Source organism: Streptomyces jeddahensis (genome assembly GCF_001642995.1).
In the GTDB taxonomy this organism is placed as follows: domain Bacteria; phylum Actinomycetota; class Actinomycetes; order Streptomycetales; family Streptomycetaceae; genus Streptomyces; species Streptomyces jeddahensis.
Genome location: NZ_LOHS01000156.1, coordinates 1 through 57,671 on the forward strand (window position 1 = coordinate 1; position 57,671 = coordinate 57,671).

At 70.0% G+C, this 57,671-nt stretch carries 42 protein-coding genes and 1 tRNA gene (1 of these 43 running past the window's edge); 26 read left to right on the top strand and 17 right to left on the bottom strand.

Annotated features, from left to right (window positions below):
* The 3 genes from STSP_RS31275 to STSP_RS31285 all read right to left on the bottom strand — a co-directional run.
* On the bottom strand, nucleotides 1-533 hold a 533-nt coding region (locus tag STSP_RS31275), incomplete at its 3' end, for an NADH-quinone oxidoreductase subunit NuoE family protein (protein WP_198547471.1).
* A gap of 5 nt (nucleotides 534-538) precedes the next feature.
* The gene (locus STSP_RS31280; protein WP_067284383.1) at nucleotides 539-2,479 is read right to left on the bottom strand and encodes a molybdopterin oxidoreductase family protein; all 1,941 of its coding nucleotides are present in this window, start codon (nucleotides 2,477-2,479) and stop codon (nucleotides 539-541) included.
* Nucleotides 2,476-3,453, bottom strand: a complete 978-nt coding sequence (locus STSP_RS31285) for a 2-dehydropantoate 2-reductase (protein ID WP_067284384.1) — start codon at nucleotides 3,451-3,453, stop codon at nucleotides 2,476-2,478. The genes STSP_RS31280 and STSP_RS31285 overlap by 4 nt, the downstream gene beginning before the upstream one ends.
* Nucleotides 3,454-3,654: 201 nt before the next feature.
* Here STSP_RS31285 and STSP_RS31290 point away from each other — a divergent pair, with 201 nt between their 5' ends.
* The 20 genes from STSP_RS31290 (at nucleotide 3,655) to STSP_RS31380 (ending at nucleotide 27,788) form a co-directional block, all read left to right on the top strand.
* The gene (locus tag STSP_RS31290; protein ID WP_067284385.1) at nucleotides 3,655-4,992 is read left to right on the top strand and encodes an OFA family MFS transporter; all 1,338 of its coding nucleotides are present in this window, start codon (nucleotides 3,655-3,657) and stop codon (nucleotides 4,990-4,992) included.
* Nucleotides 4,958-5,119: an MFS transporter small subunit gene (locus STSP_RS39805; protein WP_198547469.1), complete on the top strand. Its 162-nt coding sequence runs from the start codon at nucleotides 4,958-4,960 to the stop codon at nucleotides 5,117-5,119. Before STSP_RS31290 ends, STSP_RS39805 begins: the two co-directional genes overlap by 35 nt.
* Nucleotides 5,120-5,312: 193 nt before the next feature.
* On the top strand, nucleotides 5,313-6,260 hold the full coding sequence (locus tag STSP_RS31295) for a beta-ketoacyl-ACP synthase III (protein ID WP_067284386.1): 948 nt from the start codon (nucleotides 5,313-5,315) through the stop codon (nucleotides 6,258-6,260).
* Between the two features lie 207 nt (nucleotides 6,261-6,467).
* Nucleotides 6,468-7,145 carry a GntR family transcriptional regulator gene (locus STSP_RS31300; protein WP_067284387.1) on the top strand — a complete coding sequence of 226 codons (678 nt, stop codon included), beginning with the start codon at nucleotides 6,468-6,470 and terminating at the stop codon, nucleotides 7,143-7,145.
* A 228-nt stretch (nucleotides 7,146-7,373) separates the two neighbouring features.
* The gene (locus STSP_RS31305) at nucleotides 7,374-8,555 is read left to right on the top strand and encodes an ROK family transcriptional regulator (protein WP_067284388.1); all 1,182 of its coding nucleotides are present in this window, start codon (nucleotides 7,374-7,376) and stop codon (nucleotides 8,553-8,555) included.
* 199 nt (nucleotides 8,556-8,754) lie between these two features.
* Nucleotides 8,755-10,329: a sugar ABC transporter ATP-binding protein gene (locus tag STSP_RS31310; protein WP_067284389.1), complete on the top strand. Its 1,575-nt coding sequence runs from the start codon at nucleotides 8,755-8,757 to the stop codon at nucleotides 10,327-10,329.
* Complete coding sequence (locus STSP_RS31315; protein WP_067284390.1) at nucleotides 10,326-11,384, top strand: ABC transporter permease; 1,059 nt, start codon at nucleotides 10,326-10,328, stop codon at nucleotides 11,382-11,384. The genes STSP_RS31310 and STSP_RS31315 overlap by 4 nt, the downstream gene beginning before the upstream one ends.
* Before the next feature lie 17 nt (nucleotides 11,385-11,401).
* On the top strand, nucleotides 11,402-12,448 hold the full coding sequence (locus STSP_RS31320) for a substrate-binding domain-containing protein (protein ID WP_067284517.1): 1,047 nt from the start codon (nucleotides 11,402-11,404) through the stop codon (nucleotides 12,446-12,448).
* A 48-nt stretch (nucleotides 12,449-12,496) separates the two neighbouring features.
* Nucleotides 12,497-13,783, top strand: a complete 1,287-nt coding sequence (locus STSP_RS31325) for a Gfo/Idh/MocA family protein (RefSeq protein ID WP_067284391.1) — start codon at nucleotides 12,497-12,499, stop codon at nucleotides 13,781-13,783.
* Between the two features lie 12 nt (nucleotides 13,784-13,795).
* Nucleotides 13,796-14,800, top strand: a complete 1,005-nt coding sequence (locus tag STSP_RS31330) for a sugar phosphate isomerase/epimerase family protein (protein WP_067284392.1) — start codon at nucleotides 13,796-13,798, stop codon at nucleotides 14,798-14,800.
* A gap of 322 nt (nucleotides 14,801-15,122) precedes the next feature.
* Nucleotides 15,123-17,600 carry a PQQ-dependent sugar dehydrogenase gene (locus STSP_RS31335; protein WP_107441462.1) on the top strand — a complete coding sequence of 826 codons (2,478 nt, stop codon included), beginning with the start codon at nucleotides 15,123-15,125 and terminating at the stop codon, nucleotides 17,598-17,600.
* Nucleotides 17,601-17,614: 14 nt separating this feature from the next.
* Nucleotides 17,615-19,036 carry a ThuA domain-containing protein gene (locus STSP_RS31340; protein WP_078067652.1) on the top strand — a complete coding sequence of 474 codons (1,422 nt, stop codon included), beginning with the start codon at nucleotides 17,615-17,617 and terminating at the stop codon, nucleotides 19,034-19,036.
* 118 nt (nucleotides 19,037-19,154) lie between these two features.
* Nucleotides 19,155-20,321 carry an inositol-3-phosphate synthase gene (locus STSP_RS31345; protein WP_067284394.1) on the top strand — a complete coding sequence of 389 codons (1,167 nt, stop codon included), beginning with the start codon at nucleotides 19,155-19,157 and terminating at the stop codon, nucleotides 20,319-20,321.
* Nucleotides 20,318-21,403: an SCO3242 family prenyltransferase gene (locus STSP_RS31350; RefSeq protein ID WP_067284395.1), complete on the top strand. Its 1,086-nt coding sequence runs from the start codon at nucleotides 20,318-20,320 to the stop codon at nucleotides 21,401-21,403. Before STSP_RS31345 ends, STSP_RS31350 begins: the two co-directional genes overlap by 4 nt.
* Nucleotides 21,400-22,314, top strand: a complete 915-nt coding sequence (locus tag STSP_RS31355; protein WP_067284396.1) for a sugar phosphate isomerase/epimerase family protein — start codon at nucleotides 21,400-21,402, stop codon at nucleotides 22,312-22,314. Before STSP_RS31350 ends, STSP_RS31355 begins: the two co-directional genes overlap by 4 nt.
* The gene (locus STSP_RS31360) at nucleotides 22,311-23,072 is read left to right on the top strand and encodes an EboA domain-containing protein (RefSeq protein ID WP_408646389.1); all 762 of its coding nucleotides are present in this window, start codon (nucleotides 22,311-22,313) and stop codon (nucleotides 23,070-23,072) included. The genes STSP_RS31355 and STSP_RS31360 overlap by 4 nt, the downstream gene beginning before the upstream one ends.
* On the top strand, nucleotides 23,072-23,932 hold the full coding sequence (locus STSP_RS31365; protein ID WP_067284397.1) for a TatD family hydrolase: 861 nt from the start codon (nucleotides 23,072-23,074) through the stop codon (nucleotides 23,930-23,932). Before STSP_RS31360 ends, STSP_RS31365 begins: the two co-directional genes overlap by 1 nt.
* A 3-nt stretch (nucleotides 23,933-23,935) precedes the next feature.
* Nucleotides 23,936-25,105, top strand: coding sequence for a metabolite traffic protein EboE (eboE, locus tag STSP_RS31370; protein WP_067284398.1), 1,170 nt, complete (start codon nucleotides 23,936-23,938; stop codon nucleotides 25,103-25,105).
* Entirely contained in the window at nucleotides 25,102-26,499 is a 1,398-nt protein-coding gene (locus STSP_RS31375; protein ID WP_067284399.1) for a nucleotide pyrophosphatase/phosphodiesterase family protein, read from the top strand. The genes eboE and STSP_RS31375 overlap by 4 nt, the downstream gene beginning before the upstream one ends.
* A gap of 122 nt (nucleotides 26,500-26,621) precedes the next feature.
* Nucleotides 26,622-27,788, top strand: a complete 1,167-nt coding sequence (locus STSP_RS31380; RefSeq protein WP_067284400.1) for a sugar phosphate isomerase/epimerase family protein — start codon at nucleotides 26,622-26,624, stop codon at nucleotides 27,786-27,788.
* 238 nt (nucleotides 27,789-28,026) lie between these two features.
* Here the strand turns inward: STSP_RS31380 and STSP_RS31385 are convergent, their stop codons facing one another.
* The 4 genes from STSP_RS31385 to STSP_RS31400 all read right to left on the bottom strand — a co-directional run bounded on the left by STSP_RS31385 (nucleotide 28,027) and on the right by STSP_RS31400 (nucleotide 34,683).
* Nucleotides 28,027-29,415, bottom strand: coding sequence for an OFA family MFS transporter (locus STSP_RS31385; protein WP_067284401.1), 1,389 nt, complete (start codon nucleotides 29,413-29,415; stop codon nucleotides 28,027-28,029).
* 163 nt (nucleotides 29,416-29,578) lie between these two features.
* A complete protein-coding gene (locus tag STSP_RS31390; RefSeq protein WP_067284402.1) occupies nucleotides 29,579-31,711 on the bottom strand; it encodes an acetate--CoA ligase family protein in 2,133 nt (710 codons plus the stop codon).
* Between the two features lie 3 nt (nucleotides 31,712-31,714).
* A complete protein-coding gene (frc, locus tag STSP_RS31395) occupies nucleotides 31,715-32,974 on the bottom strand; it encodes a formyl-CoA transferase (RefSeq protein ID WP_067284403.1) in 1,260 nt (419 codons plus the stop codon).
* Between the two features lie 23 nt (nucleotides 32,975-32,997).
* A complete protein-coding gene (locus tag STSP_RS31400; RefSeq protein WP_067284404.1) occupies nucleotides 32,998-34,683 on the bottom strand; it encodes a thiamine pyrophosphate-binding protein in 1,686 nt (561 codons plus the stop codon).
* A 245-nt stretch (nucleotides 34,684-34,928) separates the two neighbouring features.
* On the opposite strand from STSP_RS31400, the gene sucC reads away from it, so the two are divergent.
* From sucC to STSP_RS31420, 4 genes are all read left to right on the top strand, one after another.
* Nucleotides 34,929-36,107, top strand: coding sequence for an ADP-forming succinate--CoA ligase subunit beta (gene sucC, locus STSP_RS31405; protein WP_067284405.1), 1,179 nt, complete (start codon nucleotides 34,929-34,931; stop codon nucleotides 36,105-36,107).
* 12 nt (nucleotides 36,108-36,119) lie between these two features.
* Complete coding sequence (gene sucD / locus STSP_RS31410; RefSeq protein WP_067284406.1) at nucleotides 36,120-37,004, top strand: succinate--CoA ligase subunit alpha; 885 nt, start codon at nucleotides 36,120-36,122, stop codon at nucleotides 37,002-37,004.
* A gap of 208 nt (nucleotides 37,005-37,212) precedes the next feature.
* A complete protein-coding gene (locus STSP_RS31415) occupies nucleotides 37,213-38,769 on the top strand; it encodes an aldehyde dehydrogenase family protein (RefSeq protein ID WP_067284407.1) in 1,557 nt (518 codons plus the stop codon).
* A gap of 246 nt (nucleotides 38,770-39,015) precedes the next feature.
* A tRNA-Leu gene (locus STSP_RS31420) sits at nucleotides 39,016-39,103 on the top strand.
* A 338-nt stretch (nucleotides 39,104-39,441) separates the two neighbouring features.
* Here the strand turns inward: STSP_RS31420 and STSP_RS31430 are convergent.
* From STSP_RS31430 to STSP_RS31465, 8 genes are all read right to left on the bottom strand, one after another.
* Nucleotides 39,442-42,444: a CHAT domain-containing protein gene (locus STSP_RS31430; RefSeq protein ID WP_067284409.1), complete on the bottom strand. Its 3,003-nt coding sequence runs from the start codon at nucleotides 42,442-42,444 to the stop codon at nucleotides 39,442-39,444.
* On the bottom strand, nucleotides 42,429-43,175 hold the full coding sequence (locus STSP_RS31435) for a hypothetical protein (protein ID WP_067284410.1): 747 nt from the start codon (nucleotides 43,173-43,175) through the stop codon (nucleotides 42,429-42,431). The genes STSP_RS31430 and STSP_RS31435 overlap by 16 nt, the downstream gene beginning before the upstream one ends.
* A 131-nt stretch (nucleotides 43,176-43,306) precedes the next feature.
* Entirely contained in the window at nucleotides 43,307-43,987 is a 681-nt protein-coding gene (locus STSP_RS31440) for a GntR family transcriptional regulator (RefSeq protein ID WP_067284411.1), read from the bottom strand.
* A gap of 125 nt (nucleotides 43,988-44,112) precedes the next feature.
* Nucleotides 44,113-45,051 (bottom strand): NAD(P)-dependent oxidoreductase, encoded by a 939-nt coding sequence (locus STSP_RS31445; protein WP_067284412.1) that lies wholly within the window; start codon nucleotides 45,049-45,051, stop codon nucleotides 44,113-44,115.
* A gap of 182 nt (nucleotides 45,052-45,233) precedes the next feature.
* Nucleotides 45,234-46,649 carry a GntT/GntP/DsdX family permease gene (locus tag STSP_RS31450; protein WP_067284413.1) on the bottom strand — a complete coding sequence of 472 codons (1,416 nt, stop codon included), beginning with the start codon at nucleotides 46,647-46,649 and terminating at the stop codon, nucleotides 45,234-45,236.
* A gap of 141 nt (nucleotides 46,650-46,790) precedes the next feature.
* Nucleotides 46,791-47,309 carry a ribose-5-phosphate isomerase gene (locus STSP_RS31455; protein ID WP_067284414.1) on the bottom strand — a complete coding sequence of 173 codons (519 nt, stop codon included), beginning with the start codon at nucleotides 47,307-47,309 and terminating at the stop codon, nucleotides 46,791-46,793.
* 92 nt (nucleotides 47,310-47,401) lie between these two features.
* Entirely contained in the window at nucleotides 47,402-49,111 is a 1,710-nt protein-coding gene (locus STSP_RS31460; protein ID WP_067284415.1) for a dihydroxyacetone kinase family protein, read from the bottom strand.
* A 180-nt stretch (nucleotides 49,112-49,291) separates the two neighbouring features.
* Complete coding sequence (locus STSP_RS31465; protein WP_067284416.1) at nucleotides 49,292-50,125, bottom strand: sugar phosphate isomerase/epimerase family protein; 834 nt, start codon at nucleotides 50,123-50,125, stop codon at nucleotides 49,292-49,294.
* A gap of 551 nt (nucleotides 50,126-50,676) precedes the next feature.
* On the opposite strand from STSP_RS31465, the gene STSP_RS31470 reads away from it, so the two are divergent.
* Together STSP_RS31470 and STSP_RS31475 are read left to right on the top strand one after the other, a co-directional pair.
* Entirely contained in the window at nucleotides 50,677-52,995 is a 2,319-nt protein-coding gene (locus tag STSP_RS31470; RefSeq protein ID WP_067284417.1) for a glycoside hydrolase family 3 protein, read from the top strand.
* A gap of 235 nt (nucleotides 52,996-53,230) precedes the next feature.
* Nucleotides 53,231-54,526 carry an MFS transporter gene (locus STSP_RS31475; protein WP_157902947.1) on the top strand — a complete coding sequence of 432 codons (1,296 nt, stop codon included), beginning with the start codon at nucleotides 53,231-53,233 and terminating at the stop codon, nucleotides 54,524-54,526.
* Between the two features lie 396 nt (nucleotides 54,527-54,922).
* Here the strand turns inward: STSP_RS31475 and STSP_RS31485 are convergent, their stop codons facing one another.
* Complete coding sequence (locus STSP_RS31485; RefSeq protein WP_078067654.1) at nucleotides 54,923-55,963, bottom strand: M14 family zinc carboxypeptidase; 1,041 nt, start codon at nucleotides 55,961-55,963, stop codon at nucleotides 54,923-54,925.
* Nucleotides 55,964-56,110: 147 nt separating this feature from the next.
* Nucleotides 56,111-57,671, bottom strand: the 3' portion of a protein-coding gene (locus tag STSP_RS31490; protein ID WP_067284420.1) for a CocE/NonD family hydrolase. 338 nt of this gene lie beyond the right edge of the window; only the last 1,561 of its 1,899 coding nucleotides appear in the window; its start codon lies beyond the right edge, outside the window; its stop codon occupies nucleotides 56,111-56,113.

Genomic DNA, 57,671 nt, shown 5'->3' on the forward strand with positions numbered 1-57,671 from the left:
GTTTCGGGAAGGGGCGGGTTAGGGGAGAAGCCCCCCGCCGCAGGCGCCCCCGCCCGCACCACCAACGCCGCAGGCGCCCGCTCACACAACCCCAGGCAAGGGCTCCGCTCAACCGAGACCCCGCTCCCCGGCCCCAGCCGCGCCTCCACCCCGGCGCACACCTCCGCCGCCCCGGCGGCCGCGCACGCGATGTCCGTACACACGTGCAGGACAGTCGCCGCCCGCGGCTGCACCGAGAACATCGAGTAGAACGTGGCGACCCCGTACGCCTCCGCCGGCGGCACCGTAAGCCGCCGGCACAGGTAGTCGAGGGCGCCCTCGCTGATCCACCCCACGCGGTCGTTGACCGCGTGCAGCCCCGGCAACAGCAGATCGCGCCGCTCCCGTGCCTCGCGGCCCCCGCGCGCCCACCTCAGGTCGGCGTCGGAGCGGTCGTCCGCGCCCTCCCAGGAGGACTCCGGCGGGCCCAACAGTGCGTCCACCGCCGCCCGTTCGTCGTCCGTCGGTTTGCTGTCGCCGAAGTGCAGGTCCACTTGCGTCACCTCACGATGGTCGCGACGGGGAGCTTCTCGATACGGATCGCCGACGCCTTGAACTCCGCCGTCCCCGCGATCGGGCAGTTGGCCTCGATCGTCAGCTGGTTGGTGTCCACCTCGTCGGGAAAGTGCATGGTCATGAAGGCGAGTCCGGGACGCAGACCCGGGTCGACCCACACGGGCGCCACGACCGACCCCCGCCGCGAGGACACCCGGACCTCCTCGCCCACCACGACCCCGTACCGCTCCGCGTCCTCCGGGCACAGCTCCACGTACTCGCCGCGCCGCAGCGGAGAGGCGAAACCGCCGCTCTGCACGCCGGTGTTGTACGAGTCGAGGCGCCGCCCGGTCGTCAGGCGGATGGGGAACTCCTCGTCGGTGAGGTCCACCGGCGGATCGTGCTGGACAAGCCCGAAGGGCGCGAGCCGTCCGCGCCGTGCCGGATCCGGGTCCCACAACCGGCCGTGCAGATACGTCGGTTCAAGCCTCTCCGTGTCGCGGCACGGCCACTGGATACCCTGGTGCTCCTCCAGCCGCTCGTACGTCATGCCGTAGTGGTCAGGGGACACCGACCGCAGCTCGTTCCAGACCGACTCCGCGTCCGCGTACTTCCAGTCGTGGCCCAGACGCGCCGCCAGGTCGCAGATGATGTCGATGTCCCCGCGGGCCTCGCCCGGTGGGTCGACCGCCTTCCGTACGCGCTGAACGCGCCGCTCGCTGTTCGTCGTCGTGCCGTCCGTCTCGGCCCAGCCCGCCGTGGCCGGGAGGACCACATCCGCCAACTCCGCCGTCTTCGTCAGGAAGATGTCCTGCACCACCAGGAAGTCCAGCGCCCTCAGCCGCCGGATCGCCTGCTCGCTGTCCGCCTCCGACTGCGCCGGGTTCTCACCGATGCAGTAGACGGCCCTGAGCGAGCCCTCCTCCATGGATTCGAACATCTCCGTCAGGTTCAGCCCGTAGTGCGGCTGGATCACGGTGTCCCACGCCGACTCGAACTTCAGCCGGACGTCCGGGTCGAGGATGTCCTGGAAGCCGGGCAGGCGGTTGGGGATCGCGCCCATGTCGCCGCCGCCCTGCACGTTGTTCTGCCCGCGCAGGGGCTGCAGGCCCGAGCCGTACCGGCCGACGTGCCCGGTCAGCAGCGACAGGTTGATCAACGCCCGCACGTTGTCCGTGCCGTTGTGGTGCTCCGTGATGCCCAGCGTCCAGCACAGCTGGGCCCGCTCGGCACGGGCGTACGCGTGCGCCAGCTCCCGTATCGCCGCCGCCGGAACACCCGTCACCTTCTCGGCGAGTGACAGCGTCCACGGCTCGACCAGCTGTGCGTACTCCTCAAAACCCGTCGTCGCGCGCTCGATGAACGCGTGGTTCGCGAGGCCCGCGTGGATGATCTCCCTCCCGATCGCGTGCGCCATCGGGATGTCCGTGCCGACGTTCAGCCCTAGCCAGCTCTCCGCCCACTCGGCGGTGCTCGTACGCCGCGGGTCGACCGCGTACATCCGGGCGCCGTTCCGGATGCCCTTCAGCACGTGCTGGAAGAAGATCGGGTGTGCGAAGCGGGCGTTGGAGCCCCACATCACGATGAGATCGGTGTGCTCGATCTCCTCGTACGACGACGTGCCACCGCCCGAGCCGAACGCGGCCGAGAGGCCGGCGACGCTCGGGGCGTGGCAGGTGCGGTTGCAGGAGTCGACGTTGTTCGTGCCCATCACGACGCGCGTGAACTTCTGCGCGACATAGTTCATCTCGTTGGTGGCCCGGGCGCACGAGAACATCCCGAACGCGCCTCGCGCGGCCCGCAGTCCGTCGGCGGCCCGGGTCAGCGCCTCGTCCCAGGTGGCGCGGCGGAACGGCTCGTCGCGGGAGTCCCGGACGAGGGGATGGGTCAGCCGGGTGTACGTCTTGGGGGCTCCGCGGCCCCTCTTGGTCGCCCTGGTGCTCATGCCGCGCTCCTCATGCGGTCGGCCAGCAGGTCCGAGATGGCGTGGACGGTACGGAGCGTCGGCACCGGCACATCGGTGATCTCCGCCAGTTCCACGACGGCCGCGAGCAGCACGTCGAGTTCGAGCGGTTTGCCGCGCTCCAGGTCCTGGAGAGTGGAGGTGCGGTGGTCGCCGACGCGCTCCGCGCCCGCGAGGCGCCGCTCGATGGAGACGCCCGGCTTGCAGCCCAGCGCCTCGGCGACCGCGAGAGTCTCGGCCATCATGATCTCGATGACCCGGCGGGTGCCGCCGTGCAGGCACATCTGGCGCATGGTGGCGCGGGCGAGCGCGCTGATCGGGTTGAAGGAGATGTTGCCGAGCAGCTTGACCCAGATGTCGCCCCGCAGGTCCGGCTCGACGGGACACTTGAGGCCGCCGGCCTGCATTGCCTCACTGAAGGCCAGGCAGCGCTCGGACACCGAGCGGTCCGGTTCGCCGATGGAGAAGCGGGTGCCCTCCAAGTGGCGTACGACGCCGGGGCCTTCGAGTTCGGTCGCCGCGTACACGACGCAGCCGATGGCCCGTTCAGGCGCGAGCACCGCACTGACCGCGCCGTCGGGGTCCACACTCTCGATGCGCTGACCGTCGTAGGGGCCGCCGTGCCGGTGGAAGTACCACCAGGGGATGCCGTTCTGGGCGGCTATGACGGCCGTGTCCTGGTGCAGCAGCGGCTCGATCAGCGGCCCGCACGCCGCGTACGAGTTGGCCTTGAGCCCCAGGAAGACGAAGTCGACCGGGCCGATCTCGGCCGGGTCGTCCGTGGCATGGGCGCGCGCGGTGAAATCGCCGCGCGGGCTGAGGACCTGCACTCCGTGCTGCCTCATGGCCGCGAGATGCGGTCCACGGGCGACGAGATGCACGTCGGCGCCTGCGCGGTGCAGCGCGGCCCCGACGTAGGCGCCGATCGCACCGGCGCCGAGAACTGCGACTTTCACTTGGGGAGCTCCGTTCGGTCGAGGGTACCGAGGAACTGCCGAACTCTGTCGACGGAATATTGTCTACAGTATGGGAGTTGGGGCAGCAAGGGTTCGCGCAGCAGCTGCGACGGCTCTTGGGCAAGGCATTGCATACCGTCGACGGGTTCGTGTCCCCGAACACCTTCCCAAGTCCTGTACGCCTTCCTATCGTTCGGGATCATGAGTCCACCCCTCGCCCCAACCGGCTGGAGCCGCTGGCTCGTTCCGCCCGCCGCCCTGTCGGTTCACCTCTCCATCGGCCAGGCCTACGCCTGGAGCGTCTTCAAACCCCCGCTGGAGTCCGCGCTCGGCCTCAGCGGCACCCAGAGCGCCCTGCCCTTCCAGCTCGGCATCGTCATGCTGGGCCTGTCCGCCGCGTTCGGCGGCACGCTCGTGGAGCGCAACGGGCCGCGCTGGGCGATGACGGTCGCGCTGTGCTGCTTCTCCTCCGGCTTCCTGCTCTCCGCGCTCGGCGCCGCCACCGAGCAGTACTGGCTGATCGTGCTCGGGTACGGCTTCGTCGGCGGCATCGGCCTCGGCATCGGCTACATCTCGCCCGTCTCGACGCTGATCAAGTGGTTCCCGGACAGGCCCGGCATGGCCACCGGCATCGCCATCATGGGCTTCGGCGGCGGCGCCCTCATCGCCTCGCCCTGGTCGGCACAGATGCTCGAGTCCTTCGGCGCGGACCCTTCCGGCATCGCGCTCGCCTTCCTCGTGCACGGCCTGACGTATGCCGTCTTCATGTCCCTGGGCGTGCTGCTCGTACGCGTGCCGCGTCCCGACTCGCGGCCCACCCCTTCGGGACCGTCCCCGATCGAGGGCGTCCAGGTCTCGGCGCGCAATGCCGTACGCACCCCGCAGTTCTGGTGTCTGTGGGTCGTGCTGTGCATGAACGTGACCGCGGGCATCGGCATCCTGGAGAAGGCCGCGCCCATGATCACCGACTTCTTCGCGGACACGGACACACCGGTGTCAGTCTCCGCGGCGGCCGGATTCGTGGCGCTGCTGTCGGCGGCCAACATGGCCGGGCGCATCGGCTGGTCCTCGACCTCGGACCTCATCGGCCGCAAGAACATCTACCGGCTGTACCTGGGCGTAGGTGCCGTGATGTACCTGCTGATCACGCAGTTCGGTGACTCGTCCAAGCCCCTGTTCATCATCTGCGCGCTGGTCATCCTCTCCTTCTACGGCGGCGGATTCGCCACGATCCCCGCCTATCTGAAGGACCTCTTCGGCACCTATCAGGTGGGTGCCATCCACGGCCGGCTGCTCACCGCCTGGTCCACCGCCGGCGTCCTCGGCCCGCTCATCGTCAACTGGGTCGCCGACAGCCAGGAAGAGGCGGGAAAGCACGGCGCAGGCCTCTACGGCCTGTCGCTCACCATCATGATCGGCCTGCTCGTCGTCGGCTTCGTCGCCAACGAGCTCGTACGCCCCGTCCACCCCCGTCACCACATCCCCGCCCCGAGGGAGGCAGCCGATGACGACACCGTCCGGGACCAGCAGTCCGCCTAGTCCGCCTGGTCGGCCTGGTCCGAGCCGCCGCGGGCTGATCGTCTTCGCCTGGCTGTGGGTGGGCCTGCCGCTCGCCTACGGGATCTACGAGCTGGTGCGGAAGGCGACGCAGCTGTTCACCGGCTGAGGCCCCGGCCTCCGGCGATCCGAGGAGGGGCGCCCCGCGCCGTACGGTATGCGGCTGTGCGGCATGCGGCTGTACGGCATGAGGGAAACCGACAAGTGGGACGCCCCAATCCTGTCGCTTTACGTCACCTCGTACCCGTGAGTCGCTTACCAGACTGGTGAGTCCCGTATCTCCGCCACGAGGGGGCTCGCCCATGAACGGCTCACGCATCGCCGCGGTCGGCCATTACCAGCCCGCCCAGGTGCTCACCAACGAGGACCTGGCGGGCATGGTCGACACGAGCGACGAGTGGATCAGGTCCCGGGTGGGCATCCGCACCCGCCATGTAGCCGGCCCCGACGAGCCCGTCGACGAACTGGCCGCGCACGCCGGCGCCAAGGCACTCGCGGGCGCGGGCCTGGCTCCGGGCGACATCGACCTGGTGCTGGTCGCCACCTCCACGGCCGAGGACCGCTCTCCGAACATGGCCGCGCGGGTCGCTGCCCGCCTCGGCATCCCGTCCCCGGCCGCCATGGACGTCAACGTCGTCTGCGCGGGCTTCACGCATGCGCTCGCCACGGCCGACCACGCCGTACGGGCCGGGGCGTCCGAGCGCGCACTTGTCATCGGCGCGGACAAGATGTCCGCCGTGACCGACTGGAGTGACCGCACCACCTGCGTCCTCGTCGGTGACGGCGCGGGGGCCGCCGTCGTCGAGGCGAGCGCCCCGGGCGCCGAGCCCGGCATCGGGCCGGTGCTGTGGGGCTCCGTGCCCGGCATGGGCCACGCCGTACGGATCGAGGGCACCCCGCCGCGCTTCGCGCAGGAGGGGCAGAGCGTCTACCGGTGGGCCACCACCCAGCTCCCGCCCATCGCCCGCCAGGCGTGCGAACGTGCGGGGATCGCGCCCGAGGACCTGGCCGGGGTCGTGCTGCACCAGGCGAACCTCAGGATCATCGAGCCGCTCGCCGAGAAGATCGGTGCCGTGAACGCCGTCGTCGCCCGCGACGTCGTCGACTCCGGCAACACGTCGGCAGCGAGCATTCCGCTCGCCCTGTCCAAGCTGGTGGAGCGCGGCGAGATCGGGACCGGGGATCCGGTGCTGCTCTTCGGCTTCGGCGGGAATCTGTCGTACGCCGGGCAGGTGGTCCGCTGCCCGTGAGTCCGCTGCCTCTGAGTCTCCTGCTCGTGAGTCCGCCGCCTCTGAGTTTCCTGCCGCGAGGCGGTGAGAGGTCGGCCGGTGGGGGCAGCCAGAGCGGGGTGTGATGTGCCCAACCTGCTCTGGTACTGGCCATTGTGCTCAGTAGACTGTAGACGAAAGCCAATTGACGTCACGCTGGCTTGTCCGCCGCCCAGGAGGGGGACCGCGATGTTGTCCACAGGACTGCCGCAGGGAGCGGTGCCCAGGCTCGAGCGGCCAGGACCCCTCCGCGACCGGGTCTACGAGGCGCTGCTCGAACTGATCACGACGCGCGCCCTGCAGCCCGGCCAGCACCTTGTCGAGAGCGAACTGGCCGGGCATCTCGGTGTCTCGCGGCAGCCGGTGCGCGAGGCCCTGCAGCGGCTCAACACCGAGGGCTGGGTCGATCTGCGGCCCGCGCAGGGCGCGTTCGTGCACGAGCCGACGGAGGACGAGGCGGACCAGCTCCTCACCGTGCGTACGCTGCTGGAGGCCGAGGCCGCGCGGCTGGCCGCCGCCAACGCCGGCACCGCGGGGATCAGCGCACTGGAAGAGCTCTGCGCGACGGGCGAGCAGGCCGTCGAGGACGGCGACGTGGACCTGGTGGTGGCGACCAACGCCGCGTTCCACGCCAAGGTCATGGAGCTGGCGGGCAACATCGTCCTGGCCGAGCTGGCAGGTCAGGTCGACCGGCGCGTCCGCTGGTACTACACGCCGGTCGCCCGGCAGCGCGGCAAGCAGTCCTGGATCGAGCACCGCAATCTGATCGCGGCGATCTCGGCCCGCGACGAACAACGCGCCACGGAGATCATGCGCGCCCATACGGAGCACACGCGCAAGACGTATCACGCGCGCGAGAAGTCCTGAGCGCGGAACGGCCGGGACGCCGGGGCCGCCGACCGCATGGCGGTGGGGCGGCACCGAGAAGCGGCCAGTGGGCGGGCCGCTGGGTCAGCCAGGGCTTTGTCCTGTAACTGGAAAAAGTGGTGGGCCATTGCTGCTCAACTTCTTCCCACTCTCGGCGGGCGCTGCTACGTTCCCCTCGAAAGCCCGACAGAGACAGGCCGATGAGGCGGGGAGGGGCACGTGAGACGTATGACGGCTCGGCCCGCGAACGCACATCAGGCGCGACTGCTGCGGCTGTTGCGTGACGGCGGCCCCAACTCGCGGGCGCAGCTGGGCGATCAGATCGATCTGTCCCGCTCCAAGCTCGCGGTCGAGGTGGACCGGCTCCTCGAGACCGGGCTCGTCGTCGCCGACGGGCTGGCCGCCTCGCGCGGCGGCCGCCGCTCCCACAACATCCGCCTCGCACCCGCCCTGCGCTTCCTCGGCGTCGACATCGGCGCCACGTCGATCGACGTCGCCGTGACCAACGCGGAGCTGGAGGTGCTCGGGCACATCAACCAGCCCATGGACGTACGCGAGGGCCCGGTCGCGGTCTTCGAGCAAGTGCTCGCCATGGCAGCGAAGTTGAAGGCCTCCGGGCTTGCCGAAGAGTTCGACGGAGCGGGCATCGGCGTGCCCGGACCGGTCCGCTTCCCCGAGGGCGTGCCGGTCGCGCCGCCGATCATGCCGGGCTGGGACGGCTTTCCCGTACGCGAAGCCCTCAGCCAGGAACTCGGCTGCCCCGTCCTGGTCGACAACGACGTGAACCTCATGGCGATGGGAGAGCAGCACGCGGGAGTGGCACGCTCGGTGGGCGACTTCCTCTGCATCAAGATCGGTACGGGCATCGGCTGCGGCATCGTCGTCGGAGGCCAGGTCTACCGCGGTACGACAGGCAGCGCCGGCGACATCGGCCACATCCAGGTCGAACCGGACGGGCGGGCCTGCGCCTGCGGCAACCGGGGCTGCCTGGAGGCCCACTTCAGTGGCGCCGCCCTCGCCCGTGACGCCGAGGAGGCCGCCCAGCAGGGACGCTCGCCCGAGCTCGCGACCCGCTTCGAGGCGGCCGGGCGGCTCACCGCCGCGGACGTGGCCGCCGCGGCCGCCGCCGGCGACGCCACCGCGCTCGGCCTCATCCGCGAAGGCGGCAACCGCACCGGCCAGGTCATCGCCGGACTCGTCAGCTTCTTCAACCCCGGCCTGGTGGTGATCGGCGGCGGGGTGACCGGCCTCGGCCACACGCTGCTCGCCGCTATCCGCACCCAGGTCTACCGCCAGTCGCTGCCCCTCGCGACCGGCAACCTGCCCATCGTCCTGGGTGAGTTGGGACCGGCGGCCGGAGTGACCGGCGCGGCCCGGCTCATCAGCGACCACTTGTTCTCACCGGCCTGACCGGTAGCCGTACCGGCCGCGGCCGGTACGCACACGCCCCACCTGCTAGAGCCGCACCACCAGCAGCACCCTTAGCACTGCCGAAAGCTTCGGCAGCACGGCACACCAGTACAGAGCCCTGATCCCGCCCCGCCCGACATATCAGTACTCGCCCTGAACCGCACCCGCTCACCGGCCGCACCCGCCGAGGGGACCCGTCATGGCACCAGAACCACCCCTGCTCACCATGTCCGGCATCACCAAGTCGTTCCCGGGCGTCCGCGCCCTCGACGGCGTCGACCTCGAGGTCCAGGCCGGCGAGGTCCACTGCCTGCTCGGCCAGAACGGCGCCGGGAAGTCCACACTCATCAAGGTGCTCGCCGGCGCCCACCAGCCCGACGACGGCGAGATCACCTGGCGCTCCGAGCGCGTCGTCCTCCGCTCGCCTATCGCCGCCATGCGTCTCGGCATCGCCACCATCTACCAGGAACTCGACCTGGTGGAGGGCCTGTCGGTGGCCGAGAACGTCTTCCTCGGCCACGAGCCGACCGCGGCGGGATTCGTCGTACGAGGACGGGAGGCCCGCGCCCGGGCAGCGGCCCTTCTCAAGCGGCTCGGGCATCCGGAGGTCGACCCGGCCCGGCTCGTCGGCGACCTCTCCGCCGCCCAGCAGCAGATCGTCTCGATGGCGCGGGCGCTCTCCCACGACGTACGCCTCATCGTCATGGACGAGCCGTCCGCCGCCCTCGATCCCGACGAGGTCGACAACCTCTTCCGTATCGTCCGCGATCTGACGGCCGACGGTGTCGCCGTCGTCTACATCTCCCACCGCCTCGAGGAGATCCGCACGATCGGCGACCGCGTCACCGTACTCAAGGACGGCCGGGCCGTCGCGGTCGGACTGCCTGCAAAATCCACCCCGACCAGGGATGTCGTCGCCCTGATGACCGGCCGCAACGTCGAGTACGTGTTCCCCGACCGGCCGCCTACCTCCGCCGGGGCGGCGCGTCCCGACCCCGTACTGACCGTCCAAGGCCTCGCCCGCGACGGCGAGTTCGCGCCCCTCGACCTCGAGCTGTACCCCGGCGAGATCGTCGGGCTCGCCGGGCTTGTCGGCTCCGGGCGCTCGGAGATCCTGGAGACCGTCTACGGGGCGCGCAAGCCGAGTGCGGGCCGGGTGCTGGTCGATGGGAAACCGCTGAAGCCCGGGAGCGTACGGGCCGCCGTCCGCGCCGGGCTCGGGCTCGCACCGGAGGAGCGCAAGGCGCAGGCCCTGCTGATGCTCGAGTCCGTCACCCGCAATGTGTCGGTCTCCTCCATGTCCCGCTTCTCGCACGGAGGTTGGCTGGACCGGGCCGGCGAATTCGCCGCGGCGCGGAAGGCCACGCGGGAGCTGTCGCTGCGCCCCGACAACCCGTCGGTCCCGGTGCGGACCCTCTCCGGCGGCAACCAGCAGAAGGCCGTACTCGCCCGCTGGCTGCTGCGCGGCTGCCGCGTCCTGCTGCTCGACGAGCCCACCCGGGGTGTCGACGTGGGCGCCCGCGCCGAGTTGTACGCCGTCATTCGGCGGCTTGCCGACGACGGCCTCGCCGTCCTCCTCGTGTCCAGCGAAGTACCCGAGGTCCTCGGGCTCGCCGACCGTGTGCTGGTGCTCCGCGAGGGCCACGTCGTGCACACGGCGCCCGCCCGGGAGCTCGACGAACACCGCGTACTCGACCTCGTGATGGAAGGAAGCTCCGTGAGCCCGGTGACCGCCGCACACCCCGTGACCGCGGAAGGGAGTCCGACGTCATGACGCAGCCCGCCTCTCCGGCGCAGCAGGGTCAGCAGGACGCACGGCCCCGGCCCGATTCCAGTCCCGGCACCCGCAAGTCCGGCCAGACGGACGGCGGGAGCCCGCTCCGCACCCTGTGGGCGCGCGCCGACATCCGCACCTTGTCACTGCTCGGCGTGCTCGCCGCGCTGATCGTCGTCGGCGGCATCACCAAGCCCGACGAGTTCCTGGACACCAGGAACCTCCAGCTCGTCCTCACCCAGTCGTCCGTCATCGGTGTCGTCACGGTCGGCATGACGTTCGTCATCACATCCGGGGGCATCGACCTGTCCGTGGGGGCGATCGTCGCGCTCGCCTCGGTGTGGGCCACGACCGTCGCCACGCAGGAGTACGGCTTCGGGGGCATCCTCTTCACCTCGGTGCTCGTCGGTGTCGGCTGCGGACTGGTGAACGGGCTGCTCATCGCGTACGGCGGCATGGTGCCGTTCATCGCGACGCTCGCCATGCTCGCCTCCGCCCGTGGCCTGGCCCTGCAGATCACCGAGGGCAGGACGCAGGTCGTCACCGTCGACGGGATCCTCGGTCTCGGGGAGCGCGACTCGTACATCCTCGGCGTTCCGCCGCTGGTCCTCGTGTTCGCCGCCGTCACGGTCATCGGATGGCTGGTGCTCAACCGCACCACCTTCGGCCGGCGCACCGTCGCCGTCGGCGGCAACGCGGAGGCGGCGCGGCTGGCCGGCATCGACGTACGCCGTCAGCGCCTCTATCTCTATCTGCTGTCCGGGCTGTGCTGCGGCATCGCCGCGTTCCTGCTGATCATCCTGTCCGGCTCGGGCCAGAACACCAACGGCAATCTCTACGAACTCGACGCCATCGCCGCAGCGATCATCGGCGGGACCCTGCTCAGCGGCGGCCGGGGCACCATCACCGGCTCCGTCCTGGGCGTGCTGATCTTCACCACGATCACCAACATCTTCGCCCTCAACAACCTGCAGACCGACGTCCAGCAGATCGCCAAGGGCGCGATCATCGTCGCCGCCGTGCTGGTCCAGCGCCGTACCGCAAGCACGACCTGAGGAAAGGGATGACCGCCATGCCAGAGCTCACCAGTCGCAGAGGACTGCTGTTCGGCACCGCCGCCGTGTCGGCCGGTGCCCTCCTCACCGCCTGCACCAGCAATGAACCCAGCTCCAAAGAAGGAGAGTCCGCCGCGAACGACCAGCCGGTCGCGGACGACAAGCCCGGCAAGGAGGTCACCATCGGCTTCGCGGGCCCGCAGGCCGACCACGGCTGGCTGAACGCGATCAACGACAACGCCAAGAAGCGGGCCGAGAAGTACGAGGACGTGACGCTGGAGATCACCGAGGGCTCCAACGACACCGCGGCCCAGATCGGCCAGATCGAGACGCTGATCAACAAGAAGGTCGACGTCCTGGTGGTCCTCCCGGCCGACGGCAAGGCGCTCACGCAGGTCGGTCTGAAGGCCATGCGCGCGGGCATCCCCGTCGTCAACCTCGACCGGATCTTCAACACCCCGCAGGCGTACCGCTGCTGGATCGGCGGCGACAACTACGGCATGGGCCTGAGCGCAGGTCACTACATCGGCGAGAAGCTCAAGGACAAGAAGAACGCCCGCGTCGTGGAGCTCGCCGGGCTCGACAACCTGGAGCTGACGAAGCAGCGCACCCAGGGCTTCGACGACGCGCTGAAGAACTACCCGAACATCAGGAAGGTGGCGCGCCAGGCCGCCGAGTTCACCGTCGAGTCGGGCCAGTCCAAGATGGCCCAGCTGCTGCAGGCCCAGTCGAAGTTCGACGCCCTGTGGAACCACGACGACGACCAGGGCGTCGGGGCACTGCGCGCCATCGAGCAGGCGGGCCGCGACGACTTCCTGATGGTCGGTGGTGCGGGCGCGCTCTCGGCCTTCCAGGCGATCGAGGCCGACAACAGCGTGCTCAAGGCCACCGTGCTGTATCCGCCGACCATGGCCGCTTCGGCGATCGATCTGGCGCGTGCGCTCGGGCAGTCCAAGGGCGTGTCCGGCCTGGCGGAGTTCGAGATCCCGGCCTCTCTCACTCTCTACTCGGCCGTCGTCGACAAGGACAACGTCGACCAGTACATGTCCACCGGCTTCAAGTGATGCGTACGCCCGCCCCCACAGAGCGTCGACCACAAGGAGGAAATCCGTATGGGACAGCCGGAGGAGCCCGAGAGCGGGCCCGGCACGGGAGCCGGTGCCGGCTCCAGGAAGCGCCGAATCGGCGTGGGCATGGTCGGATACGCGTTCATGGGTGCCGCCCACTCCCAGGGGTGGCGCACCGTGGGGCGCGTCTTCGACCTGCCGTGCCGGCCTGAGATGGCGGCCGTCTGCGGGCGGGACGGGGACGCCGTACGGGCGGCGGCCGACCGGCTCGGCTGGGCGGCCGCGGAGACCGACTGGCGGGACCTGATCGCCCGCGACGACGTCGACCTCGTCGACATCTGCACCCCTGGCGACAGCCATGCGGAGATCGCCGTGGCAGCGCTCGCGGCGGGCAAGCACGTGCTGTGCGAGAAGCCGCTGGCCAACACGGTCGAGGAGGCCGAGGCGATGGCCGCGGCCGCCGAGCAGGCACGGGCCCGCGGCCAGGTCGCCATGGTCGGCTTCAACTACCGGCGCCTGCCAGCCACCGCGCTGGCCCGGCAGATGGTCGCCGAGGGCCGGCTGGGCGCCCTGCGGCACGTGCGCGTCACGTATCTGCAGGACTGGCTGGTCGACCCCGGTTTCCCGCTCACCTGGCGGCTGCAGCGGGAGGTCGCGGGATCGGGGGCGCTCGGCGATCTGGGTGCGCACATCGTCGATCTCGCACAGCATCTGGCGGGTGAACCCCTCGTCGGCGTCTCGGCGCTCACCGAGACCTTCGTACGGGAGCGGCCGCTGCCCGCCGGGGCATCGTCGGGGCTCAGCGCGGCGGGCGGCAGCGGTGGCGGACTCGGCGCCGTGACGGTCGACGACGCGGCGCTGTTCACGGGCCGGTTCGCCTCGGGGGCGCTCGCCTCCTTCGAGGCCACCCGGTTCGCCACCGGCCGCAAGAACGCCCTGCGTCTGGAGCTCAACGGCGAACGCGGCTCACTCGCCTTCGACCTGGAACGGCTCAACGAACTGTCATTCCACGACCACACCGAGCCCGGTGTGACAGCGGGCTTCCGCCGCATCCTCGTCACCGAGCCCGACCATCCGTATCTGGAGGCCTGGTGGCCGCCGGGCCACGGTCTCGGCTACGAGCACTCCTTTGTGCACCAGGCCCGCGACCTGGTGACCGCCATCGCCACGGGCGTCGCGCCGGAACCCTCCTTCGCGGACGGCCTTCAGGTGCAGCGTGTACTGGCGGCGGTGGAGGAGAGCGCGGCGAAGAACGCGGTGTACACGCCCGTCGTCCCCCCGGCCACGGACACGGATTCCGATTCCCCTGCTCCCTCAGCTTCATCGGTCTAGGAGGCCTGCTTCATGCCCCGCGACTTCACCCTCTTCACCGGCCAGTGGGCGGACCTGCCGCTCGAGGAGGTCTGCCGGCTCGCCCGCGACTTCGGCTACGACGGCCTCGAACTCGCCTGCTGGGGCGATCACTTCGAGGTGGACAAGGCGCTCGCCGACGACTCGTATCTGCCATCCCGGCGGCAGCTGCTCGACAAGTACGGTCTGAAATGCCGGGCGATCTCCAACCACCTCGTCGGCCAGGCCGTGTGCGACGCGATCATCGACGAGCGGCACCAGGCGATCCTGCCCGCGCGCATCTGGGGCCACGGCGAGGCCGAGGGCGTACGGCGGCGGGCGGCGGCGGAGATGGCCGACACGGCACGGGCCGCGGCCGCGTTCGGCGTCGACACCGTCATCGGCTTCACCGGGTCGTCCATCTGGCACCTGGTCGCCATGTTCCCGCCTGCCCCCGAGCGGATGATCGAGCGCGGCTACGAGGACTTCGCCGAGCGCTGGAACCCGATCCTGGACGTCTTCGACGCGGAGGGCGTGCGGTTCGCGCACGAGGTGCACCCCAGCGAGATCGCGTACGACTACTGGACCACGCACCGCGCCCTCGAGGCCGTCGACCGGCGCCCGGCGTTCGGCCTCAACTTCGACCCGAGCCATTTCGTCTGGCAGGACCTGGACCCCGTCGGCTTCCTCTGGGACTTCCGCGACCGCATCTACCACGTCGACTGCAAGGAGGCCCGCAAGCGCCTGGACGGCCGCAACGGGCGCCTCGGTTCGCATCTGCCGTGGGGCGACCCGCGGCGCGGCTGGGACTTCGTGTCGGCCGGTCACGGCGACGTCCCCTGGGAGGACGTCTTCAGGATGCTGCGCTCCATCGGGTACGACGGGCCCATCTCCGTGGAGTGGGAGGACGCGGGCATGGACCGTCTGCAGGGTGCACCTGAGGCCCTGCAGCGCCTGAAGGCGTTCGACTTCGAACCGCCGTCGGCTTCCTTCGACGCGGCGTTCGGGAGTGGTGACTAGCCCGGCAGGGTGATCCACCGGCAGTCCTGACAGGTGCTTGATCCCCCGGCGCGGGTTCGCCGCGCCGGGGCGGTCCGGCCTGTCCGCATCACGGTTTGTCCTTCTGCAGGAAAAAGTCCAACTCGGTTCCTTCCCAAGGGCTTTCGGACCCGGACGAAGGTGGCTACGGTCCCTGGGGCAGAGAGCTGAAATGCACACAACATGCATGGCCCCGGGGTGACGGCGCACCCCGGCATCCCGCACTCCGTCACGTACGACCAGCCCCATCACGGAGGCATTCGTGCTCAGGAAATCCGGAAACAGCACGGGAACGAGAACGCGAATCAGCAAGCGTCCGAGACTCCGCAAGGCACTCGCACTCCTCACCGGCTCCCTCCTCGCCGGCGCCTCGCTCGCCCTCGCCGTACCGCCGGCGGGCGCCGCCGACCCCGAGGCGGACACAGCGGCGACCGCTGCGGCGGCCGCCGCAGCAGAGGACTTCCAGCAGGTCACCCTCGCCAAGGGCGAGCCCGAGGTCGGCGAGCCCATGTCCCTCGCGGTGCTCCCGGACCGCTCGGTCCTGCACACCTCACGCGACGGCGAGCTCCGCATCACCGACGCCGCGGGCAACACCCGGCTGGCCGGCAAACTCGACGTGTACGCGCACGACGAGGAGGGCCTGCAGGGCATAGGCGTCGACCCGGACTTCGCCGACAACCGCTTCATCTACCTGTACTACGCCCCGCCGCTGGACACCCCGGCGGGTGACGCGCCCGAGACCGGCACCGCGGCCGACTTCGCGCCGTTCGACGGCGTCAACCGGCTCTCCCGCTTCGTACTGAAGACGGACGGGACGCTCGACACCGCCAGCGAGACGAAGATCCTCGACGTCCCGGCTTCGCGCGGCATTTGCTGCCACGTCGGCGGCGACATCGACTTCGACGCGGCCGGCAACCTGTACCTGTCGACCGGCGACGACTCCAACCCCTTCCAGTCGGACGGTTACACGCCCATCGACGAGCGCGCAGAGCGCAACCCGGCCTTCGACGCCCAGCGCACGTCCGGCAACACCAACGACCTGCGCGGCAAGATCCTCCGGATCAAGGTGAACGCGGACGGCTCGTACTCCATCCCCGAGGGCAACCTCTTCGCGCCCGGCACGGACAAGACGCGGCCCGAGATCTACGCGATGGGCTTCCGCAACCCGTTCCGCTTCAGCGTCGACAAGGCCACCGGCATCCTGTACGTCGGCGAGTACGGCCCCGACGCGGGCGCCGCCGACCCGGCGCGCGGCCCGGCCGGACAGGTCGAGTTCGCCCGCGTCACCAAGCCCGGCAACTTCGGCTGGCCCTACTGCACCGGCAGCAACGACGCCTACGTCGACTACGACTTCGCCACCGGCACGTCAGGCGCGAGCTTCGACTGCAACGCCCCCAAGAACACATCCCCGCACAACACCGGCCTGACGGATCTGCCCCCGGCACAGCCCGCCTGGATCCCCTACAACGGCTCCTCCCTGCCCGAGTTCGGCGACGGCTCCGAATCTCCGATGGGCGGCCCGGTCTATCACTACGACGCAACGCTCGACTCGCCGGTCAAGTTCCCCGAGGCGTACGACGGTGACTTCTTCGCCGGGGAGTTCGGCCGCCGCTGGATCAAGCGCATCTCGTCGGACGCCGACGGCACCGTGCAGTCCATCAACGACATCCCGTGGTCCGGCACCCAGGTGATGGACATGGCCTTCGGGCCCGACGGTGCGCTCTACGTCCTGGACTACGGCGTCTCGTGGTTCGGCGGTGACGAGAACTCGGCCCTGTACCGCATCGAGAACGCCACCGACGGGCACTCGCCGACCCCGCAGGCCGCCGCCGACCGCACCTCGGGGCAGGCCCCGCTGAAGGTCCGCTTCTCCTCCAGCGGGACGACGGACGCGGACGGAGACGCACTCACCTACAGCTGGGACTTCGGCGACGGCTCCGCCGTATCCACCAGCGCGAACCCCTCCCACACGTACAAGAAGAACGGGGCCTACACGGCGACACTCACCGCCAAGGACCCGAGCGGACGCACCGGCAACGCGAGCGTGCAGATCGTCGTCGGCAACACGGCCCCGAAGGTGACCCTTGAACTGCCGGGCGACGGGCAGCTGTTCAGCTTCGGTGACGCCGTGCCGTTCAAGGTGAAGGTCACCGATCCGGAGGACGGCACCATCGACTGCGCCAAGGTCAAGGTCAACTTCATCCTCGGCCACGACAGCCACGGTCATCTGCTGACCTCGGCCCATGGCTGCACCGGCACCATCCAGACCGGCGCGGACGCCGGCCACGACGACGACGCCAACGTCTTCGGGGTCTTCGACGCCGAGTACACCGACGGCGGTGGTGGCGGCCAGGCCGCGCTGACCAGCCACGACCAGAACGTCGCCCAGCCCCGGCACCGCCAGGCCGAGCACTTCGGCGCCTCCGAGGGCGTCACCGTCCAGAGCCGGACGACCGCCCACGGCGCCAAGACCGTCGGCGACATCAGCAACGGCGACTGGATCGCCTTCGAGCCGTACGCCCTCTCCGACGCGACCAAGATCAGCGCTCGGGTCGCATCTGCCGGAGCAGGCGGCACCCTGGAAGTACGTGCGGGCTCTGCGAAGGGCAGGCTGCTCGGCACCGCGACCGTCCCGGCCACCGGCGGCTGGGAGGACTACCAGGACGTCACCGCAACGCTGAAGGGCGCTCCGACCGGCACCACCACGCTCTACCTCGTCTTCAAGGGCGGCAGCGGCGATGCCCTGTACGAGGTGGATGACTTCACCTTCACCACCGGCTGAGAGGAGGGTCTGCAATGCGTGCAAGAGCCCGACTGGTGACCGCCGCGGTGGGTGCCGCCCTGGTCATCGGATGTGTGTCGGGGCCGGCAGCCTCGAAGGACGCGGCCCACGGGCCAGCAGCCTCTAAGGACGCGGCCCCGGAGAAGAAGGTACTGGTCTTCTCCAAGACCGCCGGATTCCGGCACGACTCCATCCCCGACGGCATCGCCGCGGTCAGGGACCTGGGGGCGGCGCACGGCTTCGCGGTCGACGCCACGGAGGACGGGGCGGCGTTCACGTCGTCGAACCTCCGGCAGTACGACGCCGTCGTCTTCCTCTCCACGACGGGAGACGTACTGGACGCGGCCCAGCAGAGCGCCTTCGAGGACTACATCCGGCGCGGCGGCGGTTACGTGGGAATCCACGCCGCCGCCGACACCGAGTACGACTGGCCCTTCTACGGCGGTCTCGCGGGCGCGTACTTCCAGTCGCACCCCCACATCCAGCCGGCGACGGTGGACGTGGAGGACCGGGCGCACCCGGCCATGTCCCATCTGGCGGCCGCCTGGGAGCGCACGGACGAGTGGTACAACTACCGCTCCAACCCGCGGGAACACGCCCACGTCCTGGCCTCGCTCGACGAGTCGTCGTACATCGGCGGCACGATGGCCGGCGACCATCCCATCGCCTGGTGCCAGGACTACCAGGGCGGCCGTGCCTTCTATACCGGAGGCGGCCACACGAAGGAGTCGTACGCCGAGCCCGCCTTCCGGGAGCACCTGCTGGGCGGCATCCGCTGGGCCGTCGGCTCCGCGCAGGCGGACTGCCGCCCGGAGAACGGCTACACGCCGATCTTCGACGGTACGCAGGCCTCGCTGGACGGCTGGAAGCAGGCGGGGCCGGGTTCCTTCGAGCTGAACGACGGAACGCTCACCTCCGCTGGGGGCATGGGCATGCTGTGGTACGCGTCCGAGGAGCTCGGCTCGTACTCGCTCAAGCTCGACTGGAAGACGGCCGGGGACGACAACTCGGGGATCTTCGTGGGCTTCCCGGCCTCCGACGACCCGTGGTCGGCCGTGAACAACGGCTACGAGATCCAGATCGACGCGACCGACGTGCCCGAGAAGACCACGGGCTCGGTCTACGGTTTCCAGTCCGCCGACCTCAGGAAGCGTGACCGCGCCCTGAATCCGGCGGGGGAGTGGAACACGTACGAGATCCGCGTCGAGGGCGAGCGGCTGCGCGTGTGGCTCAACGGGGTGAAGATCAACGACTTCACCAACACCGATCCCGCGCGGAGCCTCAAGGACGGCCACATCGGCATCCAGAACCACGGTGCCGAGGACCAGGTCTCGTTCCGCAACATCCGGATCAAGGAGCTCAGCACCGGCGAGGAGCTCCGGGGCGGGGAGCTCCGGGGCGAGGCGCGTCCGGAACTGCCCGTGAAGGGCGACTAGACGGCGGCGGGCGGGGGACGCCGGACCCCCGCCCGCCGTCACTGCTCCCCGACTGTGTCGCCTGCATCCGCTTCTCCTCTCATTCGCTGCCCCGTCCTTGTCGTCAAGGAGGCTGTCCATGCCCGCCGAACCTTCCGCTCCCCGACCGCGTACCGGCGTGTGGCTAGTCGGAGCGCGCGGTTCCGTGGCCACCACCGTGATCGTGGGATGTGCCGCCGTGGCCGCCGGTCTGCACCCGGCCACCGGCATGGTGACCGAGACGGCGCCGTTTGCCGACTGCGGCCTGCCGCCGCTCGCGTCCCTCGTCCTCGGCGGGCATGACACGGTGGACTGCCCCCTGCCCAAGCGCGCGGAGGCGCTGGTAGCCGGGGGAGTGCTGCCGCACGGGCTGCCGTCGGCGGTACACGGTGAGGTGGCCGCCGCCGACCGGGAGATCCGCACCGGCGGACCCCTGCCCGGCGACACCCGGTCCGACGAGGAACTCATCGAGTCCTTCGCGGCGGACATACGGGATTTCGTACGCCGGGGCGGCCTGGCTCGCGCCGTCGTGGTGAACGTCGCGTCGACGGAGCCGGTGGCGATGGCGTCGGTCGCGACGGGGTCGGTCGCGACGGGGTCCGGGTCCGGTCTTCCCGCCAGCTCGCTGTACGCGGCGGCGGCCCTGCGGGCGGGCTGCCCGTACGTCAACTTCACCCCATCGACCGGCCTGCACCACCCCTTGCTGCGCGCGGCGGCCTCGGCCTCGGGTCTGCCGTACGCGGGCCGCGACGGCAAGACCGGGCAGACGCTGCTCCGGTCCGTGCTGGGACCGATGTTCGCGCAGCGTGCCCTGGCCGTACGCGCCTGGTCCGGGACCAACCTGCTCGGCGGTGGTGACGGCGCGGCCCTGGCCGACCCGGGTGCGGCCGCCGCGAAGAACGCCGGCAAGGAGCGCGTCCTCACCGACACACTCGGCTCGGCCCCCGAAGGCGAGGTGCACATCGACGACGTACCGGCCCTCGGCGACTGGAAGACAGCCTGGGATCACATCGCCTTCGACGGCTTCCTCGGCTCCCGGATGGTGCTCCAGACCATCTGGCAGGGCTGCGACTCCGCCCTCGCCGCACCCCTCGTACTCGACCTGGCCCGCCTGACCGCCCGCGCCCACGAAGCCGGCCTGTCCGGCCCCCTGCCCGAGCTCGGCTTCTACTTCAAGGATCCGGACCCGGGCTCGCCGTCGGCACTCGCGGAGCAGTACGCGGCGCTGGTCGGGTTTGCCGGACGGCTGCGGACGGCGGCGCGATGAGCCCGCGCGTCCGAGCCTGGGCAGAACTCCTCCGCGTCCCCGCCCTGTTCACGGTGCCGGGAGACGCCCTCGCGGGCGCCGCCGCGGCCGGCGCCCGGCCCGATCGCCGCACGCTTCTCGCCATCTGTTCCTCCCTGTGTCTGTACGAGGCGGGCATGGCTCTCAACGACTGGGCCGACCGCGCCGAGGACGCCGTCGAACGCCCGCACCGCCCACTGCCGTCCGGCCGCATCAGCCCTGGCGCGGCGCTGGCGGCGGCGGGTGGCCTCACCGTCGCGGGCCTCGCCCTGGCCGGGCGCGCCGGACGACCCGCACTGGCGGTCGCCGGGACCCTCGCCACCACGGTCTGGGCCTACGACCTGGGCCTGAAGCGAACGGCCGCCGGTCCCGTGGCCATGGCGGTGGCCCGAGGCCTCGACCTCGCGCTGGGCGCGGCAGCCACGGCTCCGGGCGGCGGCCGGTGCCGCGCAGCCCTCCCCTCCGCGACGGTCCTCGGCGCACACACCCTCGCGGTGACGGCCGTGTCCCGCCGTGAGGCTCAGGGCGGCTCCTCCGCGGCACCGCTCGCGGCGCTGGCGACGACGCTGCTGCTGGCGTGGACAGCCGGTCGCAGCACCACCGGTCGTACCACCCCGGAACTCCCGGCAGGCCGACGGACAGAAGCCGCCCTCCGCCTGCCGGGCTCCAGCCTCTCCGGACCGAACCGCGCCACGACGCCGAACCGCGCCACGGCGCTGAACCGCAGCACGGCGACCGGCAACACCGCGACCGGCAGCACTGTGACCGGCAGAACTACCGCCAGCAGAAGGGCGACCGACAGAACGGCCACCGACAGAACGACGACTGCCCTCCAGGGCGCCCTCGGCGCGGCCTATGCCGCGACCGCCGCCCGCCCCCTTCTCCACGCCGTCCTCAACCCGTCTCCGCCGCTCACACAACGGGCCGTCGGGAGCGGCATCCGCGCCATGATCCCGCTCCAGGCAGCGCTCGCCGCACGCGGCGGCGGACTCCGTACCGCACTGCTGACCGCCGTCCTGGCCCCGGCCGCCCGGAGGTTCGCACGGAAGGTGAGCGTGACATGAGCCCAGCCACTCTCCGTTTCGGATACGGCACCAACGGCCTCACCGACCTGCGGCTCGCCGACGCCCTCGGTCTGCTCGCAGACCTCGGATACGACGGCGTCGGGCTGACCCTCGACCACATGCACCTGGATCCGCTCGCCCCCGACCTGACCGCGCGCACCCGCGAGGTGGCCCGCCGTCTGGACCGGCACGGACTGGGCGTGACGATCGAAACCGGCGCCCGGTACGTGCTCGACCCGCGCCGCAAGCACGGCCCCTCCCTCCTCGACCCGGACCCGGACGGCCGTGCCGCACGCACCCGGCTGCTCACCCTCGCCGTCCGGATCGCCGCCGACCTCGGTGCGCACGCGGTGCACTGCTTCAGCGGCGTCACACCCGAGAACACGTCCGACGACCTCGCGTGGCAACGGCTCACCGAGGCCTTCGGCCCCGTACTGGACGCCGCCAGCGCCGCGGGGATCCCGCTCGCCGTCGAACCCGAGCCGGGCCACCTTGTCGCCACGCTCGCCGACTTCCACCGCCTGCGGCAGGCACTCGGCGATCCCGAAGCCCTCGGCCTCACGCTCGACATCGGCCACTGCCAGTGCCTGGAACCCGAACCGCCCGCCGACTGCATCCGGGCCGCGGCACCCTGGCTGCGGCACGTCCAGATCGAGGACATGCGCCGCGGTGTCCATGAACACCTCCCGTTCGGGGACGGGGAGATCGACTTCCCGCCCGTACTCGAAGCCCTGGCCGCCACCGGCTACCAGGGACTCACCGTCGTCGAACTGCCCCGCCACTCCCACGCCGGCCCACGCCTCGCCGAGGAGTCGCTCGACTTCCTGCGCCGCGCCGCGCCCGACGCAGCACGGGCTGCCCCGGCTCGAGCCCGGGCTGATGGGGCCGCACTGGAAGGGAGCACGCCGTGACGCATCACCCCACTCACTCGGCCCACCCACACGGCAACGACGCGGGCCTGACCACCACCCCGGTCCGCGGCCGCGCCGAGTCGCCCGGGGCCGTGCCACCCGCCATCGCCACGCTCCACGCCCGGCTCGACGCCGCACTCTCCGGAGATGCCCGGGCCTGGCTCGACCAGGCACTCGCCGAAGCCGCCGGCCACCAGGACGAGGCGCCTGAAGGGCCCCTGTCGCTCTGGGAGGTGCGCTTCGCCGAAGCCGGGCGCCGCTGCGGCCCCGAGTACGCCGACGCCGTCCGCCTGCTCCTCCTCCAGGCCGCAGGCCCCGGTCCCGCCACCCTCAGCCGCATCTACGCCCAGGGCACCGCCGCCGAACGCCGCGCCGTCCTGCACGCGCTACCCCACCTCGTCACCGGCCCGGCGGCCCTGCCGCTCGTCGAAGACGCCCTGCGCACCAATGACACGCGCCTGGTCGCCGCCGCCGTCGGCCCGTACGCCGCCGAACACCTGGACGCCCACAACTGGCGGCACGCCGTCCTCAAGTGCCTGTTCACTGGTGTCTCCGTGGACACGGTGGCCGGACTGGCGGAGCGCGCCCGAGCCGACACGGAACTGGCCCGCATGCTCGCCGACTACGCGAACGAACGCACCGCCGCAGGCCGCCCCGTACCCGAGGACCTGCACCGCGTCCTGTGCCTGACCGGCCGCCCGGCCCTTTCGACCACCCCCTCGGCCCCGTCCACAGCTCCGACCGGCGAGGAGTCCTGATGCGCATCTTCGACCCCCACATCCATATGACGTCACGGACCACCGACGATTACGAGGCCATGTACGCGGCGGGCGTACGCGCCGTCGTCGAGCCTTCGTTCTGGCTGGGCCAGCCCCGCACCTCGCCGGCCTCCTTCATCGACTACTTCGACTCCCTCCTCGGCTGGGAACCCTTCCGCGCCGCCCAGTACGGCATCGCCCACCACTGCACGCTCGCCCTCAACCCCAAAGAGGCGAACGACCCCCGCTGCAGCCCCGTGCTCGACGTGCTGCCCCGGTATCTCGTCAAGGACAACGTCGTCGCCGTGGGCGAGATCGGCTATGACTCCATGACGCCAGCCGAGGACACCGCACTCGCCGCGCAGCTGCAGCTCGCCGCCGACCACGGGCTGCCCGCCCTGGTGCACACGCCGCACCGCGACAAGCTCGCCGGATTGCGGCGCACCCTGGACCTCGTACGCGAGTCCGCCCTGCCGCCGGAGCGGGTGCTCATCGACCACCTCAACGAGACCACGGTCCGGGAAGCCAAGGACGCGGGCTGCTGGCTCGGCTTCTCCGTCTATCCCGACACCAAGATGGACGAGGAGCGGATGGTCGCCGTGCTGGAGCAGTACGGGCCCGAGAAGGTGCTGGTCAACTCCGCCGCCGACTGGGGCCGAAGCGACCCCCTCAAGACCCGCAAGGTGGGTGACGCCCTCGTCAAGGCCGGGTTCGGTGAGGACTATGTCGACCAGGTGCTGTGGCGCAACCCCGTCGCCTTCTACGGACTGAGTGGCCGCCTCACCCTCGACGTCCCGCAGCCCGACGCCACCCACGAGGGCAACTCCATCCTGCGCGGCACCCCGAAGACGGAGGCGTGAGCCATGCGCTTCCGGCACCCCAACGGCACCACCGTCCACCTCGCCTACTGCACCAACGTGCACCCCGCCGAGACCCTCTACGGCGTCCTCGCCCAACTGCGTGATCACTGCGAACCCGTCCGCAAGCGTCTCGGCCGCGACCGGCTCGGCATCGGCCTGTGGCTCGCCAAGGACGCCGCTCGCACTCTGGTCACCGACCCCGCGGCGCTGCGGGGCCTGCACTCCGAACTCGACCGGCGCGGCCTGGAAGTGGTCACCCTCAATGGTTTCCCGTATGAAGGATTCGGGGCCGAGGAGGTCAAGTATCGCGTCTACAAGCCGGACTGGGCCGACCCCGAACGTCTCTCCCACACCACCGACCTGGCCCGCCTGCTCGCCCAGCTGCTGCCCGACGACGTCACCGAGGGCAGCATCTCCACACTCCCGATCGCCTGGCGCACCGCGTATGACACGACTCGGGCGGAGACCGCCCGCAGCGCCCTCCAGACCCTCGCCGAACGACTCGACGCACTCGAGGAGCTGACCGGCCGCTCCATCCGCATCGGGCTCGAGCCCGAGCCCGGCTGCATCGTCGAGACCACCGCCGACGCCATCGCACCCCTCACCGCCGTCGGACACGACCGCATCGGCGTCTGCATCGACACCTGCCATCTCGCCACCTCCTTCGAAGATCCGCACACCGCACTGGATGCGCTGGCCGCCGCCCGCATCCCCGTGGTCAAGTCACAGCTCTCCGCCGCCCTGCACGCCGAACACCCCTGTCTCCCCGACGTACGCGAGGCCCTCGCCGCCTTCGACGAGCCCCGCTTCCTGCACCAGGCCCGCGCCCACACTCCGGCCGCACTGCACGGCACCGACGACCTGGGTGAGGCCCTCGCCGGACACGCGCTGCCCGATGCCGTCCCGTGGCGCGCCCACTTCCACGTCCCCCTGCACGCGGCCCCCGCCGCGCCACTCACCTCCACTCTTCCCCTGCTCCGGGACACGCTGGCCCGGCTGGTCGGCGGCCCGCACCCGCTCACCCGCCATCTCGAGGTCGAGACCTACACCTGGCAGGCCCTGCCGCTCGAGCTGCGCCCCCGCAGCCGGGCCCAGCTCGCCGACGGCATCGCCGCCGAACTCACCCTGGCCCGCGACCTCCTGACGGACCTAGGCCTGAAGGAACTCCCGTGACCCAACGACCGGAACGCCCCGGCCCGACTCCCCTCCTCGTTCTGGACGTGGTCGGCCTCACCCCGCGCCTCCTCGAGCACATGCCCCGCCTGAGCGCGCTGGGGCAGGCCGGCTCCCAGGCCGCACTCGGCACCGTCCTGCCCGCCGTCACCTGCGCGGCCCAGTCCACCTTCCTGACCGGCACCACCCCCGCCGAGCACGGCATCGTCGGCAATGGCTGGTACTTCCGTGAACTGGGCGAAGTCCTCCTGTGGCGCCAGCACAACGGCCTCGTCGCCGGCGACAAACTGTGGGACGCCGCCCGCCGGGCCCACCCCGGCTACACGGTCGCCAATATCTGCTGGTGGTACGCCATGGGCGCAGACACCGACATCACCGTCACCCCCCGTCCTGTCTATTACGCCGACGGCCGCAAAGAACCCGACTGCTACACCCGGCCCCCGGCACTGCACGACGAACTCACCGAGAAGTTCGGCACGTTCCCGCTCTTCCACTTCTGGGGCCCTGGCGCGGACCTCGTCTCCAGCCGCTGGATCATCGACGTCACCCGGCACATCATTCGCACCCGCCGTCCCGATCTGACCCTGTGCTACCTCCCCCACCTCGACTACGACCTGCAGCGCTACGGCCCCGACGACCCCCGAAGCCACCAGGCCGCCGCCGACCTGGACGCGGCCCTCACCCCCCTTCTCGACGACGCCCACGCCGAAGGCCGCACCGTCGTCGCTCTCTCCGAGTACGGCATCACCCGCGTCAGCCGTCCCGTCGACATCAACCGCGCCCTGCGCCGGGCCGGCCTGCTCGACGTGCACACCCAGGACGGCATGGAATACCTCGACCCGATGGCCTCCCGCGCCTTCGCCGTCGCGGACCACCAGATCGCGCACGTCTACGTCCGCCGGTCCGAGGACCTGGACGCCACACGCGCAGCTCTCCAGGACCTGCCCGGTATCGCCGAACTCCTCGACGACGAAGGCAAGAAGGCACACCACCTCGACCATCCGCGTGCCGGTGAACTCGTCGCCATCGCCGAACCGGACGCCTGGTTCACGTACTACTACTGGCTCGACGACACCCACGCGCCCGACTTCGCGCAGCTCGTCGAGATCCACCGCAAACCCGGCTACGACCCCGCCGAGCTCTTCATGGATCCCCTCGACCCCTATGTCAGGGTGAAGGCCGCCGGAGCGCTGGCCCGCAAGAAACTCGGCATGCGCTACCGCATGGCGGTCGTGCCCCTGGACCCGTCACCTATTCGAGGCAGCCACGGCCGCCTCCCCGTGAGCGACGACGACGGTCCACTCATCATGTGCTCCACCCCCCATGCCGTCGGCGACCGAGTTGCGGCCACCGGCGTGAAATCCCTGCTGCTCGACCTGGCCGGCCTCGCATGACAAGCAACTGAGCCATTGCAGAAAGTGAAACACGCGCCGCTGACAACGCGTCCGGCACGCGGAGGAGCAGCAGACCGTTCGGCACCCGTTCGACCCGAACACCGACTCGAAAGAGAGACACCGTGACCGCATTCAACGACGAATCCGGAACCGGCGACGTCCTGCGTCGCGCTCTCGGCGTCAGCCGCCGCCGATTCCTGAGCACCTGCACGGCCGCAGCGACCGCGGCAATCGCCGCACCCGTCTTCGGCGCCTCACCAGCCATGGCTCAGGACGCTCAGGACCAGGGAAGAGGTGACGACCGGGGCGGAGACGTCCTCGTCCCCGCCGCCAGGCGCGGAATCATCCTCTACACCGTCCGCGATGCGGTAGGCCGCGATCCCCTCTCCACCGACCTGCCCTCCGGCTTCCGCGAGGTCTTCAAGGAGCTCGCGCGGTACGGCTACCGGCAGGTGGAGTTCGCCGGATACAACCAGCACGCCAACGCCCCGGGCGGCGCCAGCCTGGAGTCCGTCGAGGGCGCCAAGCTGCTGCGCTCCTGGCTCGACGAATACGGTCTCAGGGCGCAGGGCAACCACGGCTTCATCCCGCCCTCCTGGCCGCTCACCACACCCGACCTGGACACCTTCAAGAAACACCTGGAGATCGCGAACATCCTCGGCTTGGGGCACATGGGCACCGGTGGAGACCCCACCGGGAGCGCCTACCGGGCGGACTGGGACGTGGCCGCCGACAAGTGGAACACGCTCGGGGAGATCGCCCGCCGCGAGGGCATCAAGCTGTACACCCATAACCACGACGCGGCCTACGCCTTCCTGATCGACGGAGGGCCGCTGGACGCCCAGGGCCGCCCGACCCGCAGCTCCGGGATCCGCAAGCTGGAGTACTTCCTCGAGATCACCGATCCGAACCTCGTCTGGCTGGAGATGGACGTCTTCTGGGCGCATGTAGCCCAGTACAAGTTCCACACCTACACGGCCCACGACGGATCGACGCAGGAGAACGTCTTCGATCCGGCGGGGCTCGTCGCCCGCAACAACAAGCGCTATCCGCTCTTCCACGCCAAGGACGGCACCGTCAACACCACGAACGGGATGGGCTACGACATGGTCCCGTTCGGTACCGGCGTCATCGACTACGCCACGTTCTTCTCGCGCGTCGACGCCAGAAATTACCACAACCCGATGGTCGAGCAGGACAACGCCCCGAGCTCCACCGACCTCGGGCAGTCGCTGAAGCACGCGAAGATCGGCTACGACAACCTCGCGGCCCTGCGCAAAAAGCGCTGATGCTGCGCGCTTGAGCATTCGGGCGGCTGAGGACGAGGAGCGCCTACGGACGAATCACCGAAGCGCCTGAACGAATGGACCCCAGCTCACACAGCGGCCTCCCCGCGGCGAGAAGCCGCGGGGAGGCCGCTGCGTTTCCGGGACCGCTACGGAAGGTGCGCCGATGTCGGCCATACCGGTCCCCTATGAGCCGGACAACCCCACCCACCTTGGCGCCGTCCGGCTGTCCGGTTGTCCGTCAGGCCATCTCCTCGCCGAGAGGCCGCGGGTTCGGCACGATGCGCTTGGACCTGGGCCTGCCGGGCGGGTGCAGGAACAGGGCGACGACGGCCGCGAAGAGGGAGATCGAACCGGCCAGGACGAACGCGCCGGAGTAGTCCCAGGCGCCGACCACGACGGCGCCCATGCCGGAGCCGAGCAGGCCCGACACCAGCTTCGACGAGTACACCAGGCCGTAGTTGGAGGCGTTGTTGTTCTCACCGAAGTAGTCGGCGGTCATCGCGGCGAACATCGGGAAGATGGCGCCCCCGCCGAAGCCGGAGATGGACGAGAACAGCAGGAACAGCGGCAGGTTGCCGATGTTCCCGGAGAACAGGATGCCGTACTGCGACAGTCCGAGGACGATGCAGACGAAGATCAGGCACTGCTTGCGGCCGTAACGGTCGGAGAGCCAGCCGATGACACCGCGGCCCGTGCCGTTCACGATCGCCTTCAGGGACATCGCGGTCGCCACGATGCCGCCCGCGAAGCCCGCCTCGTTGCCGAAGGGCACCTGGAAGGCGATACCGAAGATGTTCACGCCGGAGGTGCACAGCAGACAGAACCACATGAGGGCCACGCGGCCGGTCTTCCACGCCTCCAGGGGGGTGTACTGGTGCACGGCCGGAGGGTTCTTCTCCAGCGCGCGCCGGGCACGTGCGTCGTCCGGCTTCTTCAGCGGGTCGACGTCGGCCGGCCACCAGTTCTTCGGCGGGTCGCGGAAGAAGTGACCCGACACCGCCACGACCGCTGCCAGGAAGAGGCCCACCGAGACGAGCACCCAGCGGAAGTTGGTGAGGTCCATGTAACCGGTGAAGAGGAAGACGAACGGCACCGAGCCGTAGGCGAAACCGCCGTTCACGAAGCCCGTCTTGCCGCCCTTGCGCTCCGGGTACCACTTGGCGACCATGTTCACGCAGGTCGCGTAGACCATGCCCGCGCCCATGCCGCTGAACATGCCGAAGCCGATGTACGCGACGATCACATGCGGCGCGAACGCGAGCGAGAGATACCCCAGAAGCGTGCCGAGCGCGCCGAGCATCATCGCCCAGCGGGCCGGAAGTTTGCCGCTCTCCCGTAGCTTTCCTGCCGGGAAGGCCACCGCGGCCTGGAAGAAGACCCAGACGCCCAGCATCCAGAAGATGTGTCCACTGCTCCAGCTGTGCGCCGTGTGCAGTGTGTCCTCGGCGGACGCGAAGGCGTACTCCGCCGAGCTGATGCCCATCATGCCGACCCACGGCAGGATGACCATCCACTTGCGCTTGCGGCCCATGATGTCGATGTCGGTCTCACCGATGCGGTAGACGCGTCCGTTCGCGTCGGCCACTTCTCGGTACGGAACCGACGTGGGCAGATCGGTGGTTGTCATGTCGTGTCGCACCCCTTGCGTCGAAAGTTCTGGCCAGCGCCCCCTGTCCAATTCCTTTCGTGCGCGTTCGGGTCCCGGGTCCGGCCGGCGCGCACCGCCGGCCGGACCCTCCCTCGGTCACCTCATCGACCGCCCCCCAACAACTCCGTCGCTCCCCCGCGCGTCACAGCCGTCCCGCCGCCCGCGCCCAGCGGTACTTCGCACCGAGTACGGCCACCGGCTTCTCCGTCGTGTACGGGTACGCCACGACGCCCCGCTCGAAGAGATAGGCGCACGCCTCCTCGACCTCGACGTCGCCCGCGAGCGAGGCCACGACCGGCTTCTCGATGCCGCGCTCCCGGAACTCGGCCACCACGCGCGCGGTGAGCTCCGCGAAGACCATCGGCGGCGTGACGATGGTGTGCCAGTAGCCCAGGATCAGCGAGTGGATCCGCGGGTCCTCGAGACCGAGCCTGATCGTCGCCTCATACGTCGACGGGGGCTCGCCGCCCGTGATGTCCACCGGGTTGCCCGCGGCTCCGAAGGGCGGGATGAACGTCCGGAAGGCCGCGTCCAGGTCGGACGGGATCTCCATGAGCTTCAGCCCGTTGTCGGTCACCGCGTCCGACAGCAGCACGCCCGACCCGCCCGCACCCGTGATGATCACGACGTTGTCGCCCTTGGGCGTCGGCAGTACCGGCAGCGCACGCGCGTACTCCAGCATCTCGTTGAGGCCGGGTGCCCTGATCACGCCGGCCTGCCGGAGGATGTCGTCGTACACGGCGTCATCGCCCGCCAGCGCGCCCGTGTGGGAGCCCGCGGCCTTGGCCCCCGCCGCGGTACGGCCCGCCTTGAGGACCACGACCGGCTTCTTCGGGACGGTCACGCGGGCGGCCTCCACGAAGGCGCGGCCGTCCTTGAGGTCCTCCAGGTGCATCGCGATGCACTGGGTGTTGGGGTCCTCGCCGAACCAGGTGAGCAGGTCGTCCTCGTCGAGGTCCGACTTGTTGCCGAGCCCCACGATCGCCGACACACCCGTCTTGGTGGCCCGTGCGAAGCCGAGGATGGCCATGCCGATGCCGCCCGACTGCGAGGTCAGCGCAACGCCGCCCTTGACGTCGTACGGCGTGCAGAACGTGGCGCACAGGTCCTGCCACGTCGAGTAGTAGCCGTAGATGTTCGGGCCGAGGAGGCGCACCCCGTAGCGCTCACCGACCGCCACGATCTCGTCCTGCAGCTCATGCTCGCCGGTCTCCGCGAAACCGGAGGGGATCAGCACCGCGTTGGGAATCCCCTTGCGCCCCACCTCCTCCAAGGCCGCGGCCACGAACTTGGCGGGGATCGCGAAGACCGCCACATCCACCTCACCCGGGACGTCGGTGACACTCTTGTACGCCTTGCGGCCCAAGATGTCATCGGACTTGGGGTTCACCGGGTGGATCTCTCCGGAGAAGCCGCCGTCGATGAGGTTGCGCATCACCGAATTGCCGATCTTGCCCTGCTCGTTGGAGGCACCGATCACGGCGACCGAACGGGGCTGCATCAGCCGGCGCATCGACGTGAGCATCTCCGCGCACGTGTAGGTGCGCCGCTGCTTCATCTCTCCCTCGGAGAGGATGACGCGGATGTCCGCGGCGACCGCACCCTCAGGGGTGGCGATCACCGGGTTGAGATCCACCTCGGCGATCTCCGGGAAGTCGGTGACCAGTTGCGAGACGCGGCGGATCTGCTCGGCGATGGCCCACCGGTCGACGGGCTGGGCGCCGCGCACACCGCGCAGGATCTCCGCGGCCCGGATCGAGTCGAGCATGGACACGGCCTCGTCGGCGTCGACCGGGGCGAGCCGGAAGGTGACGTCCTTGAGGACCTCTACGAGCACGCCGCCGAGCCCGAAGGCGATGACCTTCCCGAACGTCGGATCGGTCACCGCGCCGACGATGACCTCCTGGCCCTGCGGCAGCAGCTCCTGCACCTGCACGCCCTCGATACGGGCCTCTGGCGCGTACGCGCGGGCGTTCTCGATGATCTCGCGGAACGCGGCCCGGACGTCCACCGCTCCCTGCACCCCGACGATCACGCCGCCGGCATCGGTCTTGTGCAGGATGTCGGGGGAGACGATCTTCATGACGACCGGTCCGTTGAAGCGCGCGGCGAACGCCACAGCCTCGTCGACGTCCGTCGCCAGTTCCTCGCCCGGAACGGCGATCCCGTACGCGTCCGCGATCACCTTGCCCTCGGGCGCGGTCAGCGCGGTACGGCCCGCGGCCCGCACGGCGTCGAGGAGCGTCCGCACACGCAGCACGCGGTCTTCGGCCATCAATCAGATCACTCCGTTCGACTTGAGCAGGCGCAGCTCCTCGTGGCCGAGGCCGAGCTCGCCGATGTAGACCTCTTCGTTGTGCTCGCCGAGCAGCGGCGAACTGACCACCTCGACGGGCGAGTCGGAGAGCTTCAGCGGGGATCCGACGGTGGTGAAGGTGCCGCGCTCCGGGTGGCTGACCTCGACAACCATCTCGTTCGCGGCCAGCGACGCGTCCTCGATGATCTCCTTGGTGGACAAGATCGGGCCGCACGGGATGTTGTGCGCGTTGAGCTTCTCCAGCACCTCCCACTTGGGGAGCGTTGCCGACCACTCCTCGATGAGCTGGAACATCTTGTTGAGCTTGGGCAGCCGTGACTCAGGCGTCGCCCATTCGGGGTCGTCGGCGAGTTCGGGACGCCCGATGAGCTCGGTGATCGGCTTCCAGCCGACGGGCTGCACGATGACGTACACGTAGTCGTTCGGCCCGCCCGGCGCGCACTTGACCGCCCAGCCCGGCTGACCGCCGCCGGACGCGTTTCCCGAGCGGGGAACTTCGTCGCCGAAGTCCTCGTTGGGATATTCAGCCAGCGGCCCGTGCGCCAGGCGCTGCTGGTCCCGCAGCTTCACCCGGCACAGATTCAGCACCGCATGCTGCATGGCCACGTTCACGCGCTGCCCGCGCCCCGTACTCACCCGCTGGTACAGGGCGGCGAGGATCGCGGCCACGGTGTGGATGCCGGTGCCCGAGTCGCCGATCTGCGCGCCCGTCGCGAGCGGCGGCCCGTCCTCGAAGCCCGTGGTCGACATGGAGCCGCCCATGGCCTGAGCCACGACCTCGTACGCCTTGAAGTTGGTGTACGGACCGTCACCGAAACCCTTGATGGAGGCATAGACGATACGCGGATTGATCTCCTGGATGCGTTCCCAGGTGAACCCCATGCGGTCCACGGCACCAGGGCCGAAGTTCTCGACCATGACGTCCGAGCGCCGGATCAGCTCGGTGAGGAGTTCCTTGCCGCGCTCGGTCTTGGTGTTGAGGGTGATGCTCCGCTTGTTGCAGTTGAGCATCGTGAAGTAGAGCGAGTCGACGTCCGGCAGATCGCGCAGCTGCTTGCGCGTGATGTCGCCGGTCGGCGCCTCCAGCTTGATCACGTCGGCGCCGAGCCAGGCAAGGAGCTGCGTGGCCGAGGGCCCGGACTGGACGTGCGTCATGTCGAGGACGCGAATGCCGTCGAGAGCCTTCGTCGGCCTGTTCGCCGTGGTCGCCTTCTCTGTCATGGCTTGAGTCATGGCGGGGCCCCTCACTTGTACATGGTCTGGTTCATGGTTCCGGGGGCGTACGCGTCCGGGTCGACCCACACGTTGATCAGCGAGGGCTTGCCGGACTCGCGGGCCCGCCGCAGCGCAGGACCGATGTCGGCCGGGTCGCGCACCTCCTCGCCGTAACCGCCGAGCATCTGGGCGAACTTGTCGTAGTGGACGTCGCCGAGCGTGTTGCCGACGCGCTCGCGCTCCTCGCCGTACTTGGCCTTCTGGCCGTAACGGATCTGGTTCATCGAGGAGTTGTTGCCGACGATGCCGACGAAGGGGAGGTTGTAGCGGACGAGGGTCTCGAAGTCCCAGCCGGTGAGCGAGAAGGCGCCGTCGCCGAAGAGCGCCACGACCTCTTTGTCGGGCCGTGCCTGCTTGGCGGCGAGGACGAACGGAACACCGACGCCGAGGGTGCCCAGCGGACCCGGGTCCATCCAGTGGCCCGGCGACTTGGGCTGCACGACCTGCCCGGAGAAGGTGACGATGTCGCCGCCGTCGCCGATGTAGATCGAGTCCTCGGTGAGGAAGTCGTTGATCTCGCTGACCAGGCGGTACGGGTGGATGGGTGAGGCGTCTGACTTGAGGCTCGGCAGGCGCTTCTCGATCGCCGTCTGTTCGGCGGCCCGCAGCTCGTCCATCCACTCCTTGCGCTTGGACCCCCCTCCGTTGATGCGGCCCGAGGCGGCCTCCGTCACCGACTTCAGGATCAGCCCCGCGTCACCCACGATCCCCAGGTCGATGTCCCGGTTCTTGCCGACCGTGCGGTAGTCGAGGTCGATCTGTACGACGGTCGCGGTGGGGGAGAGGCGCTTGCCGTACCCCATCCGGAAGTCGAACGGGGTGCCGACGATGACGATGACATCGGCGTTGGTGAAGGCGTACCGGCGGGACAGCTGGAAGTGGTGCGGGTCGCCGGGCGGCAGGGTGCCGCGGCCCGCGCCGTTCATATAGGCCGGGATGTTGAGGGTCCGTACGAGTTCGATGGCGGCCTCGGTCCCGCGGGTGGTCCACACCTGGCTGCCGATCAGGATGGCCGGCTTCTCGGCGTGCACCAGCAGATCGGCGAGCTTCTCGATGGCCTCGGGGTCGCCGGCCGAGCGGGTCGAGGCCCGGTAGTGCCCGGCCTTGGGGATCCGGGCCTTCTCCACCGGCACCTTGGCGTCGAGCACATCGCGCGGGATCTCCAGGAAGGACGGGCCCGGAGCGCCGTGGTAGCACTCGCGGAAGGCCATGGACACCATGTCGGCCGCGCGCGCCGTGTCCGGCACGGTCGCGGCGAACTTCGTGATGGGCGTCATCATGTCGACGTGCGGGAGGTCCTGCAGCGACCCCATCTTGTGCTGCGTGTGCGCCCCTTGGCCGCCGATGAGCAGCATGGGGGACTCCGCGCGGAAGGCGTTGGCGACACCGGTGACGGCGTCCGTCGTGCCGGGCCCGGCGGTGACGACGGCGCAGCCGGGCTTCCCGGTGATGCGCGCGTAACCGTCGGCGGCATGGGCGGCCACCTGTTCGTGACGTACGTCGACGACCTCTATGCCTTCGTCCACGCAGCCGTCGTAGATGTCGATGATGTGGCCGCCGCAGAGTGTGTAGATGACCTCCACTCCCTCTGCCTTGAGTGCCTTGGCGACCAGGTGCCCACCGGAGATGAGGTTCTGGCTGTTGTCGTCGGGCATGGCGAAGTCCTGTCCCTTCGTAGGGGAGTTGGGAGAACGGATGCGCTGCTCCTGGGTGCGGTTGAGTGCCGTTGCGATAGATTGCATACAGTCTACGAATACTGTATGAAGCTTGTTATCCCGCATCCGGTGGGTGGTGTCCAGGGGGCGTGCGGCACTTTTCACGGACCAGCCGAGGACCAGTCGGGGGCCATGACGGGCAGCAGTCGTTGCTGCCCGAAAGGCCACGGCAGTCAGGAGCCGAGATGGATCTGTACGAGCATCAGGCAAGGGAACTCTTCGAGGAATACGGCATCTTGGTGCCGAAGGCCGAGGTCACGGACTCGCCCACAGGGGCACGTGAGAGCGCGCGCCGCCTCGGCGGCCGCGTCGTCGTCAAGGCCCAGGTGAAGACGGGCGGCCGCGGCAAGGCGGGCGGCGTGAAGCTAGCGGCCGACCCGGCCGCCGCCGAACTGACGGCACGCCAGATCCTCGGCATGGACATCAAGGGCCACACCGTGCACAAGGTGATGCTGGCCCAACCGGTCGACATTGACGGCGAGTTCTACGTCTCATACGTACTCGACCGCGCGAGCGGAAGCTTCCTCGCGATCGCCTCCGCCGAGGGCGGCATGGAGATCGAGGAGGTCGCCGCAACCCGGCCCGAGGCCGTGGCGCGCATCCCGATCGACCCGGCCGAGGGCGTCACCACGGCGAAGGCCGCGCAGATCGCCGAAGCCGGGGGACTGCCACCGCAGACGGTGGACGTCCTGGTCAGGCTCTGGCAGGTGCTGACCCGAGAGGACGCACTCCTCGTCGAGGTCAACCCCCTCGTCCGGACCGCACAAGGCCAGATCCTCGCTCTGGACGGCAAGGTCACCCTCGACGACAACGCCCGCTTCCGTCAGTCGCGATGGGGCTCCGAGCCGACGGAACACGACGAGGACCCGCTCGAGGCCGCGGCCGCCGCGAAGGGCCTCAACTACGTCAAGCTCGACGGGGAGGTCGGCATCATCGGCAACGGCGCGGGGCTCGTCATGTCGACCCTCGACGTCGTCGCCGGCTGCAGTGCACGGCCCGCCAACTTCCTCGACATCGGCGGCGGCGCGTCGGCGCAGGTCATGGCCGACGGACTGTCCGTGATCCTGTCCGACCCGGCCGTGAAGTCGGTGTTCGTCAACGTCTTCGGCGGAATCACCGCGTGCGACGCGGTCGCCGACGGCATCGTCCAGGCGCTGGACAGCGTGCACCTGACGAAGCCTCTGGTCGTACGCCTCGACGGCAACAACGCCGTCCGTGGACGGGCCATCCTCGACGGGCGCGCCCACCCGCTCGTCCAGCAGGCCACCACCATGGACGGCGCCGCACGCCGCGCCGCCGCCCTCGCCAACGCCACCGCAGGGAGCGCAGGCGTCGCAGGCACCGCAAGCATCTCGGGCAGCTGAAGGAGACGAGACATGGCGATCTACCTGACCCAGGAGAGCAAGGTCCTCGTCCAGGGCATGACCGGGGCCGAGGGCATGAAGCACACCCGCCGGATGCTGCAGGCCGGCACGAACGTCGTCGGCGGCGTCAACCCGCGCAAGGCGGGCCGCACGGTCGATTTCGACGACCGGGCCGTCCCCGTCTTCGGATCGGTACGCGAAGGCATCGAGGCGACTGGCGCCGACGTCACCGTCGTCTTCGTACCGCCCGCGTTCGCCAAGGCGGCCGTCATCGAGGCCGCCGACGCCGGCATCGGACTCGCCGTCGTCATCACCGAGGGCATCCCCGTCCACGACGCCGTGGCGTTCCACGCGTACGCACGCGCGCGTGGGACACGCATCATCGGCCCCAACTGCCCGGGCCTGATCACTCCCGGGCAATCCAACGCGGGCATCATCCCCGCCGACATCACCAAACCCGGCCGGATCGGACTGGTGTCCAAGTCCGGCACGCTCACCTACCAGCTGATGTACGAGCTCCGTGACATCGGCTTCTCCACGTGCGTCGGCATCGGCGGAGACCCCGTCATCGGCACCACGCACATCGACTGCCTGGCCGCGTTCCAGGACGACCCCGACACGGACCTCATCGTGCTGATCGGCGAGATCGGCGGCGACGCGGAAGAGCGGGCGGCCGCGTACGTACGCGACCACGTCACCAAACCCGTCGTCGCGTACATCGCCGGTTTCACCGCACCGGAAGGCAAGACGATGGGGCACGCGGGAGCGATCGTCTCCGGTTCCTCCGGCACCGCCCAGGCGAAGAAGGAGGCGCTCGAGGCGGCCGGGGTCGCAGTGGGCAGTACGCCGACCGAGACGGCGCGACTGGTGCTCGCGCGACTCGACTCCGAGCGCTGAGCGGGTCGACACCGAGCACTGAGCCGGTCGATACCGAGCGCTGAGCCGGAACCGGAAAGTGAGCGTGACGTCACTCATAGTTGAGGCATGGCCCCTGCCAGGGTCCATGTCACGTCACCACCGTCACCGATACGTACGTGGCTCCGCAGGAGACGCCCGTATGAGCCATGCCACCGCCCCGACTGTGCACCGTGAGCGGAGAAACCGAATGGCACCCACCCTCACCCCCGACACCCTCACCCTCAAGTCCCGAACGTCCTGGGACGACGCCTGGCAGCGTTGCCTGGCCGTCGCCCCTGAGGCCTTCCGGGACGACCGTGTCCTCAACCTCTGGGGCGCCGCCTGGCAGGCGGACGGCCGGCCGCTGCCCGCCACCAGCCCCGTCGACGGGAGCCCTATCGCGGGCCCGCCGCGCCTCGACGCGGCGACGGCGGGGCAGGCCGTGCGGGCTTCGCTCGACCAGCACCGTGCCTGGCGGCACATCGCGCTCGACGAGCGGCGCGCCCGTGTCGCCGCCACCCTCGACGCCCTCACCCGGCACCGCGAACTGCTCGCCCTGCTCCTCGTCTGGGAGATCGGCAAGCCGTGGCGGCTCGCGCAGGCCGACGTCGACCGTGCGATCGACGGCGTCCGCTGGTACGTCGACGGCATCGAACCGATGCTCCAAGGCCGGGCCCCGCTGGACGGCCCGGTCTCCAACATCGCGAGCTGGAACTACCCGATGTCCGTGCTCGTTCACGCAATGCTGGTACAGGCACTGGCGGGCAACGCGGTCATCGCCAAGACCCCGACCGACGGCGGCGTCTCCTGCCTCACCCTGGCCTGCGCGCTCGCCGCCCGCGAAGGGATTCCCGTCACCCTCGTGAGCGGCAGCGGAGGCGAGCTCTCCGAAGCGCTGGTGCGCGCACCGGAGATCGGCTGCGTCTCCTTCGTCGGCGGCCGCGACACCGGCGCCGCGGTGGCCACAGCCGTCGCCGACCTCGGCAAGCGGCACATCCTTGAACAGGAAGGACTCAATACCTGGGGCATCTGGAACTACAGCGACTGGGACAAGCTGTCGGCCGTCATCCCGAAGCTCTTCGACTACGGCAAGCAGCGCTGTACGGCGTACCCGCGCTTCGTCGTGCAGCGGAGCCTGTTCGACGAGTTCCTCGCCGCGTACCTGCCGGCCGTCCGCACGATTCGCATCGGCCACCCGCTCGCGGTGGAGCAGCCCGGTGACCCGTTCCCCGAGCTGGACTTCGGGCCGCTGATCAACGCCGCGAAGGCGAAGGAACTGACCGACCAGGTCACCGAGGCCATCGACCGGGGAGCGGTGCCGCTGCATCGGGGCTCGCTCGCGGACGGGCGCTTCCTCCCCGGCCAGGACACCTCCGCGTACGTCCCGCCGGTGACCCTGCTCGGCCCGCCGCCGTCCTCTCCGCTGCACCACGCGGAGCCCTTCGGCCCGGTCGACACCATCGTCCTGGTCGACACCGAGGCCGAGCTGCTGGCGGCGATGAATGCGTCGAACGGTGCGCTGGTCGCCACCCTGTCGACCGACGACCCGGCGACATACGAGCGGCTGGCCCCGCAGATCCGCGCCTTCAAGATCGGCCAGGGCAAGCCGCGCTCGCGCGGTGACCGCGAGGAGCTGTTCGGCGGCTTCGGCGCGTCCTGGCGGGGCGCCTTCGTGGGCGGCGAGCTGCTGGTGCGGGCGGTGACGGGGGGACCGGGGGAGGAGAGGCTGCCGGGGAACTTCCCCGAGTACCACCTGATGCCGTGACGGCCTGAGACGTCCCGAGCTGATCACGTTGTGCCGTGACGGCGTAATGCCGTCACGGTGTGGAAGGCCCCACTCCAGACGGCGTTCGTAACCGTCACATCACTCACTGTGAGAGCCCGAGGCGGGATCCGAGCGATGGGTGAATCGCGAGCTCACTGCATCGATACGCAGGTGAAGGGCACTCCGAAACCTTGGTATTGTTGTCCATGTCGCCGCGGGGAACACCACGCGAACGACAGACACCTAGTCCGGGTGGCGGAATGGCAGACGCGCTAGCTTGAGGTGCTAGTGCCCTTTATCGGGCGTGGGGGTTCAAGTCCCCCCTCGGACACCAACTGAAACCCCTGTTGATCAGGGGTTTCTCGCTTTCCAGGGCTGTGGCGTGACCAACCACGTGACCAACAGCCTGGAGCTGCGACCTGTCGTCGTGTACACGCTCGATGACGATAGTTCTCGCGACGCTCGGTCCACCATGGAGCCGGAGTCGGCGGTCATGTCGCGTCGCGATGCCATGCGGGCCTCCGGCATCCAACTGCGCTTGCGAGGACTGGCCGCCCGGACGCGGATCTTGATGCGGCTGCGTTCGCTTTAGCTCATGACAGCGGGACGAACTTCCTCGAATCCCAGCGGACGGAAAGCACCTGTTCGTTCACCACGAGCCGGCGGCGTGGTTCATGGGCCGATATGTACGTGGGACGCCCAGAGGGAGGGGCGGTCGGGATGGCGGGCTCGGAGCTGAGATACCGCGTGGTGGAGCGCGTGAGCGGCACCAGTGCTCTGGTGAGTGGTCAGATACTGGTAGAAGGCTTCCGCCAAGCGGACGCTGGCCTGGTCCGTCACGGGCCAGAGACTTCCCACCAGGTGGCTGTAGCCGGCCAGTTGGAAGGCAGACAGCAGGTTCAGCGACTCGTCGGGGACATCGAGGCGGCTGCGGGCAGTACCGCAGGCGGACAGAAAGGCCAGACCTCCCTGTCCGGCGCGGGCGGTCGCGATGTCGCTGACGTGCAGCCTGCCGTCGTGCAGGACGAGGTGGCCTTCGTACTGGCGGTCGGCGTCGTAACCGGCATGGCTGGCGATGTGGATGATGTCGTGGTTCTGGAGTTCCGCCATCAGGCGCTTGCGCGTAGCGGCCTGTCCGCGGAGGAGGCGGGTGCCTGGCAGCATGCCGACGAGCACGGCGGCTTCCTCGTCGGCACCTGGGAGATCGGGAACTCCTGGAGCGTGCGGTACTGCGACCACCAGCGGCCGGTTCCCGGCGCTCGCCCGCCACGGGCGCGACCGGCCGAGTGCGTGAACCGTAGGGGTGTAGGAGGACGTCACCAGGTCGAAGGCGGAGCCTTCCTCGGGGTGCTCTGCCATGTGCAGGGGGAAGTAGGCGAGGAAACCGGTGGGACACCACCACAGTCGAGGTGGGCCGGCTGGGTCGTCCGCGCCGCTGCGAGGGAGGTCTCGTACGGCATTGAGGACGGGGCCGACTACGGCGTCCCAGAGAAGTGCCAGGCCGGACCGCAGTTCATGTTCGGCGAGAACCCGCTCGCTTGGGGAGCGGTCGGTGTCCAGTGCGAGTTCCGATCCGGTCAGGATGCTGGTGCCGAGTGCTCTGACGGTGTCTTTGGTGAGCCGGGGCAGAGGGAGACAACGGACACCGTTCTCCGTCACGATCAGTGCGTGGGAGCGGTCGCCGTCCGGGCCGGCGATGGGCACCACCACCGGGCCTGCCTTGCACGCTGCGAGGATCTCTTCGAGGCGCGGCGGCTGGAGGAACTCTTCGAATCCTGGTACCCGCCGGATCTCGCTTATCAGCCGTTGCCGCTTCTCGGCCAGTTGATGCCTTCGGTCGGCGTCCGGTGCGGCCTGCCATTCGCCCGGCAGGTTTTCAAGTGCGGTCGCCAGGTCGGGAGACTGGGCACGCAGCCGTTCCAAGTCCACCGCGATGGCTGCTGACTCTCCATGGATCAGCCCGCGCCCCTGTTCCAAGAGCTCCAGTGCCCGTTCGGGACGGCCCGTGGATATCAGGCACGCAGCGGACACCGTCGGGAGCGGCGCGAAGGCTGAGAGGCGGCGTGCCCGGTCGGCGTCCTGCCACTGCTGTGCGATGAGCTCCGGGAGGAGACGGACAGCGAGAGTCAGGTCCTCGGCAGCAGTGGCAGGGGCGTCGAGGGCGAGTGCCAGCTTGCCTGCGTTCCACGCGCCTTCCAGACGGTGGCGGACCGAGGCAGCGGAGGAGCCGGCCACTTCGCGCAACATCTGTGCCGCTTCGCGTGCGTCCGCAGGGTCGCCGAGATCCAGGTACCGGTTGTTGAGCCTGGCGCCGAGCATGAAGCGCCGCATTGCCTGCCGGAACGGGGTGTCTGCCGTGTTGACGGCCTTCCGCAGGATGGTCACCGCCTCGTCGAGGGCCTCGCGGTCCCCAGAGCGGGCGTAGAGGTCGGACAGGGCGGTAGCGAGTGCCTCCAGTACGACTCCGGTCGGATGGCCGGCGGAACTGTCGTATGCCTGTCGGGCGAGTCGCAGAGCCTCGTCGGTGTCGCCGGCCGCCTTGTCCTCGGATGGGGTGAGCTGGGCGCGCAGCCTCAGCCAGCGGCTGAGGTTGGCCGTCAGAGCGATGCGCAGTTCCAGTGGGGGTTCTGGGCCCCTCGTCGGGGCGAGTGCGGTGCGGCCGAGGTCGATGATCTCGTTCAGCGCCGCGGTATCGGTGAGCCCGCCGTCGAGCTCGGACAGCGTCTCGAGATGGAAGGCGAGGTTGTTGAGTTCTCGGCTGACAGCCGGATGCCCTGGCGGCAGTGCTGCGATCAGGGATCTGCTCAGGGCTACCGCTTCGCGCAGGGACTCGGTGTCGCTTGTTTCCTGGTACCGGAGGTGCAGCAGGCCGGCGAGGTTGGTGATGTGGTCGGGCCGATCCGGATGGTTGCCCGGCAGGCTCTCCAGAGCCTTGCGGGTCAAGCCGATGAGTTCGGCCAGCGCATCCGGGGTGTGCCGGGTCTCGTAGGCCACGCGCAGAGCGTCGCACAGCCGCGCCAGGTACTGGGCCTGCTCGGGGGTTCCGTCGGAGGATTCCGAGAACAGTCGCCGGGCCAGGCTGACTGCGGCTGTCATGGTGTCCGGAACGGCGTGGTGCTCATGCAGCAGGGTCAGGACGTGCACCAAGTTACTGGTAGCTCGGGCGCGTTCTGCGTCGATCTCGGCCATGACCATGCCGAGTTGCAGCACTGCGGCAGCAGCGAGCTGGGCCGTCCGGTCATGCGGTCCGGCTTCCTGCAGGAGGAAGCCCGCGAAGTCGCCCCAGCCCCGGACTTGGGGTGCACCCGGCTGGGGAGCGGGCGGAATGACGCGGCGTACGGTTCCCGGGACGGACTCCGGCTCGGCGTCCCGCAGCGGGGCGAACAGCGTGAGCATCAGCCGCAGGTCCCGGTCGTGCCGCGGGTTGTGCTGCGAGTCCGCCGCGGTGCGCAGCCAGAACAGCCAGCCGACCTGTTCGAGGAGACGCAGATGCGGCTGCACGTCCAGCTGCATGTTCCGGAGCACGCCGCGTACGGCGGCTTCCAGACAACCAGCGGCCTCCTGCTCTGCCTCGATCTCCAGCAGGACATGGGGGTCCCGGCTGGTGGAGTAGGTCGAGATCCGGCGGAGTACCGGGTTTGCACCGGGGCTTCCCGGGGTCAGGCCCTCCGGCATCGAAGCCACTCCTCTCGGCTTTCGTCCCAGACGAGCGTGCGGCCGTGGAGTTCGGTCTGATCCATGGCGGCCAGGTGGCGCAGGGCCTTCGCGGGGATGGGGTCCGGCACCACGAGGTGCAGATCCGACTCGGGATCAATCACGCTGAGGTACTCGGAGGCGGCGGGCGTCGAGGGATCGGCCACGGAAGTTGGTTCACCGCTTCCGCTTGGGGAGCGTCGCCGCAATCGGTCGCGCAAACTGGTGTAGGCCTCCTCGGCGGACTTCCCCACAAGGGCCTGCACGAAGGGAAGGACCACCGAAGTGGCGGCACTGCCCAGGATCATTGCCACCCACTCGGTCACGTCGCGTACGGCCGGGACCTCGATGGCCCCGCTCCGGGCGGAAAGCTCCGGAGGCCGAGGAATTTCAGCGGCGATCAGCACGGCAACTGCGGAGGTATCGCCGCTTCCGGAGACCTGTCGGCCGCGTCCTCCTGGCAACGAGATCTGCCAGTTGTCGTCGGCTTCGCTGTAACGAACGACGCAGTCGTGCGGCTCCTCCGGGTACAAAGGCGGATCGGCACGTAGCCACAACCACCCCATGTCACCGGTCCCGTCGCCGCTCTCGTCCCGGTAGACGTTCCTGCGCACCAGGCTGAAGCCCCGTGCGCGTAGAGCCTCGATCATCGCCGTGAGTTGTGCGTCCGCCCCTCGCAGCTCGACTGTCGCGTGGTCCTCTGAATCCAGCACACTCCTATTCTTTCCCCAACGGCCCCTGATTTCAGAGAACTTCGGCCAGTCGGTCGACGCACGCGCACTCGCCACCGCCATGATCGACCGGCTCCAGACCATAGAGCACAACCCCGACGTGCCGAGACACGTCAGTGGCCGAACGCCCGGTGGGCCACGCCTTCCAGATGCGTGCGCATCGCCGCTTCACAGGCCGCCGCGTCCCTCGCCTCGAACGCCCGCAGCACCGCGGCGTGTTCGGCGAGCGCCTCCTCGGTGTCGGTGATGCGGCCGCCGGTGAAGCGGCGGAACCGCTGGACGTGGGCTCCCAGCGGATCGATGGCCGCGGCGAGGAAACGGTTGCCCGCGGCCTGGGCGATGGCGGCGTGGAAGGCGGAGTCGGCCTGCAGGTAGGCGCGGAAGTCGTCCGCCTCCCGCTGGGCCGCCGCCGCCATCATCTCCCGGTGGCGCTCGGCCAGGACCCGTGCCGTGCCGGCCGCGTCCCGCTCGCATGCCTGGCGTGCGCTGTACGGCTCGATGAGCAGCCGGGCCGCCATCAGTTCACGGAACCCGCTGTCGTCGAGAAGCGGCGCCACCGTGTAGCCACGGTGCGGTACGCGCTGGACGAGGCCGGTGTTCTCCAGCTTGGCCAGCGCCTCCCGCAGCGGCGTCGGCGAGACTCCCCAGTCCTTCGCGATGGTGTCGATGCGCAGAGGTGTACCCGGCTCCAGGCCCTCGTCGAGGATGAGGGCCAGCAGGGCCTCGTACGCCTCGTCCATCAGGACGGTCCTGCCGAGCCCGGCCGGGCGCACCTGCCTGCCGACTGCTCCCATCGTCGCCTCTTTCTGATACGGCCCGTGCTGCACGGGCCCTGTCGTCCCCGCCGACGCCCCGTGTGCCGGGCCTCAGCGTAGCCGGGGGAGAGGCCGGTTCTGGCCTGTGGACCCCCGGCGCCGTCTCAGCCCGCGGTGCGCGGCGACAGCAGCGTAACGAGCGCCGAGTCGTCCTGCGCGCCCAGGCCCTGGCTCATGGCGAGCTGGTAGAGCTGATCGGCCGCGGCGGCGACCGAGGTGGCCACGCCCGCCTTCTTGGCGAGGGACACCACGATGTTCATGTCCTTACGGATGATATCGAGCCGGGACCGCAGCTCGGGGCCGCCGGTGCCGTCCTCCGCGGCCTGGTACTGCTGGACCATGCGCGGTCCGCGGTCGGCGAGCATGAACGACGCGGCGGCGCCCTGGCCGAGGACGTCGACCGCGCGGTCCAGGTCGATGCCCAGCGCGCGGGCCAGTGCGAGGGACTCCGCGGCGGCCGCGGTGTGGATGCCGCACAGCAGCTGGTTGACGGTCTTCATGATCTGGCCGTCACCGGTCCGCGGACCGACGATGTGCAGGGTCGAGGCGAGCCGGTCCAGGATGGGCCGGGCGGCCTCGAGGGCGGTGTCGTCGGCGCCGACCATGATCAGCAGGTCGCCGGTGCCAGCCCGCACGGCGCCGCCGCTGACGGGGGCGTCGACCAGGCGCACGCCCCGCTCCGCGAGTCGCGTGGCCACGGCCTGGACGCCATCGACGCCCACGGTGGAGGTGACGACGACGACCGCGCCCTCGCGCAGCACGCCCGCGGCGCCCTTCTCGACGGGGCCGCCGCCGAACAGGCAGGACTCCAGCTGATCCTGATCGCGTACGGCGATGACGACGACGTCGGCACCGTCCGCTGCCTCGGCGGGCGTCGCGGCGGGGGTGGCACCGGCCGCGGCGGCGAGGGTGCGGCGCTCCTCGAAGACGTCGAAGGCGCGGGCCGGAAAGGCGCCGGCCAGGCGGGTCGCCATGGGCAGGCCCATGGCGCCGAGGCCGAGGACCGCGGTGACGGGGGCGGTGGTGGTGTCATCAGTGGACATGAAGTGCTTCTTCCGTGTGCTGCGGCCGGGTGGGGCCGGCCGTGGGAACAGTTTCTCGGTACGTCTGGCGCGGAACGGCGGCGGCCCTGGGGGCGGGGTCGCGGCGACGGCGTCCAGACGAAGGGCGACGGCGTCAGACGAGGACGGCGTACAGGGCGGCAGACGAGGACGGCTACAGGGCGTCAGACGAAGACGGCGTACATGAGGAGGGACATCACGAGGCCCATCACTGCGACGATCGTCGAGAGCACGGACCAGGTCTTGATGTTCTGGGCGACGCTCATGCCGAAGTACTCCTTCGACAGCCAGAACCCGGCGTCGTTGACGTGCGAGAAGAACAGCGAGCCGGCGCCGATGGCCAGTGCGATGAGGGAGGCCTCCACCGGCGGGGTGCCCGCCACCATGGGCGCCATGATGCCCGCGGCGGCGGTGGTGGCCACGGTGGCCGAGCCGGTGGCCAGGCGGATCAGGACGGCGAGCAGCCAGCCGAGTACCAGGATCGGCATGTGCGCCTCGGCCGCGGCCTTGCCGATGGCGTCCGCGACGCCGGTGTCCACGATCAGCTGCTTGAAGCCGCCGCCCGCGCCGACGATCAGGAGGATGCCGGCGACGGCGGGCAGGCCCGCGGTGACAATGGTGCGGACCTCGGCCCGGCTGCGGCCGAGGCCCCAGCCGAAGACGGTCATGGCGACGAGCACGGCGATGAACATCGCCACGAGTGGTGTGCCCAGGAAGTCCAGCACGTGGTTGTACCAGGCGTCGCCCGGGAAGGCGATGTCGGCGATCGACTTGGCGAGCATCAGGACGACCGGCAGCCCGATCGCGCCGACGGAGACCCCGAAGCCGGGCGTGCGGGCTCCCGAACCCTTCGCCCCCTCGGAAGCGGTCATCAGCGACTCCACCAGCTCGGCGGGGGCCTCGGTGCGCACGTGACGGGAGATGAACCTCGCGTACAGCGGGCCCGCGATGATCACTGTGGGGATCGCCGCGATGATGCCGAGCCCGAGCGTGATCCCGATGTCGGCCTTCAGCGCGCTGACCGCGACGAGCGGCCCGGGGTGCGGCGGCACGAACGCATGCAGGGTGCCGAGTCCGGCCAGGGCCGGGACGGCCAGCAGGACCAGCGGGGTGCGGGTGCGCTTGGCCATGACCACGATGATCGGGATCAGCAGCACGAGGCCGACCTCGAAGAACATCGGCAGGCCGATGATCGCGGCGATCAGCGCCATGGACCAGGGCAGCAGGCGGGGCCCTGAGCGTGAGCCGATGGACTCGACGATGCGGTCGACGCCACCGGAGTCGGCGAGGAGTTTGCCGAGGATCGCGCCGAGGGCGATCAGCGCGCCGGTGGAGCCGAGGGTCGCTCCCATGCCGCTGCTGAACGACTCGACGACCTTGGCCAGTTCGGTGCCCGAGCCGACGCCCAGGACGAGGGCCCCGCCGATCAGGGCGATGAAGGGATGGAAGTCGAAGAGCGCGATGAGGGAGATGATCACGGCGATGGCGACGGCCACCATGACTATGAGCAGTGTGTCGTGCCCGGTCCAGGGCGCGGCGGCCAGTGGCGTGGTGGCCAGTGGCGATGCGATCGGGGACATGCTTGGGGGGTGTTCCTTACGTCGTTGTAAGAGGCGTCGGAGGCGCGTGTCGTAGGCGCGTCGGCGGACAAGTCGGCCCTGAGCCCTGAGCCCTGCGGCCCTGCGGGCGAGGCCGGGCCGGCGAGCGCACGGGCTCGGCCCTCAGCAGCCGGACGTCACCTCGTCGGCCTCTTCGGCGGCGCCGGTGTCGTAGGCGTCGAGGGCCTGAACCTTCTCGCCGGAGGGTGACGAGGCGTCGAAGCGGTAGCCGAGCCACTCGCCGACCAGACGGCGGGCCAGTTCGAGACCGATCACGCGCTGGCCCATGGTGAGCACCTGAGCGTTGTTGCTGAGCACGGCGCGCTCGACGGAGAAGCTGTCGTGGGCGGTCACGGCGCGGACGCCGCGCACCTTGTTGGCGCTGATGGCGACGCCGAGGCCGGTGCCGCAGAACAGCAGCGCGCGGTCCGCGCTGCCCTCGGCCACGAGCCGCGCTGCCGCGACGCCGATGTGCGGGTAGGCGGTGTGCTCGTCCTCGCCGACCCCGACATCCTTGACGGAGGCGACGCGCGGGTCGGCCTCCAGATCGGCCTTGAGGGCTTCCTTGTACGCGTAACCGGCGTCGTCGCTGCCGATGACGATGCGCAGCGGGGCAGGGGCGTTCTGGTCGGAGTGACCCATCGTCGGTTCCTGTTCCTGTTCTTGGTCCCGGGGTGCGGGATCGGGGTGTGGGAGTGCGGCGTTCACCGGGCCGCTGCTTCGTCGTGGAGCCGCTACTTCGCGAACAGCCCGGCGACGGTGCGTGCGCACAGGGCCAGCGAGAGGGCACCGGCGTCGGGCGTGCCGACACTGCGTTCGGCCAGTGGCCGGGCACGGCCCAGGCGCGGGGTGAGCGCGGCGGTCGACTCGGCCGCGGCGCTCGCCTCGGCGGAGGCCAGCTCGAAGGCGGCCACCGGGTCCTCTCGGCGCCCGACGCCTGCGGTGAAGGCGTCGACGAGCGGCGCGAGGGCGTCCACGAGGGTCTTGTCGCCCGGCTTGGCACCGCCGAGGGAGGTGACGGCGTCGAGGGCGGCGCGGGCGCCGGCCGCCACGCGCACCCCGTCGACGGGCCCGGTGTCGCCGAGTTCCTGGGCGAGGGCGCGCAGGCCCACGCCCCACAGCACCCCGGAGGTGCCGCCGGCCTCGTCGGCCCAGGCGTCGGCGGCGGCGCTGAGCAGGGAACGGGCGCCCGCTCCCCGGGAGCCTGCCCTCTCGGCTGCGCGCACGGCGGCGTCGACGCCCTTGGTCATGCCGCGCCCGTGATCGCCGTCGCCGGCGACCGCGTCGATCCGGCCGAGCTCCGCGGCTGCGTCGTGCAGAGCGGCCTGCAGGGCGCGCAGGGCGGCGAGGACCGTGGCCGCGGCGCCGCGCGAGGACTCGTCCCCCGCGGCGACCTGCGCCTCGAGCACCGCCTCGGGCAGCGCGCGTGGCTGGGCCGGGGCCTCGGGCAGCGGCAGGCGCCGGAAGCCGGGGGCGTCGGCGGGCGCGCACCACCAGCGCTCCAGGTCCTCGTCGAGCCACATCAGGGTCAGCGAACAGGCGGCCATGTCGAGGCTGGTGACGAGTTCGCCGACCTCGGGCCGTACGACGGTGAGCCCGGCGGCGGCGAGCGCCTCCGCGACATGGCCCCACAGCAGGAACAGCTCCTCGTACTTCGTGGCGCCGAGCCCGTTGAGGATCGCGGCGACGCGTGTGCCGGCCGTCGCCGGGCGCTCGGCGAGCAGACGGTCCACCAGGATGCGGGCGATGGCCGGGGCGTCGGCCATGTCGGCGTCCTCGACGCCCGGTTCGCCGTGGATGCCGAGGCCGATGGCCATCTTGCCGTCGGGCACGGTGAACAGCGGGGCGTCGGCGCCGGGCATGGTGCAGCCGGCGAAGGCGATGCCGAAGGAGTACGTGGCGGCGTTCGCGTGCCGGGCCGCGGCCTCGACGGCGTCCAGACCGAGGCCCTCTTCGGCCGCCGCACCGGCCACCTTGAAGACCGTGAAGTCGCCCGCGATGCCGCGCCGTTCGCCGCTCCGCTCGGCGGGGGCGCTGGCCACGTCGTCGGTGACCAGGACCGTACGGGTGTCTATGCCCGCGTCGCGAAGCCGGGCCTGCGCCATGCCGAAGTTCATGCGGTCGCCCGCATAGTTGCCGAAGCAGTAGAGGACTCCGCCACCCGCGTCCGCGGCCCGCGCCACCGACTCCGCCTGCCGGCTGGAGGGCGAGGTGAAGATGTTGCCGACGACCGCGCCGGCGGCGAGTCCGCTGCCCACGAGCCCACTGAACGCCGGATAGTGCCCCGAGCCCCCGCCGACGACGACGGCGACCTGTCCCGGCCGCAGCGGCCTGGTGCGTACGACGCCGCCGGGCACACGGGTGACGTGCTCCGAGTAGGCGGCGGCGAATCCGCGTAGCTGGTCCTCGCTGAATCGGGAGGGGTCGGCGAACAGCCTGGTCATGACGTACTTCCTTGTGGGGAGGGGCGGAGACGGCGTCGGTGCGCCTCGGGCGGGACAAGGCAGGCAGGCCGAGGCCTGTCGCCGGTACGGGCGGCTACGTGCCGGACGCGCCGGAAGTGCCGGACGTACCGGGCGCACCGGCGACAGGACGGTCAGGCCGGGGTCGGGGCCAGGCCGGGCTCAGGCCGAGGGGCGCTCGGGCAGGATGCGCCGCAGGTACTCGCGGTTCGCGGCGGACACACTGAGGCCGTCGCCGCCGTAGTGCTCCACGCAGAAAGCGCCGTTGAAGCCGTACGCAAGGGCGATCTTCACGGCCTGGCGGTAGCTGACGAACCCGGACTCCATGGGGGCCGGGGACGTCAGGATGATGCCCTTGGCGGGGTCCTCGACGCGGTAGTAGTTCTTCACGTGCCAGTAGTTGGCGTGCGGCAGCGTCTTGGTGACCATCGACTCCCATGACTCGATGGAGCGCTGCATACGGATGAGGTTGCCCAGGTCCGGGTTGAGGCCGACGTTGTCCCGGTCGATGTCGGCGAGCAGGGCGACGGCCGAGTCCGCGGTGCCGAGGTAGGTGTCCTCGTACATCTCCAGCGACAGCTCCACACCCACCGAGGCGGCGTGGTCGGCGAGTTCGCGCAGCCGGGTCACGGCCTTGTGCCACATCTCCTTGTCCCCGACCGGGTCCTTCGGCCCCGGCACCGTCCAGAACCAGAGCACGGACTGCTGCTCGGGTGTGAGGGGCCGGTGCAGGCCGACGGAGACGAGCGGCACGCCGAGCGCGGCGGCCGCGTCGATGGTGCGGTGCGAGTAGGCGAGGTTGTCGTCGCCGTCGACGGGGTCGATGACGCTGCGGCGGATCGCCGAGATGGCGGGGGCGGTCAGGCCGACCTTCGCGAGCGTGGCGCGCAGTTCCTCGAGGCGGGTCGGGGCGAGGTCGCCGGGACGCAGCCAACCGTCGGTCAGGTCCACCTCGGTGAACCCGGCGTCCACGACCTCCTGCAGGGTCTCGCCCACTGTTCCGCCGTCTGGTCCTGGGTGGAGACACCATCAGGTCCGGTGTTCGGAAACTGCAGGAGGGCGGCGGCGATCGGCCAGGTCTCTGCGGTGTGAGTCATCATCGGCTCCCTTTCTCTATTTTCTATATGATCTATGATCGGGGAGCCTGTCAACGTGGCTCATCTCACGTGCCACGCAGGCCTTCCAGGCGGCTGCAGGCTCGCATCGTCGAAGTAGGGACGGCCGGAGGTGATGGCCCAGATCTCACCGGGCGCGGCCGCAACAGCGAGCGGAATACTGACGGATCCCGAGATCATAGATCATATATAAAATCCGAAGCGGCTGCCCACGACCCCGAGAGGGGTCACGGCAAGGGGCGCGGCCGCCCCACTCGGCATGCCCGGAACGAGCCCTCCAGATCGCTGAAGACGGTGCGCAGAACCTCTTGACCTGGCTCTTTCCTCTTATGCATGCTTCATGCATCTTTTTGTCAACGACGTGAACTTATCTGTCGGCGGAGCCCGAGTCCCACGTGGCGCCACAGGTTTGCAGGCGGGAGCAGGAGCCCCATGAACCCCTGGAACGACACTTCGCTCGATGCTGACGAGCGGGTCAAGGCCCTCATGGCCGAGATGACACGGGCCGAGAAGCTCGCCCAGCTGGGCAGCTACTGGGCGAAGGCCAACGTCGGCAACGGCGACGCCCGGGTCGCGCCGATCGAGGAGGCCCTCGCCGCCCGCTCGGGCGAGTCCGCGGCCCTCGCCCACGGCATAGGCCACCTCACCCGCCCCTACGGCACCCGCCCTCTCACTGCCGAGGAAGGCCGCGCCGAGCTCGTCCGCCTGCAGCGGCTCCTCATCGACGGCACCCGCCTGGGCATCCCCGCCATCGCCCACGAGGAGTGCCTCACCGGCTTCGCCGCCTTCGGCGCAACCGTCTACCCCACCCCCTTGGCCTGGGCTGCCACCTTCGACACCGGACTGGTCGAGGAGATGGGTGCCGCGATCGGCCGCGACATGGCGTCAGTGGGCGTCCACCAGGGACTCGCCCCGGTCCTGGACGTCGTACGCGACTACCGCTGGGGCCGCGTCGAGGAGACCCTCGGCGAGGACCCGTATCTGACCGGGCTCATCGGCACGGCGTATGTGCGCGGCGTGCAGTCCCAGGGTGTCGTCGCCACGCTCAAGCACTTCGCCGGGCACGCCGCATCGCGGGGCGCCCGCAACCACGCGCCCGTCTCCATCGGGGCCCGCGAGATGGCCGATGTGATCCTGCCGCCCTTCGAGATGGCTGTCAGAGAGGGCGCCGTAGGCTCGGTGATGAACACCTACACCGACCAGGACGGTGTCCCTGCCTGCGCAGACCAGTCCCTCCTGACGGGCGTGCTGCGCGACCAGTGGGGATTCACCGGCACGGTCGTCTCCGACTACGGGTCGATCGCATTCCTGCGCACCATGCACCGCGTCGCCGCCACCGAGGCCGACGCGGCCCGCCTCGCCCTGACCGCAGGCATGGACATCGAACTGCCCAACACCCGCTGCTACGGTGACCCCCTCGCCCAGCAGCTCGACGAACGGCAGGTCGCCCCCGAGCTCCTGGACCGAGCCGTCGAACGCGTCCTGCACCAGAAGCTCCAACTCGGCCTTCTGGACGCCGACTACACCCCGGAGGCGGACGCCGGCGTCGGCACCCCCGTCGACCTGGACCCACCGGCCAACCGTACGCTCGCTCGCACCATCGCCGAACGCTCCGTCGTCCTGCTCGCCAACGAGGGCGCCGCCCTGCCCCTGGACGGCGCCCGCACCCCCGCCATCGCCCTGATCGGCCCGGGCGCCGACGACTCCGGCACCTTCCTGGGCTGCTATTCCTTCCCCAATCACGTCCTGCCCAAGTACCCCGGCCATCCGGCGGGACTGGCCCTGCCCAGCCTGCGCGAGGCGCTCACCGCCGAACTGCCGGACATCACCTTCACCTACGAGCAGGGCTGCACGGTCAGCGGCAACGACCGCTCCGGCCTGCCCGCCGCTGTCCGTGCCGCTGCCTCGGCCGATCTGGCTCTGGTCGTCGTCGGCGACCGCTCCGGGATGTTCGGCAACGGCACCTCGGGGGAGGGCTGCGACGCACCCGACCTGAAACTGCCGGGCGTACAAGTGGATCTGGTCGAGGAAGTGCTCGCCACCGGCACCCCGGTCGTCCTGCTCGTCGTCTCCGGCCGGCCCTACGCGCTCGGCGGTCTCGCCGAGCGCTGTGCCGCCGTCGTGCAGGCGTTCATGCCCGGCGAAGAGGGCGGCCCCGCACTGGCCCGCGTCCTGTCGGGCCGGGTCAGCCCGAGCGGCAAGCTGCCCGTACAGATCCCGGCCACCCCCGGGAGCAATCCGGGCACGTACCTCAACCCGCCTCTCGGCCGCTACAGCGAAGGCATCAGCGTCCTCGACAACACGCCCCTGTACCCCTTCGGGCACGGTATCTCGTACACCTCTTTCGGCTACGAGGACCTGCACGTCGCCGATGAAGGGCGCGTGCCCACCGACGGGTTCATCGAGGTCTCCTGCCTCGTGCGCAACACGGGGGAGCGCGCAGGCCGGGAAATCGTCCAGCTGTACTACGACGACCCGGTCGCCCAGGTCGCCCGCCCCACCCAGCAGTTGGTGGCCTTCGACGTCGTCGACCTCGAACCCGGCGCGCAGACCCGGGTGACCTTCAGGGTGCACGCCGACCAGACCTCGTACACCAAGGGCGCCTCGGGCGACGGACAGCGCATTGTCGAACCCGGCACCATCCGCCTCATGCTCGGATCCTCCAGCGGCGACATCCGGCTGAGCGCTGACATCGAACTCACCGGACCGCAGCGCCGGGTGGGTGCAGACCGCCACCTCACCCACTCGTAAGAGGCCCTTCGGAGCTTTCTCACAGCTCCTACGTGGCCGTACGGGGCCCGTGCCTGCCCGCCGCCACGAGATGCCATGCCGCAGCCCGCGGCGGTCGAGCCCCGCGCCTCAGCCGCCGCGCGCAGGGCGCTGCTCGCGTCGCGTCACACCGACGACCCTGGCGCTTCTCCCCACTCCCACGTGCCTCCACGTGTCTTCATACGCCATGCCCGCCTACAAGGAAGTAGCCCTCACCGTGACCACCCCCGAAACCCTCCGCAGCGACACCGCCGCGCCCCCGCCCGGCACGTCCGCCGCCACCGCTCAGGCCATTCCCGACCCCCGGCCCCGACTGGTGGTCGGTATGGCAGCAGGCCAGCTCGGCATATTCCTGGCTCTTTTGACGCCCATCCTGGTCAGCCTGCAACTCAAGGTGCAGTCGATCGTCCCCGAGGACGACCAGGTCACAGCGCTCGGCATCGTCACCACGACGGGCTCGGTCGCCGCGATGCTGGCGAACCCGTTCTTCGGGCGCCTCAGCGACCGCACCACCAGCCGCTTCGGCCGGCGCAGGCCTTGGCTCGCCCTCGGCATGCTGGGCCTGCTTCTCGGACTGGTGATCATTGCGACGGCGAGCAACGTCGCCGTCATCACCGTCGGCTTCGTCATCGCCTCCGCGTCCGCCAATGCGGCGCTCGCCGCCTTCGTCGCGACCGTCGCCGACAACGTCCCCGAATACAAGCGCGGCAAGATCAGCGGAATGCTCGGCATCATGCAGAACCTGGCCCCCACCACGGGCACCTGGATAGCCAAGTACTTCACCGATCAGATGCTGCTGCTCTTCCTCGTTCCCAGCGCCATCGGCATCCTCCTGGTGATCGGCTACATCCTGGTCCTGCCGGACAAGCCGCTGGAGGAGAAGCCATCGCCGGAGGGGGTCAAGGCGGTCCTGCGCACCTACTGGGTCAGCCCCAAGCAGTATCCGGACTTCGCTTGGGCCTGGCTCTCCCGCTTCCTGCTGACGCTCGCCAACTGGATGTTCACCACCTTCCGTCTCATCTACCTCCAGCACGAGATGCGGCTCACCGCCGCCGAGGCGACCGAGACCCTCGCCACCGGCGTCCTCATCTATGGGCTGGTGGTGATGGCCTCCTCACAGACCGCGGGCTGGCTCTCGGACCGCTTCGGGCGCCGCAAGCCGTTCATCGCCATCGCCGCCGTGTTGTTCGGTGTGGGCATGCTGATCCTCAGCCAGTCCGACACCGTCGCCATGTTCTACTGCGCGGAGATCGTCCTGGGCCTGGGCTTCGGCACCTACCTCGGCGTCGACCTCGCGCTCGTCATCGACGTGCTGCCGGACCCGGAGAACCCCTCCAAGGACCTTGGCATCTTCAACATCGCGATGTCGGCCCCGCAGATCTTCGCTCCCGCACTCGGAGCGCTGCTCATCTCTCTCGGCGGCGGCCACAACTACGCGATCCTGCTGATCACGGCCTCACTGGTGTGCCTCTGCGGCGCGCTGGCGATCCTGCCGGTACGCAAGGTGCGCTGACAGACCGGTACGGCGGGCCGGCTCGGGTCTCTCCCGACCCGCGCCGGCCCGCCGCGTACGGGAAGACGTCGAGGCGGGCGTCGCGTGATGCGGCCGGTGAACGCGGTGGGTGCGAGCCTCGCCGCACTTGCGCTGGCGCGCTACCTCGCATGGCGGCGGATCAGTTGGAGCGAGGTGTACAACGGCCCCATCAAAAGCAAGGTGGGGACCGGTATGTGGGAGGTGCACTGGGAAGGCCGGGAGAGGTTCGGTGAAGCGATCAGAAGGTAGAAGTGATATGAGCACGCGTCAATATTTCTGAAACTTCTGGCTGCTTGTGCGTTTCGGGGGATGTGCGAAACCCCGGGTCGCCGCCCTGTGCAGGACGGCGAGCCGGGGCTCAGTGAGATGCCGGAATCAGCAGGTGTCGCACTGCTGGGGCAGGGTGTCCCAGAAGGAGGTGTCGGCCTTGCTGACCGATCCGTCGGCGACGGCTGCGATCGTGGCCTCCATCGTGACGACGGACTGGTGGATCAGGTACCCGTTGGACTTCTGGCCGAGCACATAGGGCGCGTACTCGTGGTCGCTCATGCCCCGCATCTCGAAGAGGAGCGTGGCGATCCCGTACTCGGCGGCCATGCCGTTGCGGCCGATCGTGTTCGCCGAACCGCCGTCGTACCGGCCGATGTGGCCCCATCCCGTACGGTCGACGTTCTGGTAGACGACGGCGCCCAACTGCTTGGACCTCTCTACGAGTTCGGGCGAGACGTCCGGGGTCGTCGGGTACAGGATGGAGCCGGACACCAGGTCCCCGTTCACGCGGGACTGGGTGCCCTGGTGGTGCAGGTCGATCGCGTAGTCGATGTCGTACACGCTCAGCACGTTCTCGTGCAGCGCCCGCGTCTCGGGCTCGGCCTTGGCGACGTGGTCGCGGTTGAGGTCGACCTCGTTGGCGTTGTAGCGGGTCAGGTGACGCTCACCGGCGGCGAGGTAGTCGTCGAGGGGGAAGTTGACGTCGCCCATGGCGCCGTCGGCGTTGAACATGGGGATGAACAGGACGTTGACGTCCTCGAGGAGCGACGCCTTGGACGGCGAGCCGAGCGACTTGATGGTGTGCAGCATCGCCTCGGTGGTCAGCTGCTCGTTGCCGTGCTGCTGTGCCAGGTACAGGATCGTCGGGTTCCCGGGATCGCTCACGTACTTGGCGAGGTGGATGTCGCGGCCCTTGACGGTCTGGCCGATGACCTCGAGCTCCATGGCGTCCTGCCGGGCGTCCTGGGTCTTGAGGAAGTCCACGACCTCGTCGTAGGTCGACAGGATCGACGTCCTGATCTTCTCGTTGCCCTGATAGTCGGGGCCTTCGCCGACGGCCGCGGCGTTACCGCTGAACACGGTGCCGGTCAGCAGAAGCGCCCCGGCGAGGGCGGCGGTACAAGCGGATCTGGCGATGCTGCGCAATTCGTGTCCTTGTCTCGTCGTATGTCCGATCGTGCACCTGACAGGCGCGGGCCTGGTCCGGTCCGCGCGGGTAGGTGGGATGGGCCGGCACCGGCCGGCGTCGGGGGTGTGCCCGGAAGCCCGGTGGCCGGCACCGGCCCTAGGGGGTCAGATGTGGCCGCCGGGGATCACCGTGAACGTCGGGGGGCCGGCCGGCAGGTTCACCGTGTACTGGCGCAGGTAGGTGTCCAGGAACGGCGAACGGGCACCGGCGGTGGGGACGTCGTCCGCCGGGTCGTCCAGGGCCAGACGGAGCTGGGCGCCCTTGACCTCGATCGTCTCGCCGGACGGCGTGTCGCGCCACGAGCCGGTCTGGATGGAGCCGATCTCCACGGCCAGGACGTGCCCGGCCGCCAGGGTCCAGTCGGTCGACTTGAGGTCGACGGTCAGCCGGCCCGAGTCCAGCAGGGAGACCTGCTCGTCGAACATGACGGCGGTGCCGTCGGGGGCGACGTCGTACAGCTTGAGCATGACATTGCCCTCACCCTGGGCGGTCAGGGAGACCTGCGGAGTCCCGGTGATGCGCACGGCATGCTCGACCGGCTGCGACCAGACGAAGAAGCTCGACGTGACCTCACCGGAAGCCTGCTGCTTCGCAATGCCCTTGGCCAGGCCCTTCGGGGCGCGCTGCTCGGTCGCGGGCGCGTTCTCCATGTCCCACTCTCCGGACGGCTGCGCGGCAGCCTTCGGGGCCGGCTCGCCGGAGGCGGTCAGGGCCGCGCGGGCGGAGGCGCCCCCGTCGTCCACGTAACGGCCCCCGCCGAGCGGGAGGGTGACGGAACGCTCCCCGGCCGGCCAGGTGTCCTGGGCACGCCAGGCGCCGGTGTTGTCCTCCATGGAGTAGGCCGGGTAGTCGACCTTCGGTTCGACGCCCTTGAGGTACTGGTCGTAGAAGGAGAGGGTCTCCTCGTACCAGCCCTCGCGGCCCATGGCCAGGCGCCCGTCGCTGACGCGGTCGCCGCCGCGCACGTGGTCCCACTGGCCGAGCCATCCCCGCTCGGGGCCGGTGTGGTTGTCGAGGTACTCCTCCATCTCCTCGGGCTTGGTGTTGTTCTCGATGAAGCCCTGGGTGACGAACAGCGGGGTGTCGGATCCCTCGGCCATCTTCGCCAGGTCGCGGGGGGTCCAGTGCTCGTCCCACTGGTCGGCTATCCGGTACCCGGCCGAGTTCTCGGTGAGGCACTCCGGGTGGGCGTCCTCGTAGGCGGCGTTGGCCAGGTGGTGCGGGTCGTCGTCCGGCAGCTGGTCGAACGTGGCGATGCTGTTGTACGCGTTGGCGGTGCCGGTGACGTTCGGGCGGGGCACGCCGTTGGAGTAGATGTACTGGTACATGTCCCAGACGGGCTCCTGGGCGACGACGGCCTTGAGCGCGTCCTGGTCCAGGTTGTTGCCGATGAGGCCCGTGACCGCGTCGTACGACTTGCCGTACATGCCCACCGCGCCGGTCGACCACCGACGGCTCGCGGCCCAGTCGATCGCGGCCTTGACGTCGGCCTGCTCGCCGGGCCCTGCCCAGTCGAGGCAGCCGGTGGAGCCGCCGAAACCGCGCAGGTCCACCATGACGAAGGCGTAGCCCTGGTCGAACAGGTCGGTGCCCTCGATGAAGTCCTGGAAGCGGGCCGAGGGGCCGGTGTGCGTCCAGCCCTCGGGACCGGTCTGCCCCGCGTGC

Coding starts and splice junctions, on each gene's coding strand:
- STSP_RS31280 (WP_067284383.1), bottom strand. CDS start 2,479: ATGAGCACCAGGGCGACCAAGAGGGGCCGCGGAGCCCCCAAGACGTAC.
- STSP_RS31290 (WP_067284385.1), top strand. CDS start 3,655: ATGAGTCCACCCCTCGCCCCAACCGGCTGGAGCCGCTGGCTCGTTCCG.
- STSP_RS39805 (WP_198547469.1), top strand. CDS start 4,958: ATGACGACACCGTCCGGGACCAGCAGTCCGCCTAGTCCGCCTGGTCGG.
- STSP_RS31295 (WP_067284386.1), top strand. CDS start 5,313: ATGAACGGCTCACGCATCGCCGCGGTCGGCCATTACCAGCCCGCCCAG.
- STSP_RS31300 (WP_067284387.1), top strand. CDS start 6,468: ATGTTGTCCACAGGACTGCCGCAGGGAGCGGTGCCCAGGCTCGAGCGG.
- STSP_RS31305 (WP_067284388.1), top strand. CDS start 7,374: ATGACGGCTCGGCCCGCGAACGCACATCAGGCGCGACTGCTGCGGCTG.
- STSP_RS31310 (WP_067284389.1), top strand. CDS start 8,755: ATGGCACCAGAACCACCCCTGCTCACCATGTCCGGCATCACCAAGTCG.
- STSP_RS31315 (WP_067284390.1), top strand. CDS start 10,326: ATGACGCAGCCCGCCTCTCCGGCGCAGCAGGGTCAGCAGGACGCACGG.
- STSP_RS31320 (WP_067284517.1), top strand. CDS start 11,402: ATGCCAGAGCTCACCAGTCGCAGAGGACTGCTGTTCGGCACCGCCGCC.
- STSP_RS31325 (WP_067284391.1), top strand. CDS start 12,497: ATGGGACAGCCGGAGGAGCCCGAGAGCGGGCCCGGCACGGGAGCCGGT.
- STSP_RS31330 (WP_067284392.1), top strand. CDS start 13,796: ATGCCCCGCGACTTCACCCTCTTCACCGGCCAGTGGGCGGACCTGCCG.
- STSP_RS31340 (WP_078067652.1), top strand. CDS start 17,615: ATGCGTGCAAGAGCCCGACTGGTGACCGCCGCGGTGGGTGCCGCCCTG.
- STSP_RS31345 (WP_067284394.1), top strand. CDS start 19,155: ATGCCCGCCGAACCTTCCGCTCCCCGACCGCGTACCGGCGTGTGGCTA.
- STSP_RS31350 (WP_067284395.1), top strand. CDS start 20,318: ATGAGCCCGCGCGTCCGAGCCTGGGCAGAACTCCTCCGCGTCCCCGCC.
- STSP_RS31355 (WP_067284396.1), top strand. CDS start 21,400: ATGAGCCCAGCCACTCTCCGTTTCGGATACGGCACCAACGGCCTCACC.
- STSP_RS31365 (WP_067284397.1), top strand. CDS start 23,072: ATGCGCATCTTCGACCCCCACATCCATATGACGTCACGGACCACCGAC.
- eboE (WP_067284398.1), top strand. CDS start 23,936: ATGCGCTTCCGGCACCCCAACGGCACCACCGTCCACCTCGCCTACTGC.
- STSP_RS31385 (WP_067284401.1), bottom strand. CDS start 29,415: ATGACAACCACCGATCTGCCCACGTCGGTTCCGTACCGAGAAGTGGCC.
- STSP_RS31390 (WP_067284402.1), bottom strand. CDS start 31,711: ATGGCCGAAGACCGCGTGCTGCGTGTGCGGACGCTCCTCGACGCCGTG.
- frc (WP_067284403.1), bottom strand. CDS start 32,974: ATGACAGAGAAGGCGACCACGGCGAACAGGCCGACGAAGGCTCTCGAC.
- STSP_RS31400 (WP_067284404.1), bottom strand. CDS start 34,683: ATGCCCGACGACAACAGCCAGAACCTCATCTCCGGTGGGCACCTGGTC.
- sucC (WP_067284405.1), top strand. CDS start 34,929: ATGGATCTGTACGAGCATCAGGCAAGGGAACTCTTCGAGGAATACGGC.
- sucD (WP_067284406.1), top strand. CDS start 36,120: ATGGCGATCTACCTGACCCAGGAGAGCAAGGTCCTCGTCCAGGGCATG.
- STSP_RS31415 (WP_067284407.1), top strand. CDS start 37,213: ATGGCACCCACCCTCACCCCCGACACCCTCACCCTCAAGTCCCGAACG.
- STSP_RS31430 (WP_067284409.1), bottom strand. CDS start 42,444: ATGCCGGAGGGCCTGACCCCGGGAAGCCCCGGTGCAAACCCGGTACTC.
- STSP_RS31440 (WP_067284411.1), bottom strand. CDS start 43,987: ATGGGAGCAGTCGGCAGGCAGGTGCGCCCGGCCGGGCTCGGCAGGACC.
- STSP_RS31445 (WP_067284412.1), bottom strand. CDS start 45,051: ATGTCCACTGATGACACCACCACCGCCCCCGTCACCGCGGTCCTCGGC.
- STSP_RS31450 (WP_067284413.1), bottom strand. CDS start 46,649: ATGTCCCCGATCGCATCGCCACTGGCCACCACGCCACTGGCCGCCGCG.
- STSP_RS31455 (WP_067284414.1), bottom strand. CDS start 47,309: ATGGGTCACTCCGACCAGAACGCCCCTGCCCCGCTGCGCATCGTCATC.
- STSP_RS31460 (WP_067284415.1), bottom strand. CDS start 49,111: ATGACCAGGCTGTTCGCCGACCCCTCCCGATTCAGCGAGGACCAGCTA.
- STSP_RS31470 (WP_067284417.1), top strand. CDS start 50,677: ATGAACCCCTGGAACGACACTTCGCTCGATGCTGACGAGCGGGTCAAG.